Here is a 54,995-nt window from a genome sequence, read left to right as displayed (position 1 = left end):
CCCCCCCCCCCCCCCCCCCCCCCCCTCCCCCCCCCCCCCCCCCCCCCCCCCCCCCCCCCCCCCCCCCCCCCCCCCCCCCCCCCCCCCCCCCCCCCCCCCCCCCCCCCCCCCCCCCCCCCCCCCCCCCCCCCCCCCCCCCCCCCCCCCCGCTCGTGGCCCGCTCCGTTCAGTGTCCTCGTCCGAGGACCGACGGGATCAGAAGGTCAGCTTCCAGCTGTTGAGCGTCCCCGTGTCCTGCGCCGCGGTGTCCTGGACGCGCAGCTTCCAGGTGCCGTTGGCACTCTCGCTGGAGGCGTTCACCGTGTAGGTGGTGTTCACGTTGTCCGCGGAGTCCGAGGAGGCGGACTTCAGGCGGTACGCCGTACCGTCCGGGGCCACCAGGTCGATGACCAGGTCGCCGCGGTAGGTGTGGGTGATGTTCACGCCGACCTGCAGGGCCGACGGGGCGCTGCCGCTGCGGCCGGTGACGCTGATCGGCGACTCGATCGCCGCGCCCCTGTCCGGGATGGCGACGGCGGTGGTGCTGGAGAAGGTCGTGCCGGTGGACGAACCGCCCTTGACGGCCTGGACCGTCTTGGCGGCGTCCGCCAGGCCCGCGCCGCAGCCGCCGGAGCAGCTGCCGGGCAGGGTACGGGCGTTGGTCTTGATGGCCGACTCGATCTGCGCCGGGGTGAGGGCGGAGTTGGCCGACTTCATCAGGGCGGCGAGGCCCGCGACGTGCGGGGCGGCCATGCTGGTGCCCTGGTAGTGGCGGTAGTTCTCGCTCGACGGCGTCCTGGTGCCGGAGTTCAGCGTGGACAGGATGCCGTTGGCGGTGGAGGACCGGGTCTCGCCGCCGGGGGCCGCGATGTCGACGGCCGAGCCGTAGTTGGAGTAGGAGGCCCGGCTGCCCGCGCGGTTGGTCGCGGCGACGGTGATGACGTTGTTGCAGTTCGCCGGGGAGGAGTTGGCGGCGTTCTGGTTCTCGTTGCCGGCCGCGACGACGACCGAGGTGCCGCGGTTGACGGCGCCGTTGATGGCGCTCTGCGTGGCGGTGGAGCAGGCCCCGCCGCCGCCGAGGCTCATGTTGATGACCTTGGCGACGTTGGTGTTGGCGGGCACGCCGGAGACGCTGCCGCCGGACGCCCAGGTGATGGCGTCGATGATGTCGGAGTCGTAGCCGCCGCACTTGCCGAGGACACGGACCGGGGAGATCTTCGCGCCGTAGGCGATACCGGCGACACCCTTGCCGTTGTTGGTGGCGGCGGCGATGGTGCCGGCCACGTGGGTGCCGTGCCAGGAGGAGTCGGACGCGGGGATGCCCGGGCCGCACTCGTTGGCGTTGTACCAGTCGCCCGGGTCGGCCGGGTTGCTGTCTCGGCCGTTGCCGTCGACGGCGACGGCGGGGTCGGAGATGAAGTCGTATCCGCCGACGATGTTCGCGGCCAGGTCGGAGTGGGCGACGTAGCCGGTGTCGATCACCGCGACGGTGACGCCGCTGCCGGTGGTGGTGTCCCAGGCGGCCGGGACGTTCATGCCCGCGGTGGACTCGAACAGGTCCCACTGCTTGCTGTACTCGGTGTCGTTCGGGGTGACGGCCGTCGGCTTGTTCAGGCGGTCCGGAACGACGTAGGCGACCTGCGGGTCGGCCTCGTACTGGGCGACGACGTCGGCGACGGACGCCCGGGTGGGGTCGGTGCCCAGCTCGACCAGGGCGGCGCCGGTGCCGAGGCGGCGCTGGAAGTCGATCTCCTCGCCCGTCTTCTCGGCCTTGGACGCGGCGTCGGCGGCAGCGGCCTTGTCGGACCTGGCCTCGCTCGCGCCGGACTTGTAGCCGACGATGAGACGCTCGGCCGGGGCGCCGGGGGCGGCCTCGGTCTGGGCGGCCGGGACGGCGGCCGGGCCGGTGGCGGACTCCTGGGCGACGGCGACCGAGGCGGGGGCTGCGGTCAGCAGGGCTGCGGAGACGGCGGCGACGGATATCAGCTTCCGTCTGAGCGTTGGGGAGGTACGCACAGTCTGCCTTTCGTGGCCGGACTCCGGGCTGAGCGGAGCGGCGGTGGGGTCGCTTCGTCGTCGAAGCGGAGGGGGGTATTTCGAAAAGCGAAGAACGACGCGGTGGCCGGCCAGGCGCGAGACAGAAGCGGACCGTTCGGGGTTACCTGTGGGTCAGCTGTGCTCGAACGATAGGCAAAGGGCAGGTCACGGGGATACGGGGGAAACCCTCGATCTGGCTGGGAACCGACCCTCTATGACGGGCCGTTGAGCGCGAATGGCCCCTTTTCGAACAGGTCGTGGGGAGGTGAACACGCCCGGCCGGTTTCCCGTACTTCACTGTCGAACGTCGCCGCCCCGGCCGAGGAGACGCAGCCGCATGTCCCGTACGACCGCACACCGCGCCGCGCTCGCTGCCGCCCTCGCGACCCCGCTGCTGCTGCCGCTGTGGGCGGCGGGACCGGCACGGGCGCACGGGGCGCCGACGGATCCGGTGAGCCGGGTGGTGGCCTGCTCTCCCGAGGGCGGCGAACGGGCCGGCTCGGCGGCGTGCCGTGCGGCGGTCGCCGCGAACGGCGCGCCCTTCACGGCATGGGACAACCTGCGGGTGGCGAACGTCGACGGCCGGGACCGGGAGGTCGTTCCCGACGGGAAGCTGTGCAGCGGAGGCCTGCCCGCCTACCGGGGCCTCGACCTCGCCCGCGCCGACTGGCCGTCGACCCGGGTGACGCCCGGCGCGACACTGGCCATGCGGTACGTCTCGACGATCCCGCACACCGGCACCTTCCGGATGTACCTGACCAGGCCCGGCTACGACGCGACCGGGCCGCTGTCCTGGTCCGACCTGCCCGGGGAGCCGTTCGCGGAGGTGACAAACCCGGCCCTGACGGACGGCGCGTACCGCATGAAGGTGACCCTGCCGTCCGACCGGGCCGGGCGGCACGTGCTGTACACGGTGTGGCAGAACAGCAGTACGCCGGACACGTACTACTCGTGCTCGGACGTGGTGTTCCCGGAGAAGAAGAAGCAGCCGGAGCAGCAACCGCGGCCGGAGAGGACGCGGCAGCCGGAGAAGAGCGAGAAGGCGGCTGCCCCGAGATCCGCCGCCCCGCAGCAGGCTGAGGAGCCGGAGCAGCCGCAACAGCAGGAGCGGCAACAGGAGCCGGAGCGACCGCAGGGCGACCGCACCCCGCTGGCCTCCACCTCGGCTCCCGCCTCCGGTCCGTCGGCTCCCGCGCTCGCGGGCGGCGCCGCCGCGGTGCTGTTGCTCACCGGCGGCGCCGCCCTGGCCGTACGGCTACGGCGACGCTGAACTACTTCTCTGAGTCGCTCAGTTGACGTTGACCGCGACTCCGCCCTTCGTCACCGGGGCGTACTTGGCGGTGAAGAAGGCGCTGGAGAAGCACAGGGACGAGCCGGACGTCTTGGTGAACTGCTGGTTGCTGAAGGCGATGCTGTTGTCGGTGTTGCTCACCGTGCCGGTCAGGCCGGGGGCCTGGTAGACGCAGGTGATCGTGCCGAGCAGGGTGCGCAGCTTGACCGTGGACTGGACGGCGGAGCCCGCGGCCGGGGTCACGGAGACGGTGCCGTCGGAGGACACGCTCGTGGTGTACGGCAGGTTGTCGACGGTGATGCCGCTGACGCCGAGCACCCCGACGACGTTGGCGGTGCAGCCGCTGGTGTCGAAGCTGTGCGAGGTCAGGGTCTCGGTGGCGGTGCCGGGCGCGGCCGGGTTGTCGGTGACGGTGGCGGCGAACGCCGACGAGGTGCACGAGATGCCGCTGGTGCCGGTCGCGCTGGAGTAGAAGGTGGCGGCGGTGCCGCTCGCCAGGGACGCGTCGAGGACGTCGCCGACCGCGACGGCCGCGCCGTCGGTCGTAGTCAGGACCGGCGTGTCGGCCGCGGAGGCCGGGGCGGTGAGGCCGAGGGCGGCGACGGCGGCGGTGAGCGTGAGGAGGGTGCGTGTACGCATGCGGGTGTACCTCTTTCACTGACGGGGGGGGTGAGGGGTGGGGGGTGGAGGGGAGCGCCGGGCGTCCCCCGTTGCCGGCCCGTGACGCCTTCTCCGTACGTGACGGGCCGGCAACGGCACCGGTGACCGGGCAGAGGCACACGGGAGGACCTCCGGCCGGGCCGGGCGGGGGGTGGCTGGTGGCACGGATCCGGGGGAAGCGAGCGTGCCGGGGAAGGGGGACTCGGGCGGGGGAAAGCCCGTGCGGACGCACCGGACGGCGAACTGCCCGTACGGGACGGGCCGGGGGCCGGGACACGCGGACGGTGCCGCGCGGCGGATCAGGCTCCACAGATCCGGTTCCACGGATCCGGCACCACGGATCCGGCGCCACGGACCCGGTGGGACGAGGAGAGTTGTAGACCTGGCGGTCCGTCAACGTCAAGGCCTTGCAGGAGAGTTGTGTCGCCGGTGAGGGTTCCGGGTGGGCGGTGACTCACCTGCGGCACACAACCGGCACTCTTCGTTCACACTTCCCTTGACCCTTCATGTAACCCCCGGTAACTTCCGAGTCGGCTACTGCGGCGTAACGAGAAAGCCCTTGCATCCGCCGGGAGTTGCGGGGAGACGTACGTACGCGGTCGGTGTCCGCGCCAGGGCAACGTGCCACCGAAGTCCGATCCGCACCGACACGCACCTGGAGCAGACATGACCTCCTCCGCCGAGCACACTCCCGAAAGACCGGACGGCGCCGCCGCCCCGGACGCCGGTGACACCCCCGCGCGTCGCGGGCGGGTCCGGGCGCGCCGGGCCGCGGTGATGGCGGTGCCGGCCGCCGCGGTCGCCGCCGGCCTCGCGATCCTCACCGCCGAGGGGGCACTGGGTGTGCAGTTCGCCATCTCCGGCATGCCCTTCACGGTCACCGCGACCGAGCTGAACGGCACCGGCTTCGCACAGTTCGGTGGTCTGGACGAGATGGCCGAGGACAGCCCGAACGCGGGCGAAACCGGCGGTCAGGTACTGGTCGTCACGTCCGTGATCAAGAACGCGACGCTCACCAAGCTGTGCCAGAGCGTGGACCTCGGCGGCACGAACCTGGTCATCAGAGCGGGCGGCGGCGCGAAGAAGGTCTCCGCCAGCGATCTGACGACCGACTCGACCGACCTGTCCGGCGACGCCGCGTTCACCAACATCGAGATCGGCAACGACGCCAGCACGCTCAACAAGGCCGGGCCGCTGGGCCGGGGACCCAAGGGCGTGTTCAGCCAGCAGTCCGACACCGTGCGCATCGCCAACCTGCGGCAGACCAACTACGCCACGACCGCCGGTGTGTTCAAGCTGCCGGGGCTGAAACTGGGCTTCAGCGGGTCAGGTTGCTGATGCCCGGCGGTTCACGCGGGACGTTCCGGCCCGCCTTCCGCCGGTGGCGGGCCGGCCGTCCGTTCTGGGGCGGGTTGCTGCTCGCCCTGGGCGGGGCGGAGGTCCTGCTCACCCTGAAGGCGTCGCTGGACGTCATCCTGCACGTCGGGATGCAGGGCCTGGCCGGCTATCTGCTCCCCGTGGTGATGCTGCTGTGCGGGCTGCTGATCCTCTTCAACCCCGCCCAGCGCCTGTTCTACTCGGTCATCGGGGTGCTGGTCTCCCTGGGCACCTGGCTGACCTCCAACCTGGGCGGCTTCTTCGTCGGGATGCTCCTGGGCGTGGTCGGCAGCTGCCTCACCTTCGGCTGGCTCCCCAACCAGGAACCCCGCGTCAGCCGCCGGCAGCGCCGGAAGGAGGCCCGGGCGGCGAAAGCGGTGTCCCCGGCGCCGGTGCGGCAGCCCTGAGAGTCATCGGCGGGCACGGCCGGCAGGGCCTGCCCCCGGGCGCCGAGATCACGGCACCCCCTCCAGCCGAATCGAGGCCGGCAGCGCGAAGGCCGCGGCCGCCCGGGCGCGCACGCCGGCGGACGGGTCCTCGAGACCACGGCCGGCCGCCGCCACCGTCACCTTTCCGCCGTCCGAGTCGCCCTGTTGTGGGCCGGGCCATTCGCGGGGCCCGGCCCGGTGCAACCCGGCGTCGCGCAGGCCCGAGGGGGGCGGCCGAACCGCTTGGACGGTACGGAAAGCGGAGGTGGGGGCATCCGCGACGAGGACCTCGCGCCGTACGGGGCGGTGGGGCGCGAGCCGTAACCGGAACCCACTGTTCGGCTAGTCGAACAGATCATCACGATGCGGCAGCGTCAACTCACGGCATGTGGCCGTTCACTTGACGACCGGTGGTCACACACGGTTGGCTCCGGGCCAGCGAGAGCCATCCGGTCGGCGCACACCCTGCGGCCCCGCCTGCGCTCTCACCCTGCTCTTGCTCGGCGCACAGCGAGGTCCGCTCCTCATGAACACTCCTCCCCCGTCGCACACCTCCCCGAGGCTCAGCCGGGCCGCGGCCCTGGCCGCCGCCGTGGGTCTGCTGGTGTCCGGCTGCTCCGCCCTCGGGGCGGCCGACGACGGACCGGACGGGGACGCGGCGGGCGGGTCCGGCGGCGGGATGAAGGTCGCCCTGGTCACGCACGGCGGCAAGGGCGACGCCTTCTGGGACCTGGTGCGCAGGGGCGCCGAGGCGGCGGCCGCCAAGGACGACATCGACCTGACGTACGCCAGCGACGCCGACCCGGCCGCCCAGGCCGATCTGGTGCGGGACGCCGTCCGTGACGAGGTCGACGGCATCGCGGTGACCCTGGCCAAACCGGCGGCGATGCGGGGCCCGGTCGCCCAGGCCAAGGCGGCCGGCATCCCCGTGGTCGGCCTCAACTCCGGCATCGACGCCTGGCGGCCGACCGGCCTCCTGGAGTACTTCGGCCAGGACGAGTCCGTGGCCGGCCGGGCCGTCGGAGACAAGCTGGACGAAGCCAAGGCCAAACACGCGCTGTGCGTCGTGCACGAGCGGGGCAACGTCGCGCTGGAGGCCCGCTGCGCCGGCGTGAAGAAGACGTTCGACGGCGACACCGACAACCTGTACGTGGACGGCACCGACATGGACGCGGTGACCGCCACGATCGCGTCCCGGCTGCGGCAGGACTCCAGCATCGACGAGGTCGTCACCCTGGGCGCCCAGTACGGGCTCAGCGCGGTCAAGGCCGTCGAGCAGGCCGGCAGCAGGGCCGAGGTCGCCACCTTCGACCTCAACAAGGACCTGGTCAAGGCGGTCCGGGGCGGCGAGGTGCGGTTCGCCGTGGACCAGCAGCCGTACCTGCAGGGCTACCTCGCGGTGGACGCCCTGTGGCTGTACCGGACCAACGGCAACATCAGCGGCGGCGGGACGGCTCCGGTCCTCACCGGTCCCGCGTTCGTGACCAGGTCGAACGTGTCCGCCGTGGCACGGTTCGCCGCCGCCGGGACCCGGTGACCGGGCTCTTCCTGTGAGGGTGTCGCCAAAGATTCGGTCAGGCCCGGCCTCTACGTCCACTTGTACGGATAACATCCTGCACATCCCATGTGCCGTGCAGGGCACTCCCCCACCTCCGCACCCGTCCCCCGCCCTCTCCGACCGTTCCGCCTCCCTCTTCCACGCCCCCCGCTGATCGCCCTAGGACGACGATGTCTCGACGGACAGGTGCCCGGCGCCGTCTCGGATCCATACGCATCTCCCTGGTCCTCCTGGCCCTCGTGCCGAGCGTCACCCTCGCCGCCATGTGGGGCGTGACGACGATCCAGATGTTCTCGGAGGGCCTCAGGCTGCGCGACCAGACGGAGCTGAGCCGGTCGACCGGTGCGATGGGCACCGACGCGACGCTCGCCCTGCAGCGCGAACGCAGCCTGTCGGCCGCCTGGCTGGCCACGCCGAGGGGCTCCCGGGCCGCTCTCGACGCACAGCGCGAGGAGACCGACAAGGCGGTCGCCAAGCTCGTCGGGCAGGCGGACGCGATCGGGAAGGCGCCGTCCCGCGTCTCCGACCGGCTGTACTCGGTGCTGGGCTCGGTGGGGAGCCTGGAGTATTACCGCGACCAGGTGGACGATCCCACCGACATCACCGCGCAGCAGGCGCTGGACCAGTACTCCTCGATCATCGACGAGCAGATCCACGCCTTCCAGGAGCTGTCCCAGGTCGACGACGGCGACCTCACCTCGCAGGCCGGTCCGCTGGTCGGCCTGGAGCACGCGGCGGAACTGGTCTCCCGGGAGGACGCGCAGCTGACCCTGGCCTGGCCGTCCGGGCACCTCGACGACAAGGCCTGGGTCCAGTTCGCGGAGCTGGTGAACACCCGGCGCTGGCTGGTCCAGGACCAGGTGCTGCCCCAGCTGACCGGCGGCGCCAAGGCGCAGACCGAGCGGATCCTGGCGAGCCCGGAGTGGCAGACGCTGCAGTCGGTCGAGGACCAGGTGCTGGCGGCGCGGAACTCCAGCGCCTCCGCCGACCGCATCGGCCTGCCGGACACGCAGAAGCGGTGGAACGCCGCCATGGACAAGCTGTCCGACCAGTACGCGGGCCTCATCCAGCAGCAGACGACCGGACTGCTCGAGCGCAGTGCCGACCAGGCGGACGCGCTGCTGCTCAAGGCGGCGTTGCTGAGCGCCGGCGGGCTGCTCGCGCTGCTGTTGTGCGTCGGCATGTCCTGGCGGATCACCCGCTCGCTGTCCCGGCGGCTGCGCGGCCTGCGCCGGGCCGCCGTCAGCCTCGCGCAGGACCGGCTGCCCGACGTGGTGGCGCGGCTGGAGCGGGGCGAGACGGTCGACCCGGAGTCGGCGATGACCCCGCTGGACTACGGGCACGACGAACTCGGTCAGGTGGCGCAGGCGTTCAACACCGCCCAGCGCACGGCCGTGCACACCGCGGTCGAACTCGCCGACACCCGGCGCGGCTTCCAGAAGATCATCCTGGGCATCGCGCGGCAGAGCCAGAACCTGGTCAACCTCCAGCTCAGCAAACTCGACACGCTGGAACGCGAGCACACCGACCCCGACATCCTCAAGGGTCTGTACGAACTGGACTCCACGGCCAGCCAGTTGCGGCGCTACGAGGAAAACCTCGTCATCGTCAGCGGCGAACGGCCGGGCCGCAGCTGGACCGATCCGGTCGCGCTGATCGACATCCTGCGCAGCGCGGTCGGCGAGGTCGCCGAGTACCAGCGGGTGGAAGTGCACACCGAGGAGGAGGTGTACGTCGCCCCGCCCGCGGTGGCCGACGTCATCCATCTGATGGCCGAGCTCATCGACAACGCGACCGCGTACTCCCCCGCGCCGAGCCCCGTCACGGTCCGGGCCGGGATGGTGGCGAAGGGGCTGGCCGTCGAGATCGAGGACCGCGGTCTCGGCATGTCGGAGGAGGACCACGCGTCCTTCAACGAACAGCTGGCGGTGCCACCGCAGTTCGACGTGGTGGCGCTCGCCGACGACCTGCGCCTCGGCATGTTCGTGATCGCCCAGCTGGCCCACCGGCACGGCATCGCCGTCACACTGCGCCCGTCGCCGTACGGCGGGACCACGGCGATCGTGCTGGTCCCGCACGAGATCGTGGTGAGGGAGGCCCCGGGCGGCGGGACGCCCGACGAGCGGGTGGCCGAGGGCGGAGCCGGCGCGAACGGCAGAATGGCCCCACCCGGCCCGAGAGGCGCGGGGGGCGGACCGAAGGACGGCAACACCCCGGAGAGCGGGCGGCTTTCGGTGGACGACGGGGGTTCGGGAGACGGACGAGGTTCGGGGGACGGACGACGGGATTCGGGGGACGGACAAAGTCCGGGTGACGCCCGGCAGGACCGGGCGCCGCAGGGCACCGAGGCGTCGCGGGGCGCGGGACGCCCCGCCGGGTCCGCCCGCGAGCCCCGGCCGCTCGTCACGGCCCGCACGGCCGCCGCCGTCGCGCCCTCCACCGCCCGCACGGTCGTCCCACGCCGGGACGGCCTCGCCCCGCTCCCCCGCCGGGTACCGCAGACCAGCCTGGTGGAGGAACTGCGCGAGGAGCCCGCGTCCACCGGTGACGACGGCTCCCCCGAGACTTTCACCGCGGAGGCCGCCGCCTCCTCCCTGGCCGGCTTCCAGCGCGGCACGCTCCGGGCCCGTGACGACGACGCCGAGCCGCCCCACGACGCGGAGGCGGCCACCCCACCCCGGCGGTCCGCCGCCGACCCGGTCCCCTCGACTCCGCCCGCCGACCGCTGACCGCCGACGAAGGACACGCAATGACACGCCCCATCCCCACCACGCACACCCAGCTCGACCAGCTGCTGACCGGACTCGTGGAGCGGGTCGCCGATGTGAACCAGGCCGTGGTGCTCTCCGAGGACGGCCTGGTGGTCAGCAAGTCCACCGGCTTCCTGCGCGACGACGCCGAGCGGCTCGCGGCGACCGCGTCCGGTCTGATGAGCCTCAGCAAGGGCGTCAGCATGGACTTCCGGGGCGGTCCGGTGCGCCAGGCGCTCATCGAGATGGCCAACAGCTATCTGATCCTCACCTCCGCCGGTCCGGGCGCCCACCTGGTCGTGCTGACCGGGCCGGGCGCGGACGTCGGGGTAGTGGCGTACCAGATGAACATGCTGGTGAAGAAGATCGGCGAGCACCTCAGCGCGGCACCGCGGGGCGTGGCCGGACCCGTCGTCGACCCAGGCGTGTGAGGTGAGCGGAGGCGATTCGGCGGGTCGGCTGGTCCGGCCGTTCACGCTGACCGGTGGCCGGACCCGGCCCAGCCGTGCCGACTTCACCCTCATCACGACGGTGACCGCGGTCGACCCGCCGCCGGCCGATGCGGCCCGGTGCCAGCCCGAGCACGCCCGCATCCTCCGGCTGTGCGCCGAGCCGCTCGCCGTGGCGGAGGTGGCCGCGCGGCTCGACCTTCCGGTGAGCGTGGTCGTCATCCTGCTCTGCGACCTGCTGGAGGCGGGCCGGATCACCGCCCGCCCGCCGCGCCTCGTCTCCCGCACCACTCCGGACCTGGACCTGCTGCAGAAAGTGAGGGACGGCCTTGGCCGGCTCTGAGCTTGCCACTGACGCGTCTTCGGCACCCGACACGGTCAAGATCCTGATCGCCGGGGGCTTCGGCGTCGGCAAGACCACCATGGTCGGGTCGGTCAGCGAGATCGTCCCGCTGCGCACCGAGGAACCCCTGACCGTGGCCGGTCTGGGCGTCGACGACCTCGACGGCATCGAGGAGAAGCGGGCCACCACCGTGGCCCTGGACTTCGGCCGGATCACCATCAGCCGGGACCTGGTGCTGTACCTGTTCGGTACGCCGGGGCAGCAGCGGTTCTGGTTCATGTGGAACGACCTGTCCCTCGGCGCGCTCGGCGCCGTGGTCCTGGTCGACGTCCGCAGACCCGACTCCAGCTTCGCCGCGATCGACTTCTTCGAACGCCGTGGCATCCCGTTCGTCGTCGGCGTCAACGGCTTCCACGGCGAACACCCCTATCCGCCCGAGGACATCCGGGAGGCGCTCGCCGTCCCGGAGCACGTCCAGATCCTGCTGTGCGACGCGCGCGACCGGGAGTCGTGCCGGGACGTGCTGATCGCCCTGATCGACCAGCTGATCGCGTCGGCGGTGCGGGCCTGAAGGCAACGGCGCAGACCTGAAGGAAACGGTTCAGTCCCGGCCTCCCGCCGGTGCGGGCCCCACGGTGAACGGCACCGGGCGGTCCGTGAACGCGTCCAGGACGAGGCGGTCGCCGACCGGCCGGTCAGATTCACCGTCACGCTCTCGCCGCGCAGCTCAGTCATGCGGGGGCCGTCCTTGACGCCCGTGACGGCGGCGGTACGCACGGCTCTCCCAGGGGCTCGCGGTGGCCGGAGGCGGTTGCGTCCCTGTGACGCCCCGCCCCCGGCCCGCGTTCGATCCCCCTCGAATCCGGCCGCTCCCGTCATCGCATCGCTACGGGCGGCCGGCTCAGGCCAGGCCCGCCGACGTCAGCCATGCCTTCGCCACGTCCAGTGGGTCCTTCTTCTCCAACTGGACCTGCGCGTCCAGGTCCAGGAGCGTCTTCGTGTCCAGCTTCGCGGAGACCGCGTTGAGCGCGTCGACGCCCTCCTTCGGGAGACCGTCCTTGTGGACCAGCGGCGTGACGTTCGCGAACCCGAAGAGGTTCTCCGGGTCCTTCAGGACGACGAACTTCTCCTTCACGATGGTCGGGTCGGTGGTGAAGATGTCCGCGGCCTGGACGGTGTTCCGGGTCAGCGCCGCCTGGGTCAGCGGGCCGCCCGCGTCGAGCGCCTTGAAGGACTTGAACTCCAGTCCGTACACGGACTTCAGGCCTTCCAGGCCCTGATGCCGGGTCTGGAACTCGGGCGAACCGCCGATCACCAGGTCCGGTGCGGCGTCCTTGAGGTCCGCGAGGGTGGAGGAGGAGGTGAGCCTGTACTTCTCGGCCGTCTCGGCGTTGACGGTGACCGAGTCCTTGTCCTCGGCGGGCGACGACCGCAGCAGCGTCAGCTTCTTGTCGAGCTTGGCCTTGACGGCCGCGTTCACCGCCTCGGTGGACTTCTGCTCGGCCTTGGGGTCCAGGTAGGCCAGCAGCGAGCCGTTGTACTCGGGCAGCACGGTGACGGAGCCGTTCTTCATCAGGCCGTACGTCGTCTCGCGGCTGCCGATGTTGTGCTTGTAGGTGACCTTGATGCCCTTGGCCTTGAGTGCCTCGCCGTAGATGTCGGCGAGCAGGGTGCTCTCGGCGAAGTTGTTGGAACCGACGACGACGGTGCCCGCCTTCGCCTTCTCGCCCGCCAGGGGGTCGTCGGAGGTGTCGCCGGACGAACAGCCCGCGAGCAGTGCCGCAGCGGCGGTGAGCGCGACGGCCGCCGCGCCGGTGTGCCTCGTCCTGGACCAGCTGCTCTTCGCGGTAGAAGTCATCCACCGATCCAATCCAGCCTCTTGACGACCAGTCAAGAGCGGCCTGGTCACGGTTCCTCACGGACACCACTCGGACGTCAGCTTCTGCGCACCCCCGGCGACACGGCCAGTCGGCCCACCGCCCAGAACACCGCCAGCGTGACGAGCGCCAGGACGGCCACGAGCGTGGCGCCGCCGACCACCTTCTCGTAGTTCCGCTGGTAGAGCCCGTCGACGATGTACCGGCCGAGGCCGCCCAGGCTGACGTACGCGGCGATGGTGGCCGTCGACACGATCTGGATGGCCGCCGAGCGCAGGCCGCTCAGGATCAGCGGCAGGGCGACCGGCAGTTCGACCTGGAGCAGGATCCGTGACTCCCGCATGCCCATGCCGCGGGCGGCGTCCACCGGGGAGGGATCGACGGAGCGGACCGCCTCGTAGGTGGTCACCAGGATCGGCGGGACGGCGAGGATGACCAGCGGGATCATCACGGGCAGCAGGCCGAAGCCCAGCACGATGACGATCAGCACCAGCAGGCCGAAACTGGGCAGCGCGCGGGCGGCGGTGGCGAGGAACGCGAGGGCGTTGCCGCCGCGGCCGGTGTGCCCGGTCAGCAGACCGACGGGCAGGCCGATCGCGGCTGCGAGGGCCAGCGCCAGCAGCGCGTACTGGACGTGTTCGAGCAGGCGTTGCGGGATGCCGTCGTAGCCGTGCCAGTGGGCGCTGTCGCTGAAGAAGGCGTTGACGAAGTTCAGTACGTTCACCGGATCACGTCCTGCGGGGCGGGCCGCCGCTGCCGCACCCCGGTCTTCGGGCGCCCGCGGGTGGCTTTCGGCATCCACGGGGTCAGGACGACGCGGAGCAGGACCAGCAGGGCGTCGCACAGGATCGCCAGGACGGCCGTCGTCACCACGGAGTTCACGGCCAGCTCGGGCCGGTCGTACTTCTGCGCGTCGGCGAGCAGGTTGCCGAGGGCGCCCTGGTTGCCGATGAGGGTGCCGACGCTGACCAGGGAGATGCTGGAGACGGTGGCGACTCTGAGCCCGGCGATGATGGCGGGCACGGCGATCGGCAACTGCACCTGCAGGTAACGACGTACGGGCCCGAAGCCCATGGCGGTGGACGCGGCCAGGGTCTCCTGCGGCACCGACCGCACGCCGTCGACGATGGCCGGGACGAGCACCACGAGGCTGTAGACGGCCAGCGGGATCATCACGGTCAGTTCGGTCTGGCCGGTGTAGTCGATGAGGACGACGAAGAAGGCCAGCGACGGGACCGCGTAGAGGACGGTGGTGGCGCCGAGCACGGGCGGGTACAGCCAGCGGAAGCGGACGCACAGCTGGGCGAGCGGCAGTGCGAGCAGCAGCCCGGCCAGGACCGGAAGCAGCGCCTCGCGCAGATGCAGCCCGATCAGGCCGAGCCAGCTGTGCTGGAGGTCGCTCGGGATGTCGAAGAAGCCGTTCACGACGAGACCCTGGCCTCGTCGGCGTGGCCGGCCGCCGCGTGGGCGCTGCGGATCGCCTCGCCGATGGTCGCTTGCGAGACCACGCCGGTCACCCGCCCGGCGTCGTCCACGGCGACGGCGTGGCCGGCCGGGGAGAGCACCGCGCTGTCGAGGGCGGCCCGCAGCGAGTCGGTGCCGGGCACGAACGGCCGTCCGTGCGGGACGAGCCGGTCGGCCCTGATGTCCCCGGCCGTCAGGTCGCGCTGCTCGCCCCAGCCGAGGGGTTTGCCGTCCGCGTCGGTGACCAGGAGCCAGGGGCCGTCGGGGGCGGTGATCTGCTCGGCGGTGGCGTCGGCCGGGATCACCGGGCCGGTCGTCAGTTCCAGGCGCGCGGAGGGGAAGAACGACAGCCGCCGGATGCCGCGGTCGGCGCCGAGGAAGTCCTCGACGAAGGCGTCCGCGGGGCGGGACAGCAGCTCGGCGGGCGGCGCGTACTGGGCGAGGTGACCGCCCTCGCGCAGCACGGCGACCATCGTGCCGAGCTTGATCGCCTCGTCGATGTCATGGGTGACGAAGACGATGGTCTTGCCCAGCTCGTCCTGGATGCGCAGCAGTTCGTCCTGCAGTCCCTTGCGGACCACCGGGTCGACCGCCGAGAACGGCTCGTCCATGAGCAGCACTGGCGGGTCGGCGGCGAGCGCCCGGGCCACGCCGACGCGCTGCTGCTGGCCGCCGGAGAGCTGGTACGGGTACCGCTTGGCGAGCGCGGCGTCGAGCCCCACCCGCTCCATCAACTCGGCTGCCCGTGCCCGGGCCTTCTGCTTGCCCCAGCCGAGCATGCGGGGCACGGTGGCGATGTTGTCGACGATCGTGCGGTGCTGGAAGAGGCCGGCGTTCTGGATGACGTAGCCCATGGACCGGCGCAGGGTGGTGACGGGCCGGCGCTGGATGTCCTCGCCGTCGAGGAGGATCGTTCCCTCACTGGGTTCGACCATCCGGTTGATCATCCGCAGGGTGGTCGTCTTGCCGCAGCCCGACGGTCCGACGAGGACGGTGATCGAGCGGTCGGATATCTCCAGGGACAGCCGGTCGACCGCCACCGTGCCGTCCGGGTACCGCTTGGTGACTGATTCCATCCGTATCAAGACGCCGGGGCCCTTCGGGTTGGCGGACGCTACCTGCCGTGGTCGTACGGGCTGTCGCCGGTCGAGTCTAGACGGCACAACGTCAACGGCCGTCGGAGCCCGCGCCGTTCAGGGGCAGGCACACGGTGAACACCGTCGCGCCGGGTTCGCTGTCCAGCTCGATGCGCCCGCCGTGCGCCCGGACCAGGGACCGCGCGACCGCCAGGCCGAGTCCGCTGCCGCCGCGGTCGCGGCTGCGGGCCTTGTCGACGCGGTAGAAGCGGTCGAAGACCCGGGCCCGGTCGTCGGGCGGGATGCCGGGTCCGGCGTCGGTGACCCGTACCTCGGCCGTACCGGGCGCGACGCGCACCTCCACGGACACCTTCGTCCCGGCGGGGGTGTGCACGGCGGCGTTGGTCAGGAGGTTGTCGACGACCTGCCGGATCCGCAGCGGGTCCATCCGCAGCGGCACCGGACGCGGGCCCGCGAGCACGGTCAGCGGATGGTCGGGGCGGCCCGCGCGGAAGGCGTCGGCCGCCCGGTCCACCAGCTCCGCCAGGTCGGCGTCATGCAGCCGCAGCGGTGTCTCCACCTCGGCCGCGTCGAGGCGGGCGAGCAGCAGCAGGTCGTCCAGGAGGACGCCCATCCGGGCGGCCTCGGCGCGCAGCCGGGCCAGGTGCCGGTCGCGTTCCTCGGGGGCGTTGGCGGCGGCGTACTGGAAGAGGTCCGCGTAGCCGCGTACCGACATCAGCGGGGTGCGCAGTTCGTGCGAGGCGTCGGCGACGAACCGGCGCAGCCGCTGTTCTGCTTCCGCTCGCACGGCGAGGGAGTCGTCGATGTGCTCCAGCATGGTGTTGAAGGCGGTCCGCAGCTCGTCCACCTCCGGTCCGCCGTCCCGGCCGTCGGCGCGCAACGGCAGCCGGGCCGCCGACCCGGTGAGGTTGTGCGAGGCGATGCCGTGCGCGGTGGACGCCATGTCGCTGAGCGGTTTCAGGCCCCGGCGCAGCATCCTGCGTCCGAAGACGACGAGGGCCAGCAGGGCGAGCCCGAAGGCGACGACCTGGAGGGTGATCAGCTGTCCGACCGTGTCCTGGATGTCGTCCATGGGCGCGGCGCTGACCAGGACCACCCCGGGCTCGACCTGGCAGGCGCGCAGGCGGTAGGTGCCCGCGCCCCTGAGGTACTCGGTGCGCAGCAGCTCCGTGTCCGCGGCGGCCTGCGCCGCGGCCAGCCCGGCGAAGTCGTCGACGTCCTTCGGCAGGTCGGCGGGGTCCTCGGGCCTGCGCAGCTCGGGCGTGCCCCGCGAGACGTCGTACACGGCGTAGAACCAGCTGTAGTACTTCTTGCCCGAGAGGGTGCCGTGGTCGGCGATGCTCTTGGACTGGCCGATCTGGGCCTGCGCGAGCTGGGTGTCGAGCTGGGCGGACAGGTAGCCCCGCATGGACGTGGTCAGGGCGGTGCCGACGACGGCGAACACGACGAGCGACAGCGCGCCGAGGCCGAGGGCCAGCCGGGTGCCCAGGCGCATTCCGCGGTAGGCCCGCCGCAGCCGGGCGATCACTCGGAGGCCCGTCGCAGCACGTATCCGAATCCGCGCACGGTGTGGATGAGCGGGGCGGCCCCGTCGTCGGTCTCGTCGAGCTTGCGGCGCAGCCGGCTGACGACCAGTTCGACGACGTTGGACCGGCCGCCGAAGCCGTACTCCCACACGTGGTCGAGGATCTGCGCCTTGGTCAGCACGGTGGGCGACTTGCGCATGAGGTAGCGCAGCACCTCGTACTCGGTCGGGGTCAGCGACAGCAGCTTCTCGCCGCGCCGCACCTCGCGGGTGTCCTCGTCCATCGTCAGGTCGCCGACCTGGAGCACGGCCCGCTGGAAGGCGGGTCCCGCGCTGCGCCGCAGCACGGTCCGCAGGCGGGCCATCAGCTCCTCCACGGCGAACGGCTTGACCAGGTAGTCGTCGCCGCCCCGGGTGAGACCGGCGACCCGGTCGGCGACGCCGTCGCGGGCGGTGAGGAACACCACCGGCACCATCGTGCCGGAGGCGCGCAGCCGGTCCAGGACGCCGAAGCCGCCCACGCCGGGCAGCATCAGGTCCAGCACCACGATGTCCGGGTGGAACTCGGCGGCCCGCTTCAGCGCGTCCTCGCCGGTGTACGCCGTGACCGCCTCCCAGCCCTCGTAGCGGGCGACGGTCGCGACGAGGTCGGCGATGGGCGGGTCGTCGTCGACGACGAGAAGTCGTACTTTTTCCACGACCTCATAGTGCTGCACGGGTCCCGTGCCGCCATAGCCGCCCGCCCTCCCGCCGCGGGATCGATAGACACTTGAAAGTCGTGCGACAGCTTTCCGACAGCTCCCCCGCGTCAAGCTCGGTGTCCCAGGATCCGATCAAGGAGCTGCCGAGCGTGACGACCCTTCATCAACCTCCCGCGGCGACCCGCCCGGGCGTGCGTCCCGCAGTGGTCGGCCGCACCGGCCTGTACGCGGTGCTGCTCGCCAACGCGGTCGCGGTGACCGTGTTCTTCGTCCAGGCCGGTCTCGCCTCGAACGCGCTGATCGTGCTGGGCCGGCTGGCGGGGCTGTACGGGGCGCTGCTCATGGCGTTCCAGCTGCTGCTGGTGGCGCGGCTGCCGTGGTTCGACCGGCGGATCGGCATGGACCGGCTGACGTCCTGGCACCGCTGGACCGGCTTCTCGGTGCTGTGGCTGCTGCTGGCGCACGCGGTGTTCATCGTCTTCGGCTACGCCGGATCCTCGTCCCTGGACCCGGTGAACCAGCTGGTGGACCTCGCGGAGACGGTCGAGGGCGTGCTGCGCGCGATCGTCGCGCTGGCGATCATCATCATGATCGGTGCCGTCTCGGCCCGTTACGCCCGGCGCCGGCTGGCGTACGAGACCTGGCACTTCATCCACCTGTACACCTACGTGGCGGTGGTGCTGGCGTTCACGCACCAGGTTGCGGCGGGTACGACGTTCGCCTCGTCGTCCGTGGCGCGGGCGTACTGGTACGGCGTGTGGGGCGTGGCCCTGGCCTCGGTGTTCACCGGCCGCCTGGTGCTGCCGCTGTGGCGCAACCTCCGCCATCGGCTGCGCGTGACGGCCGTCGTCCCCGAGAACGACGACGTGGTCTCGATCCACCTCACCGGCCGTGACCTGGACCGGCTGCCCGCCCGAGCCGGGCAGTTCTTCCTGTGGCGGTTCCTGACGAAGGACCGCTGGTGGCAGGCGAACCCGTTCTCGCTGTCCGCCGCCCCGGACGGCCGTACCCTCCGGCTCACCGTCAAGCGGGCGGGCGACGGCAGCGCCGCCCTGCGGCACCTGAAGGTCGGTACGCGGGTCTTCGCCGAGGGCCCCTACGGCGCCTTCACCACCCTGCACCGCACCCGTCCGGACGCCCTGCTCATCGCCGGCGGCGTCGGGGTCACCCCGATCCGGGCCCTGCTGGAGGAGCTGCACGGCCACGCGGTCGTGATCTACCGGGTCGCCACGGACCGGGACGCCGTCCTCCACGACGAACTGCGCGCGCTCGCGGTCGCCAAGGGGGCCGAACTGCACCTGGTCACGGGCCCGCCGGTGCCCGACCGGCTGGCGCCGGGGGAGCTGGCGCGTCTGGTGCCGGACATCACCGGCCGGGACGTCTACCTGTGCGGCCCGCCGCCGATGATGAAGGCGGTGCTCGGCAGTCTGCGCGAGCTGGGCGTGCCCAGGCCGCAGGTCCACTTCGAACGCTTCAGCCTGGCCGGATGACGAGGAGACTGTCGTGAAGCGAGCCATACCCGTCCTCGTCCTGAGCATCGCGGGCCTGATCCCCGTCTGGCGCTACGCCCCCTCGCAGGAAGCCGGGTCGTCGTCGGCCGCCACGGAGGCCTCTGCCCCCGCGTCGACGCCCTCGGTCTCGACGTCCGCCGGGTCCGGCGGCACGACCTCCACGGTCGTGTCGGGGCCCACGGTCGACACCGAGAAGGGGCAGGTGCAGGTCGAGGTCACCTTCGAGGGCGACAGGATCGCCTCGGTGCGGATGCTGCGGCAGCCGGACCACCCGCAGACCGCGGCCGCCGTGCCGCAGCTGATCGAGGAGACGCTGGGGGCGCAGAGCGCCGACATCGACACGGTGTCCGGCGCCACGATCACCAGCGACGGCTACCGGGAGTCGCTCCAGGCTGCCCTCGACGCGAAGGGGTGACGGGATGCGGCGCGTCGAGCACGTCATGGGGTTCCCGGTGTCCGTACGGATCGACGACGAGGAATTCCCCGGGGCGCCGGTGGACGGCCTGTTCGCGTGGCTGCGCGAGGTCGACGCGCGGTTCAGCCCGTTCCGGCCGGACAGCGAGGTCTCACGGCTGGACCGGGGCGAGGTGCCCGAGCCCGGACCGCAGCTGCGCGAGGTGCTGGACCTGTGCGAGGAGTACCGGCTCGCGACCCGGGGCGCCTTCGACGTCCGCCTGCCCGGCCGCGGCCTCGACCCCTGCGCCGTGGTGAAGGGCTGGTCGGTGCAGAAGGGGGCGGAGCTGCTGAGGGCGGCCGGGGCACGGCGCTTCTGCCTCAACGCGGGCGGTGACGTGATCGCTTCCGGCGGTCCCTGGCGGGTCGGCGTGCGCCACCCCGAGCACGCCGACCGCCTGTGCACGGTCCTGGACCTCACGGACCGGGCCGTCGCGACGTCCGCCCGCTACGAACGCGGGGACCACATCATCGACGGCCGTACCGGCCGCCCGGCTACCGGGCTGCTCAGCATGACCGTGGTGGCGCCGACCCTGACGGTGGCGGACTCCGTCGCGACGGCGGCGTTCGCGCTGGGGCCGGAGGGCATCGAGTGGGCGGCGTCCCGGGAGCACTGCGAGGTGTTCGCGGTGGACGCGCGGCGGCGGGTGCTGCGCAGCGCGGGGTTCCCGGCGGCTGAGGCGGCGGCGTAGCCGAGAGCTCCGGGGCCGCCGAAGGACGGCGTACCCCCGGGCGTCAGTCGTCCGGCAGGGGCTCCAACCCGGGCGGAACACGTGGGAACCGTGGAGCCGAGCCCCACCGACGCGCCGAAACGCTCCGGAAGTTCGTCCGTCACCCACTCGCACCCCATCGGCACCGGCTAACCTCGTAAGTCACCGACGGTTAACGGGGGTTGCCCATGGTGAACGCTGATCGAACGCCGCCGAACTGCCCTGGGGGCCACGAGGGCATGCCGGAGAGTGACGCCGGGCGCCATCTGCAGAATCAGCTCGAGATCCTCATCCAGGACTTCCGTACGAGCGGCGAGCCGCCGATGCCGGTGTTCGTGGTGCACGCGCAGGAGAGCCGGGACGACGACGCGGTGGCCGGGCTGGTCCGGCAGCTCTACGAGGGGCAGGAGGCGCACGGTACGCGCTGCGCGGTGGCGCAGGACATCCATGAGGGTTCCACGGAGGTGCGCCGGGCCGCGGCCATGGTGCGGGCGCTGAGCGACCCGCGGAAGTGGGGCGGCCCGAAGGCGGTCTACCGGCGCTACGCGTTCCCGCGGCTGCGGCTGGTGCACGCCATCGACGACGCGGTCGCGGCCCTCGGCGACAACTGGCCGACGCCCGCCCCGGGCAGCCCCGAGGCCGGGCAGGACCAGCGGCAGCGGCTGCTGAACGAGCTGGCGCAGCAGCGCTGGCGGCCGAAGAACACCGCGCGCTGGCGTTCGGGGCTGCCGCTGTTCGACATGGCACACATCCTCCCGGCGAGCCTGGTCACGGTGCTCGCCGCGCTCCTGGCCCGCAGTGAGTGGTACGTGGCGGTGGGCGCTGGTCTGGTCTTCCTGCTGCTGCTGACCGTCCTCAACTACGCCCTGCCGGGGCGGGCGCCGATCTTCCTGTGGCTGCGCCGGGAGAGCCGCTGGTTCATGACGACGACCTTCCTCAGGGCCGCGGACCAGGAACAGCCCACCGAGGTCTCGCTGCTGCGGCCGGTGCGCTCCTGGAAGGCGATCGCGGCCCGGGCCCACGGGGTGGCCGAGGCGCTCACGGCGGGCGGCGACTTCCACCTCCAGCTGTGCGTGCTGGCGCTGCGGGAGGACCTGCGGGACAACCACCGCCGCTGGAGCTGGGACCTGCGCGGCTTCAAACGGCCGCGCCCGCCGATGCTGTTCCTGCCCCACGCGGACGACCGCAACGGCGGCGTCGAGCTGATCCGGGCCATCAGCGACGTCCGCAGCCGGCGCAGTGAGCTCGACCCGCTGCTCGTGGTCGCGGCGGTGCGCACGGACGACGTGCCGCGCCTGGAGCGCAGCGTCGTGCAGACGGCGACCCGCCCGGACGCGGTGCCGCCCGTGTTCGGTGTCCGGCTGCGCACCTGGTACCGGGAGTGGGCGCGCAACCTGCGCGCCGAGCAGTCACCCAGCCGGGAGCGGTCCGTCCTCCCGTGGGTGATGAAGGTCCCGCTGCCGCACGACCAGCTCGGTCCGGTCGAGGAGGGCCGCCACCATCTGCGGGCCTCCGCCCGGCCGACGCTCGCCCGGCTGCTGTGGGCGCTGCATACCCTGGTCCTGGTGATCGCCCTGCTGACCGCCGCCACCGTCATGCGGGCGGACGCCCTGAACGACCGGTACTGCTCGGCGTCCGTGCTGACCGCCAACCGGGACACCCGGCTCGAGAAGGCACCCCGGGGCGGCACGGAGTGCATCGGCATCGCGACGGGCGGCGTCCGCTTCGCCGACTGGCTGCCCGCGCCGGAGACCGGCGAGGAGGTCAGAGCGCTCACGGCCGGCGGCCAGGAGCCCTGGACGGTGGCCGACCTGGAGGACCGGATCGCCGGGCAGAACGCGGACGTCCTCGCCCACCACGCCGGCCGGTACGTCACCGTCGTCTATGCCGGGCCGCTGAGCGCCGGCCTCGCGAACGGCTCCTCGCTCGTGAAGGGCGTCGAGGAACTGGCGGGCGTGTACCTGGCGCAGGCCGTCATCAACGAGAACTCCAGCGTGAAACTGCGCGTCCTGCTCGCCAACGGCGGTGTGGACCTGGGCCACCAGGAGGGGATGGCCGAGGCGATCGCCGCGTACGCCGCCCACGACCCGACGGTGGTGGGGGTCGTCGGCACCGGCCGCGACCTGAAGTCGAGCCGGGCGACGACCCGCACCCTGATGGAGGCGGGCCTGCCCGTCGTCTCCGGCACCAACTCCGCCACCTACCTGCCCCGCGAGTTCGCCAACTGGTTCAGCCTGGCCGCCACGGACGAGTGGCAGACCCGGCAACTGGGCCTGATAGCCGCCCAGTTGCGCATCCCGGACCGGCGGCAGTACGCCCTCGTCCTGGCCCGCGACACGGCGAGGACCGACGACCTCTACACCGACGAACAGGCCCACTACGGCCGGCGGATGCTGCAGCGGCACGGCTTCACCCTGCTCGCACAGCGCCGCTACACCCTCAGCGGCGGCAAGCCGGAGCTGCGCTCGCACGCCCAGGAGATCTGCCGCGGCGGCCGGGTCCCGTCGGTGATCTACTTCGCGGGCCGGGTGGAGGACGTCGACCCTCTGATGGCCCGGCTGGGCACCGAGCCGGGTTGCGCCGGAAAGCCGCTGGCCATCCTCACCGGCGACGACCTGTCCAAGGCGGACTTCGCCGGCGGCGGCCACTCCGTCGCGCCGAAGGTCACGCTGTACCACGCCGCCCTCGCGGAGCTGAAGACCGCTGCCACCACGACGGCCTTCTACCAGGACGCCGCCACGTACCTGCCGGGCCTGCAGGGCCGCCGCCTGCGCTACGACAGCCCCGCCCTGGCCAGCGGCCAGACCGCCCTGGCCCATGACGCGACCCGCGCCCTGTTCTGGGCGGCCACCCGCGACGACCGGCCGCAGAGCCGTGCCTCGACCTGGGTGAACCTGCGGAACGTCAAGATCGAGGGCATGGCCACCGGCACCATCGACTTCACCCGCGCCCCGCTGTACGGGGACCGCGCCGGGCACAGCATCGTCCTCAAGGAGGTCCGCCGCACCGGCGACGGCGTCTCCGAGCCCCGCGTGGTGTGCAGCCGCACCGCGGGGAACACGAAGCCCCTCACGCTCAAGGAGTGCCGGATCCGCTGAGCGCTGCCTCAGCCCTCCTCGGGCGACAGCCGCAGCGCGATGCTGTTGATGCAGTACCGCTGGTCCGTGGGCGTCGGATACCCCTCGCCCGCGAACACGTGCCCGAGATGCGAGCCGCACCGCGCGCACCGCACCTCGGTCCGCATCATGCCGTGCGACCGGTCCTCGATCAGCTCCACCGCGTCGGTGTCCTTGGGATCGAAGAAGGACGGCCAGCCGCAGTGGGACTCGAACTTGGTGTCCGAGGTGAACAGGTCCGCGCCGCAGGCACGGCAGGAGTAGACGCCCTGGGTCTTGGTGTCGGTGTACTCACCGGTGAAGGCGGGCTCCGTGGCCGCCTTCCGCAGGACCGCGTACTCGCCCGGGGTCAGTTCCGCGCGCCACTGCTCGTCCGGCTTCTGAACGTCGTACGGCATGAGCCTCCAGCCCCTCAGTTCGACAGACGGTCCAGGATCAGCGGGCCGAGGTCGGTGACATCGCCCGCTCCCATGGTGAGAACGAGGTCACCGGGCTTCGCCATTCCCGCGACGACCGTCGGGACGTCCGCCTTGTCGCGCACCGGCGTCACGTCCGCGCCCGCCGCCCGGGCCGCCTCGATGATCAGCTCGCTGGTGACGCCGGGGATCGGGTCCTCACGGGCCGGGTAGATGTCCAGCACCACCGAGGCGTCCGCGAGGGCCAGCGACTGGCCCATCTCCTTGCCCAGCTGCTGTGTCCGCGAGAACAGGTGCGGCTGGAAGACGACCAGGATCCGCGACTCGCCCGCCGCCGCGCGCATCGCCTCCAGGTCGGCGGTCATCTCGGTCGGGTGGTGCGCGTAGGAGTCGATGACCTGGACGCCGGCCGCCTCGCCCTTGAGCTGCAGCCGCCGCTTCACGCCCGTGTACGCCGCGATGGCGGGGGCCAGCTCGGCCGCCGGGACGCCGAGGGCCACGCCCGCCGCCAGGGCGGCGACCGCGTTGTGCGCGTAGTGCCGGCCGGGGACGGAGACCTCGAAGGTCAGCTCCTCCCCCTCCAGCACCACGGTGACCTCGCTCTTCAGCCCCTGCGGCACGACCGACAGGATGCGCACGGCGGCGTCCTCGGACTCGCCGTACGTCACCACCCGCACGCCGCGCCCGGCGACCCGGCGCGTCAGCTCCCGGGCGCCCTCGTGGTCGGCGGCGATCACCAGTGTGCCGCCCTCGGTGATCCGGTCGACGAACGTCTCGAACGACTCGTAGATCTCGTCCATGGACGCGTAGTTGGCGTGGTGGTCGAGCTCGACGTTGAGGACGATCGCGACCTCGGGGGCGTACGTGTGGAAGCTGCGGTCCGACTCGTCCGCCTCGGCGACGAAGATGTCGCCCTCGCCGTGCAGCGCGTTGGAGCCGGGCGCGTCCAGGTCCCCGCCGATCGCGTACGACGGCTGCAGGCCCAGCTCGCCCAGCGACACGGCCAGCATCGAGGTCGTGGTCGTCTTGCCGTGCGTGCCGGCCACGGCGATCGGCCGCAGGCCGTCCATCAGCGCGGCGAGCGCGTCGGAGCGGTGCACTACGGGGACGCCCAGTTCGGCCGCGCGGGCCAGCTCGGGGTTGTCCTGCCGGATCGCCGAGGACACGACGACGCAGCTGGCGTCCTCGGCCAGATGCTCCGCGGCGTGCCCGATGTGCACGGTCACACCCAGTGCCCGCAGCGCCTCGGCCGTGGCCGACTCCTTGGCGTCACTGCCCGCCACCACGGCCCCGCGCTGCGCGAGGATCTTCGCGATCCCCGACATCCCGGCCCCACCGATCCCGATGAAGTGCGGTCGGTCCATGGCGGGAGGAAGGCCGGGTGCCATGCAGATCTCCAAGAGCGAGTGACGACGATGAGCGCCCATAGCCTATTTCAGGAGCGCGCGGGGCTGTGCCCACTCAGGGGCGCGGGGCCGCGCCGGGGTGCGGCCGCGCCGCGTGGGCGCGGGCAACCGCACGGCCCGTGCGCGGCGGACACCGCGACCCCGCCCTACGCCTTGCTGTGCGAGAACAGCTTCAGCACCGGCACCCCCACCTTGTGCCGGGCCCGCGAAGCCCAGTCCCGGTGGAAGAACTCCTCCACGTAGTGGGGATCGGTCAGCACGATGACCTCGTCCGCCCGGACCTCGTCCACCAGGGACTTCAGCGCGTCCAGCGGATGGTCCTCGATCAGCCGTCCCTCCGCCGCGCTGCCCGACGCCCGCAGCGCGGCGAGTGACACCTCCAGGGCCCGCTGGCCCACGCTCAGCGCCTCCTCCCCCTCCGGTGTCTCTCCCTCCCGCACGGCCTCGTCGAGCTCGCCGAGCGCCACGTCGTCGATGGCCCGCAGCAGCCGGTCCGCCTGCTCGCCGCGCGGCTGGAGCAGGACCTGGAAGGAGACCTCCTCCTCGCCGTGCAAGGTCGTGACGAACTCCACGTCGGCGGACGTCAGGGCCTTCTCGATCATCAGTACGCTTGTGAACACCAGGCGCCCCTTCTGCTCCGGGGGCCCGTGGCCCCCTCCTCCGTGGGCCGTACCGGGCCCTGCGGACATCATCCTGCCCCGTGTTCGCACGGGTACTGCCGGATCCAGTGTGCCCTCCGGACACCAAACGGAACGGCACATTCCGTCGGCGAACGGGCCGACGGTGGCCATCGGCCCTGTTTCCGGGCATACCGGTCGGCCGGGCTTCCCCGGCCGCCGACACCTTGTACCCCGCCTCCAGCGGTTCAGTACGTCAGGCCCGCCCGTACCGGGTGAACAGGAAACCGTCCTCTTCGATCATCGACAGCAGCGTGAAGCGGTGCGGGACGGTGACCGCGGGACCGCCCGCGATGCGCTGCGCGCCACCCGCGGTGAGCATCGGGGAGACGGTCAGGCACAGCTCGTCGAGCACACCGGCCGCCACCATCTGCCCGAGCAGCCGCGGGCCGCCCTCGGTGAGCAGCCGGGTGTGGCCGAGTCCGGCGAGGGCCCGGACGGCACGGGCGGGATCGACGCCGATGCCGTCCCCGGCGGTCACCACGCGCGCGCCCGCCTTCTCGGCGGTGGCGACACGGTCCGGGGCGGCCGAGGCGCCCGTGAGGATCAAGGTGGGGACCGAGGGTGAGGTGAACAGCGGGAGGGAGAAGTCGAGGTCGAGGCTCGCGGAGACGACCGCGATCGCCGGTGCGGGTGTCTGGCCGGCCGCCTCCCGGGCCGCCGCGAAGTCGGCACGCGCACGTGCCGGCCGGTACCCCTCCTGCCGCACGGTCTCCGCCCCGACGACCACGACGTCCGCCAGGGCCCTCAGCGTGCCGAAGATCCGCATGTCCGCCGCGCTGGAGATGGGCTGCGACCGTCCGTCGTGCTGGGCGGCCCCGTCCAGCGTGGACACCATGTTGGCCCGCAGCCACGGCACCGGCCCCCCGTGCCCCGGCTCGGGATAGGCGTACGCGGCGGCCAGCTCGGACGGGCTCCACTCTCTGCCGGCAGCCTCGCCGGACGTGCCGTCCGGGGCCGGAGCTGCTGTTTCATCGGTCACAGGGAACAGACGTCGCATGCCGTGCAGTGTTCCACGCGCCGTAGCATGGTGAACCGTGCCTTCTTCCCCAGCCCGGTCCGGAACCGGCCCCATAACCGAACCGGCCCCGCTCTCCCTGTGTGCCCGCGAGCCGCACGTCCCCGCCGACCGGCTGGTCGCCGAGATGGTGCCGCCGCCGCGGTTCGACTCCGTGCGGTTCAGCACGTACATCCCGGACCCGGACCAGCCCAGCCAGACCGAGGCCGTCCGGGTCCTGGAGGACTTCGCGGCCGGCCTGGGCGGGAGCGCCGACCCGGGCAGGCGGCGGCTGTTCGGTTTCGGCAGGGCGGCGAAGAAGGCCCCCTCCGGCCCGCGCGGCGTCTACCTCGACGGCGGCTACGGCGTCGGCAAGACCCACCTGCTGGCCTCCCTGTGGCACGCCACCCCGGCCGAGCCCGAGCTCAAGGCGTTCGGCACTTTCGTGGAGCTGACCAACCTGGTCGGCGCCCTCGGGTTCCAGAAGACCGTCCAGACGCTGTCCGGCCACCGCCTGCTGTGCATCGACGAGTTCGAGCTCGACGACCCCGGCGACACCGTCCTGGTCTCCACGCTCCTCGGCAAGCTCGTCGACGCGGGCGTCGCGCTCGCCGCCACCTCCAACACGCTGCCCGGCAAGCTCGGCGAGGGCCGGTTCGCGGCGGCCGACTTCCTGCGCGAGATCCAGGGCCTGTCGGCCCACTTCCGCGCCCTGCGCATCGACGGCGAGGACTACCGCCACCGCGGCCTGCCCGAGGCGCCGCCGCCGTACTCCGACGACCGGGTGACCGAGACGGCGCACGCCACCGAGGGCGCTTCACTCGACGCGTTCTCGCCCCTCCTGGACCACCTCGCTCGCGTCCACCCCAGCCGGTACGGCGCGCTGACCGACGGGATCAAGGCCGTGTGCCTCACCGGCGTGCGGCCGGTTCCCGACCAGTCGACGGCGCTCCGGCTCGTCGTCCTCGCGGACCGGCTCTACGACCGCGAGGTGCCCGTGATGGCCTCGGGCCTGCCCTTCGACCAGTTGTTCAGCGACGAGATGCTCAACGGGGGCTACCGCAAGAAGTACTTCCGGGCCATCTCCCGGCTCACCGCCCTCGCCCGCGACGCGGGCAAACTGGCGAACTCCCGGTGACCACAGCCCCAATACCGTGCCAACTGCCGTGAGGTAAGGGTTGGTTCAAGCCAACCCACCCGCGCTTTTCAGGCTCTCTTCAGCTTGAAACGTTAAGTTGACCCTGCAAACGACCTTGCAGGGTTAACGTGTTTCTTGACCAGCCGTTGACCAATCATTGGTCCGCGCTGGATGCGAGAGTCAGCTGAAGGGGGGCGCATGTACCGAGGTGCGACGGCACGGACCGTGGTTTCGATCCTCGCCGCCGTCCTGCTCGCCCTCCAGTTCTTCGCACCCACGGCATCCTTCGCATCCGCGCACACACCCCGTCACGTCGAGGCCAACGCTCAGCCCGGAACTCAACCCTCCGGCAAGTCCGCACGCCCGGGGATCAAACCCTCCGGGAAGGCTCTGCGTGACGAGGTCGCCGCATGCCGCGCCGGACACCACGGGGACCCGACCGGTCCCCTGCGGACCCGCGACCGGGCCCACACCGCCGACTCGGCGCCCTCCGCGCCCGATCGGCCACTCCTGAGGCACATCCAGCCGAAGGCCGGCGAACCGGTCAGACCCGGCCCGGCACATGAACGCACGTCGAGATCCTCGACGTCGCACACACCGGCAGCGCTGCAGGTCTTCCGCTGCTGAGCGGCGGAGCAGTTCCCCCCACCCCCTGTCATGCCCGTCCGACGCGCCCCCACTGCGCGCCAGGAGGAATCACCACACTCATGCAACCCCTCATCGACAACGCCCGCATGTTCGGACAGCGCCCTGAGGAGTTCGCCCGCCTCGCCGAGGGCCAGTCCCCCGACGTCCTGTTCATCACCTGCTCCGACTCCCGGGTCGTACCGGCCCTGATCACGGGCGCCCGCCCCGGCGAGCTCTTCGAGCTGCGCACGGCGGGCAACGTCGTCCCCCCGTACGCCTCCGCCACCCCCACCGGCGAGGCGGCCACCATCGAGTACGCCGTGCAGGTGCTCGGCGTACAGCACATCGTGGTGTGCGGCCACTCCCACTGCGGCGCCGTCGGCGCGGTGGTGCGCCACGACGACCTCACCGCCGTACCCGCCGTACGCGACTGGCTGGCCCACGCGGCGGACGAGCCCAAGTGCTCCGACCCCGGCGACCCGACGGTCGCCGAGGCGGTACAGCACCACGTGCTGACCCAGTTGCTGCGGCTGCGTTCCTACCCGTGCGTCGAGAAGCGCCTCGACGCGGGTGAACTCCAGCTGCACGGCTGGTACTACGAGGTCCACACCGGCGTCGTGCGGGAACACCGCGCGGAGTCCGACGCGTTCGAGACGCTCTGAGGGGGCCGGAGACCATGCTGTCGAAGTTCCCTTATCTGAGGCAGGACTTCCTCGCCTCCATCGTCGTGTTCCTGGTCGCGGTGCCGCTGTGCGTCGGCGTGGCGGTCGCCTCCGGCGTTCCCGCTGAGCTGGGCCTCATCACCGGCATCGTGGGCGGGCTCGTCACCGGGCTCCTGCCCGGCAGCAGCCTCCAGGTGTCCGGACCCGCCGCCGGCCTCACCGTGCTGGTCTTCGAGGCCGTCAGCGAGTTCGGCGTGGCCACGCTCGGCGTGATCGTGCTGCTCGCCGGGCTGCTCCAGCTCGCCATGGGCTTCCTCGGGATTGGCCGCTGGTTCCGGGCGATCTCCGTCTCGGTCGTCGAGGGCATGCTCTGCGGCATCGGACTGGTGATCATCGCCGGTCAGATCTACGCGGCGGCGGGCCTGAAGGCGCCGGAGTCCGGAATCGGCAAGATCGCGGGGCTGCCCGGGGCGTTCGCCGACGCGTTCGGCAGCACCAAGGCCCTGACCTCCCTCGCGATCGGAGCGGGCACCATCGCCGTCGTCGTGCTGTGGAAGAAGATGCCGAAGGCGGTCCAGACCGTGCCCGGCGCCCTCGCCGCGGTCGTCCTGGCCACCGTCGCCGCGCTCGCCTTCAGCCTGCCCGTCGCCACCGTCCAGGTGGAGGGTCTGCTCGGCGTCATCCAGCTGCCCGGGTCCGAGGCCTTCGGCGAGCTGGCGAGCCCGGCCATCTGGGGCACGATCATCGCCTTCGCGCTGATCGCCTCCGCGGAGAGCCTGTTCAGCGCGGCGGCCGTGGACCGGCTGCACGACGGTCCGCGCACCGAGTACAACAAGGAGATGATCGCCCAGGGAGCGGGCAACACCCTGTGCGGTCTGCTCGGCGCGCTGCCGATGACCGCGGTCATCGTGCGCAGTTCCGCCAACGTCAACGCGGGCGCCAAGACCAAGGCGTCCCGGGTGCTGCACGGCGTGTGGCTGCTGCTGTTCGCCGCCGCGATGCCGTGGGCCCTGGCGCTGATCCCGATTCCCGCCCTGGCCGGCATCCTCGTGCACGCCGGCTGGAAGCTGATCCCGTTCCGCCAAATCACGGCGCTGTGGCGGGCCCACAAGGGTGAGGCGCTGATCCTGGTCGTCACCGCCGTGTCGATCGTCGCGGTGAACATGTTCGAGGGCGTGCTCATCGGTCTGGCCCTGTCGGTGATCAAGACCGCCTGGGAGGCCTCGCACGTCAAGCTCGAGATCATCGACAAGGGCGCCGGCCCGATCCAGGCGTACCTGTCGGGCAACGCGACCTTCCTGCGGCTGCCGAAGATCCTCGACACCCTGGAGGGCCTGCCGCAGGACCGCCCGGTCGAGGTGGACCTCTCGGGCCTGCACCACCTCGACCACGCCTGCCGCACGGCCCTGGAGAACTGGGCCGCACGCCACAGCGCGACGGGCACCGAGCCGGTGAAGGTCACGGAGCCCGAGGAGGCCCCGGCGGAGAAGCTCACCGCCGCCTAGCCGGAGACGACGCAGCACCGAGGGTCCGGGGCGCGCAGGGTGCGCGCCCCGGACCTTCGCATTGTCCCGCCCGGTCATGCCCCTGCTCCCGGGCCATGGCCTCGCACGCCGTTCCGGGCATATCGTTATATAAGTACAGAAGTGCACGAATACCGGACCCCGACGGGGAGGTCGGCATGGTCGAAGAGCTGATCTCGGCGGGGGCGGCGGTCGGGGCCGCCGGACTGGTGTATCTGGCCTCGGCGGCGCGGATCGTCAAACAGTACGAGCGCGGGGTGGTCTTCCGGCTCGGACGTCTGCACGGGAGCGTGCGGCGGCCCGGGTTCAACTTGGTCGTGCCCGCGGTGGACCGGATGCGCAAGGTCAATCTGCAGATCGTGACCATGCCCGTCCCCGCCCAGGAGGGCATCACCCGTGACAACGTGACCGTGCGGGTCGACGCGGTCGTGTACTTCAAGGTCGTGGACCCGACGGCGGCGATCGTCAACGTCGAGGACTACCGCTTCGCCGTCTCGCAGATGGCGCAGACCTCGCTGCGCTCGATCATCGGCAAGAGCGAGCTGGACGACCTGCTGTCCAACCGGGAGAAGCTCAACCAGGGCCTGGAGCTGATGATCGACAGCCCGGCCGTGGAGTGGGGCGTGACCATCGACCGCGTGGAGATCAAGGACGTGTCCCTGCCGGACACGATGAAGCGCTCCATGGCCCGCCAGGCCGAGGCCGACCGTGAACGGCGGGCCCGGCTGATCAACGCCGACGCCGAGTACCAGGCCTCGAAGAAGCTGTCCCAGGCCGCCCAGCAGATGGCCGACACACCCTCGGCTCTCCAGCTGCGCCTGCTGCAGACGGTGATGGCCGTGGCGGCGGAGAAGAACTCCACGCTGGTGCTGCCCATCCCGGTGGAGCTGCTCCGGTTCCTGGAGAGGGGCCATCAGGAAGACGACAGGGGCGCCCAGGAAGGCGAGGGGGACCGGCAAGGAGGAGAACAGCGGACTCCGCAGCAGCCCCCGGAGGAGCACGCGCTGGACAAGGCGGAACAGACCGAGGTGGCCCTGGAGGGGCTGCGGCACGCCGTCGAGCAGTGACTCGCGCTACGCGCGTGGTTCCCGCCGCCAGGTCCAGGTGATAGACACGGTTGGATCACAGTTCCTGTCCGCCAGCAGGAAGGCTGCTCCATGACCGAAACCGGTCGTTCCGCCACACGACGTCAGGTACTCGCCGGGACGGGGGCCCTGGGCATCGGGATCGCGTTCTCCGGTGCCCTCTCCGAACTCTTCGCCGGCACGGCCGCCGCACAGACCCTCGGCCGCACCGGCTACGGCCCGCTCGTCCCCGACCCGAAGGATGTCCTCGACCTGCCAAAAGGTTTCAGCTACCGGATCCTCTCCCGCGAGGGGGACGGGCTCCGCTCCGGCGAGGGCGAGGTTCCCTCCAACCACGACGGCATGTCGGCCTTCGGCGGCAGGGGCGGCCGGATCCACCTGGTCCGCAACCACGAGAACCGCACCAACGGCAGGGTCCCGGTCCCGGCGGTCGAGGGCCTCACGTACGACCCGGCCGGCAAGGGCGGCTGTACGACCCTGACGCTCGACTCCCGCAACAACGTCCTGTCGGAACGCGTCGCGATCGCCGGCACGGCCGTCAACTGCGCGGGCGGCCCCACCCCGTGGGACACCTGGCTGACCTGCGAGGAGACCGAGGACAAGGCCGGCACCAACGGCTACACCAAGGACCACGGCTTCATCTTCGAGGTCGACCCGGCCGACCCGCGCCGCACCGGGGCGGTTCCGCTGACCGCGATGGGCCGCTTCCAGCACGAGGCGATCGCCGTCGACCCCCGGCGGGGGGTGGTCTACGAGACGGAGGACGCCTTCGAGAAGCCCTTCGGCCTCTTCTACCGCTTCCTGCCGAGCAAGCCGCTGGGCGGCCGGGGTTCGCTGCGCGCGGGCGGCCGGCTCCAGGCCATGCGCGTGCCCGGCGTGCCCGACCTGTCCACCATCCAGGACATCGGCGCCGGGTTCGACGGCGTCGAGTGGGTGGACGTGCCGGACCCGCAGGCCGCGCAGACGCCGATCCGGTTCCAGGACTTCGGCCGCAAGGGCATCACCCACGCGCAGAAGCTGGAGGGCTGCTACTGGGGCGGCCGGTCGGTGTACTTCGTGTCGTCCTTCGCGCACCGCTCGGACGGCTCGGCGGGCGACCACTACGGGCAGGTCTGGCGCTACGACCCGGAGCACCGCCGGCTGACCCTGGTGATCGTCTTCGGCCCGGACACCGGCCTGCAGATGCCGGGCGAGTCGCCGGACAACATCTGCCTGGCGCCCAGCGGCGGCCTCATGGTCTGCGAGGACGGCGACGGTGCCCAGCACGTCTACGGCGTGACCAGGCGCGGCGAGGTGTACGCGATGGCCCGCAACCGGCAGAACATCGGCACCCCGGAGGATCCCGAGTGGGGTGAGTTCGCCGGTGTGACCTTCTCCCCCGACGGCGACACGATGTACGTCAACTGCTACACACCCGGCACCACGTTCGCGGTGACGGGGCCCTGGCGCCGGTAGCCGGGGCCCGGTCTCCGGCCGGGGCGCCGGGCGCGCGGCCCGGCGCCCCGGCCGGACCGTCGAAGTACGGGGCCGTGCGGCACAGAAGCGTGAGGCACGGGACCGCGCGGGGCCCCTGCCCGGGGAGGTCCGGCTCCGGCCGGTCAGGCGGCCAGCAGGGCGTCGATCTGGCCGACGGCCTCCTTCAGGCCCTCCTCCATGCCCATGGTGACCAGTTGCTCCATCTGCTCCCGGGAGTCGAACAGGGAGCGCATCTCCATCCGGGTGCCGCCGCCGTGCTCGCTGAGCCGCACCGTCACGGACATGGTCGGCATGTCGTCCTTGGGCTTGCCGTCGTCGTCGGCGAAGCCGTCCGTGAACTCCAGGGAGGTCGGCTCGGCGACCGAGGTGACCCGCCACCAGCCGCGGTGCCGGTCGCCCTCCGGCCCGGTCATGAAGTAGGTGACCTCTCCGCCGGTGGTCAGGTCGTGCTGCTCCACGGTCGCCGGATAGGTCGGCGGACCCCACCAGCGCTCCAGCTGCCGGGGGTCGGCCCACAGCCGCCACACGCGCTCCACCGGGGCGGCGAAGTCGGCGACCAGGGTCAGGGTGAGGTGGTCGAGGTCCTTGTCGATACTGGTGACACTCATCGCTCGGGTCCTTCCGGGATGTCGTTCTCTTCGGTTCGGGATACGTCGGTTCCGTATGCCTCGGTTCCGGGGTCCTCGGCGAGCAGACGGGCCATCCGGTCCACGCGCCCGCGCCACGCCGTCTCGAGCTCGTCGAGCGCCTGGCGCGCACGGCCCACCGCGTCGGGGTCGGTGCGCACGAGCTGCTCCCGTCCGCTGCGCTGCTTGGTGACCAGCCCCGCCCGCTCCAGCACCGCGACGTGCTTCTGCACCGCGGCGAAGCTCATCGGATAGGTCTCGGCCAGCCGGGACACCGACAGCTCCCCGCGCACACAGCGGCGCAGTATGTCCCGGCGCGTGGTGTCGGCCAGGGCGTGGAACAACCGGTCCACGGTCTCGTCGCCCAGCTCATCTACAACCATTTGGTTGTACGTTATCCCTGTCGGCCCCTCCTGTAAACCGAGAGGCCCCTCCCATCAAGCGGCACGCCCGGCACTGACGCGGGCCAGCCGGGGTACTCGGCGGTTCATGAGCGAGAACCAGCAGGTCAAGAGCTCGTACTGGCTCGAGACGGCGCCGGACGGCCGCCATCCGGCGCTGGCGGAGGACCTGGACGTCGACGTGGCGGTGATCGGCGCCGGGATCGCCGGACTGTGCACGGCGTGGGAGCTGACGCGGGCCGGGCGGAGCGTGGCGGTCCTGGAGGCCGGGCGGGTCGCGGCCGGTGTCACCGGGCACACCACCGCCAAGGTCACCGTCCTGCACACGCTGGTCTACGACAAGCTGCGCCGCACCCGCGGCCCCGAGGGCGCGCGGCTGTACGCCCGTTCCCAGTCAGAGGCGATGGAGCGCGCGGCGGGGATCGCCGGGGAACTGGGCATCGACTGCGACTGGGAGACCAGGAGCGCCTACACCTACGCCTGCGACGCGGGCCGGGTGGAGGAACTGCGGGCCGAGGCACGGGCGGCCGCCGAGGCCGGGCTGCCCGCCTCGTTCGTCACGGAGACCGGGCTGCCGTTCCCGGTGGCGGGCGCGGTCCGGGTCACCGGCCAGGCGCAGTTCCACCCGCGCAAGTACCTGCTGGCCCTCGCCGCCGACCTCGTCGGCCGCGGCGGGCGGATCTTCGAGGACACCACGGTCCTCGGCCTGGACGAGGGCGAGCCGTGCCGGCTGTCGACCGCGACCGGGGCGACGGTGAGGGCCCGGGACGTCGTCGTGGCGACGCACTACCCGATCTTCGACCGGGCCCTGCTGTTCGCCCGGCTGTCGGCGCGGCGCGAGCTGGTCGTCGCCGGGCCGGTCCCCGCGGACCAGGACCCGGACGGCATGTTCATCACGCCGGACGAAGGCACCCGCTCGGTGCGCACCGCGCCCCTCGACGGGGATCGCCGTCTGCTCATCGTCACCGGTGAGCACTTCACGCCCGGCACCGGCGACCCGCGGGCCCGCTTCGAACGCCTCACAGCCTGGGCCACGGGCCACTTCCCGGACCTGGAGGTCACCCACCGCTGGGCCACCCAGGACACCGAGCCCACGGACACGGTGCCGATGGTCGGCCCGCTGTACCCGGGCACCCGGCACGCCCATGTGGCCACCGGCTTCGGCGGCTGGGGCATGAGCGGCGGCATGATGGCGGGCCGCCTCCTCACCGCGCAGATCACCGGTGAGGAGTGCGAGTGGAGCGGGCTGTACGACCCGCGGCGGCTGAAATCCGCCGTGCGGGAGGCGCCGTCGTTCCTCAGGACCCAGGCCAAGGTCGCGGGGCATTTCGTGGGCGACCGGCTACGGCCGTCGCCGCCGGTGGAGTCCCTGCCGCCCGGCGAGGGCGCGGTGGTCCGCGCCGACGGCCACCGCCTGGCCGTCTCCCGGGACGACGACGGCGCCCTCCACGCCGTCTCCGCCCGCTGCACGCACCTGGGCTGCCTGGTCGATTTCAACGCCGCCGAGCGCGCCTGGGAGTGCCCCTGCCACGGCTCCCGCTTCGACACCGACGGCAAGGTGATCCAGGGCCCGGCGACCAAGCCGCTGGAGCAGCGGGACATCTGACGGCCGGGTGACTCCCGGTTCCGGCAGGCATAAGGCGACGATCCCGCTCACATCTTCATACGGTGATCTCCCTTCTCCGCCGTGTCACCGCCGTGTGCGCCCTGATCACGGCCCTCGCGGCCTGCGGGACCGCCCGGCCCCCGCAGGCCGCCTCCACGCCGGTGCCCGCACCGCCGTCGAGGCCTCCGACCCTCGCCCCCGGCCCCGCCGGGCTGACCCCCGTCTTCGAGCACGGCCCCCGCACGCACGGCAGGACCGTCGCCCTCACCTTCGACGCCGACATGACTGCCGGACAGGGCAAGCGGGCTGCGGCGGGTGAGCGGTTCGACCACCCCCGGCTGATCGCCACGCTGCGGACGCTGCAGGTGCCCGCCACCGTGTTCATGACCGGGCGCTGGGCCGAGGAGTACCCGGACCAGGCCCGCTCCATCGGCCGGGACCCGCTCTTCGAGGTCGCCAACCACTCCTACAGCCACTACGCGTTCACGCCGGACTGCTACGGCCTGCCGACCGTTCCCGGGGAACGCATGCGCGCGGACGTGGACCGGGCGTACGCCGCGTTCCGCAAGGCCGGCGTGCCGGATCCGATGCCGTACTTCCGTTTCCCCGGAGGCTGTTACGACCGGCAGGCGCTCAGGGCGCTGACGCCGGCCGGTGTGACCGCCGTGCAGTGGGACGTGGTCGGCGGCGACGCGTTCGAGACCGACCCGGACGCGGTGGTCCGGCAGGTGCTCGACGGGGTGCGGCCCGGGTCGGTGGTCGTGCTGCACTGCACCCGCAGCGCGGCCCCGGCGACCGAGCGGGCGGTCCGTACGATCGTGCCCGAGCTGCGCCGCCAGGGCTTCCGGTTCGTGAAGGTGTCCGAGCTGATCCGGACCGTGCACGACCGGCCCTGACCGGCCCGCGCGGGGCGTACGAACGCGAACGGCCCCTGCCTGACCGACGTGACAGGCCTCCCGGCTTGGGGGCAGGAGGCCCAGCGCAACACCCCCCCGCTCAGGCCGGCCTGCGCGCGGTGAGCACGCCGGCCAGGGCCAGCGCCGCGCCCGTGACCAGGGCTGTCGCGGCCAGGGGCAACAGCGGGAGCGTGACCGTGCCCGACCGCGATCCGGTCACCAGGCCCTGCACCGCCGCGCGGGCCGGTGAGCCGGTGGCCACCAGGGACAGCAACGCCGCGAGCAGCAGAGCCAGGACGGCCCGGCCCCGCTGCCGCAGCAGCGGCCGGCTGGTGAGCGCGCCGACGGCCGTGCCGAGCAGGGCGCAGGCGAGCGCGGCGAGCAGTCCGGCCCCGCCGGCCGCCGCGAGCGGCACCCGGGTGCGGTGGTCCGAGGCGACCGGGTCACTGAGCAGCGTCACGGCGAGGGTCGCGACCGTGCCGAGCGCCGCCGCGCCCGCGAGGGCCACCAGCAGGCAGGCCACGTGGGCGCGCGCGGGCCCCGCGGCGGCCGCCACACAGCCGCGCGCGGCGTGCGGCTCGCCCGTGGCGCAAATCCGCGTCAGCCAGGCGGCGACGGGCAGCAGGGCGGCGGCCGTGTAGCCGAGCGAGTCGAGCACCGGCTGCCCGGCCTGGACACTGATCGCGAGGAAGGCCGCGTACAGCAGGAACGGCGGCAGCCAGCGCTGCGAGCGCAGCAACAGGGCGGCGTGGTAGCGGGTCAGGGCGGTCATCGGCGGTTTCCGGAGGCGTACGCCCGCTGCTCCACGCTCACCACGTGCCAGGGCGGGCGGGCCGTCAGCAGGGCGCGGAGCAGAACGTCGGAGTTTGGGGCGGGAACGGTGAGGCGGTAGGTGCCCGGCGTGCTCTCCTCGGCCACGGAGACCACCCGGCGCACCTCCTCGGGCAGCCGCCCGTCCGGCGGGCCCTGCGCCTCGACGGTCACGTGCGGGCCGGACGGAACCGGCTGGGGCGCCGGGTGCTCGACGAGGCTGCCGTCGCGCACGGCGTACGTCGCGTCGGGCAGGCCCGCGAGGCGGCGCGGGTCGTGGTCGACGAACACCACGGACCCCCCGGCCGCCGTACGCTCGGCGACAGCCCTCTCCAACACGGCCCGGGCGTCGGTGTCCAGACCGGTCCACGCCTCGTCCAGCACCAGCAACTCGGGCTCGGCCAGCAGCGCCTGGGCGACCGCGACCTTCTGGCTGCTGCCCTTGGACAGCCGCGCCATCGGGGTCCCGGCGTACGCGGCGGCGCCGAGGCGCTCCAGCCACTCGCCCGCGGCACGGGAGGCCGCCGCGCGGGACAGGCCGTGCACGGTGCCGAGGTGGGTGAGGTAGCCGGCGGCGGTGAAGGGCAGGGCCGGCGGGAACCGCTCGGGGACGTACGCCGTGCGCGAGCGGCCGGTGAGCCGGCCTTCGCTGAGGGCGTCGATGCCGGCGAGCAGCCGCAGGAGGGTGGACTTGCCGGTGCCGTTGCCGCCCTCGACGCGGACGAGCCGGCCGGGCGCCACCGTCAGGTCGACACCACGCAACACCCAGGGGCCGCGCAGACCGTAGCGGCGGCCCGCGTTTTCCACGCACAGGTCGGGTCGCATGCGGCCATCCTGCACGATCTTCCGGCTGGCACACTGGGATTCGTGAGTGAAGAGCCGACGCCCGTGAGTGACAGCCCCTTCCGTTCCGAGCCCTCGGCGCGTGACACGGCGCCGCAGTTCGTGCTGCCGCTGGTCGTGCGGATCGAGCGGGCGGACCCGCCGGCGCGCACCGACGCGCTGGAGACGGCCGCGCGGGCGGTGCTGACGATCCTGGCCGACGAGCGGTCGGTCGGCGACGGCGCGTGGGCCGAGGCGATGCGGGACTGGCAGGACGCCCGGATCCGCAAGGTGGTGCGGCGGGCACGCGGTGCCGAGTGGCGGCGGGCCGAGGCCCTGCCCGGGATCACGGTCAGCGGCAAGACGGCCGAGGTAAGGGTCTTCCCGCCCGTCCCGCTCGACGGCTGGCCCAAGGACCTGGCCCGGCTCCAGGTCTCCGGCACCGACCTGGACGACCCGGAGGAGCCGGTGGACGCCGGCCCGGGCGCCCCCGTGCTGTGGATGAACCCGGACCTCGGCATGTCGGCCGGCAAGGCCATGGCCCAGGCGGGACACGCCGCGCAACTGGCCTGGTGGGAACTGACCGACGAGGAGCGGGCCGCCTGGCGCGACGCCGGGTTCCCGCTCGCCGTACGCGCCGCCGACCCGGCCCGCTGGTCCGAACTGACGCACGCCGGGCTGCCGTTGGTGCGCGACGCCGGGTTCACGGAGATCGCGCCCGGCTCGTGCACGCTGGTCGCGGACCACCCGGCACTGCGCCGGGAGCCGTACGGGAGCGCCGGACCGGCGGCCACCCGTTCGGAGTAGCCGCGGGCGCGCCGGTCGCGGTCGAGTGCTCCAGTGGGGTTACCAGACAACCCGACCCCCGGAGGCAGCCATGTCCAGCGCCGCGCCCCCTCCCCCCGCTCCGCCCGCCCCCGCCGACCGGACGCCCGACGGCCCGGGCCCAGGTGGTTCCGGCGACCCGTGGGCGACCGGGGGCCTCGCTCTCGGCGGCACCCTGATGGTCGTCTACGGCCTGTTCGCCGTGCTGCAGGGCATCACGGCGATCGCCGACGACGAGGTGTACACGAGCTTCGGCGACTACGTCTTCGAGTTCGACCTGACCGCGTGGGGATGGATCCACCTGATCGTCGGCGTGCTCGTGGTGGCGGCCGGTTTCGGCCTGTTCACCGGAGCCGCCTGGGCCCGGGTCGTGGCTGCGGTCGTGGTCGGTCTGACGCTGATCGCGAACTTCATGTGGCTGCCCTACCAGCCGTTCTGGTCGATCATCATGATCGTGACCGGCCTGTTCGTCCTCTGGTCGGTGTTCAACTACCGCCCCACCCGCTCGGTGTGAACCGTTCGGGGACGCTCGCCGGCCGGCCCTTCCCGCGGGAGCGGGAGGTAGCTCGTGCGCCGGGCCGGGGCCCGAGCCCGGGGCCGCCGCCGGTGAGGTAGCTGCCGGACCGGCGGCGGACGGACCGAACCTCAAATGTTGCTCTGAAGGCGGCCGGGGTGGGGTTCGCGGGCGGGCGGCCGGGCCATACCCCCCTCACGTTCGAGGATCCGGCCGGGTGGAGGAGGGGGCGATGGAGCGACTGGGGACGGGCATCGGGTGGCGACCGGAGATCGCGGACGCCGTGGAACGCATGCCGGGCATCGACTGGGTCGAGGCGGTGGCCGAGAACGTCTGCCCCGGCCATCTGCCCGACTCGCTGCGGCGGCTGCGCGAGCGCGGCGTCACCGTGGTGCCGCACGGCGTCTCGCTCGGCCTCGGCGGCGCGGACCGGCCCGACGCCGGCCGACTGACCGCACTGGCCGAACGGGCGGAGGCGTTCGGCTCGCCGCTGGTCACCGAGCACATCGCGTTCGTCCGGGCCGGCGGGCCGCTCACGGCGTCCCCGCACCTGGAGGCGGGCCATCTGCTGCCCGTCCCCCGGACCCGGGACGCCCTCGACGTGCTCTGCGCGAACGTACGCATCGCGCAGGAGTCCCTGCCGGTGCCGCTCGCCGTCGAGAACATCGCCGCGCTGATCTCCTGGCCGGGCGAGGAGATGACGGAGGGCCAGTTCCTGTACGAGCTCGCCGACCGTACGGGCGTGCGGCTCCTCATCGACGTGGCCAATCTGCACACCAACCACGTCAATCGAGGTGAGGACCCGGCCAAGGCCCTCGCCGGGCTGCCCCTCGAAGCCATCGCCTACGTCCATGTCGCCGGCGGCTTCGCACGCGACGGCGTCTGGCACGACAGCCACGCCCACCCCGTCCCCCGGCCGGTCCTGGACATCCTGACCGACCTGGCCTCCCGGGTCTCCCCTCCGGGCGTCCTCCTGGAGCGGGACGAGAACTTCCCGGAACCGGCCGAGCTGGAGGGGGAACTGGCCGCGATCCGGCGGGCTCTGGAGGCCGGAGCGGTCGAACGGGTGAAGGCGGAGGTCCGCTCGTTGGGCCGGGCGGCTGTCCGGCCGGAGGCGGACCTGCCCGGGGCAGGGCAGGGCGATGAGACCGGGGCGGCCGGGGCGACACGGGGCGCCTTCGGCCCGCCCCCCTCCGGGAGCGCCGAGGAGGCGCGGCAGCGGCTCGGGCTGGCGCAGGCCGCGCTGCTGTCGGCGCTGGTCGCGGGGACGCCCGTACCCGAGGGGTTCGACCGGGTCCGGGTCGGCGTACAGGCACGGGCGCTCGCGGCGAAGCGGGCGGATGTCGTGGCGAAGGTCGCGCCCGAACTGCCTCTCATCCTCGGGGCGGAGTACCGCGCGGCGTTTCTCGGCTACGCCCAGACCCACCCGATGACCGCCGGCTACCGGCGCGACGCGCTCACCTTCGCCGAGCACCTGCTCTGCGTCGGCCGGCCCGGGGACGCGCAGGCTCGGCGGGAGCTGCGGGAGTGGTGGCGGGAGCGGTCGGGCCCCGCTCCGCGCTCCCGGCGGCCCGCCCACCGGCTGGCCCGCGCCACGCGCAGGGTGCTGCTGCGGCGTTGAGGCCAGTCCGCCCGGCCCGTGCTTCCCCGAGCCCCGCGTGTCCCCGAGCGTCGACGACGCCGGCCGGCAGCGCCTCGCGGCGCGGTCACCGCGGCGGACCGTCCCGGCGCATCGGCCGGCCCGCACACCCACCGCCGGCGGCCCGACGGTCACCGTCGCGGCGGCGGAGGTGAGAGGGCACCCCCCCTCATGTCTGTGCCGGCGCGGCCCAGTCACCTCGCGTCTCGGAGCTCCTTCGAGCGCGACCCGCCCGCGGCCAACCGCGGCTTCTCCGGCACCTCGTCACCCGCCGGCGCCTCCCCACGCCCGTCGTGGTGCGTGGTGCCCATGGAGAGCGAACCGGCCCGGCTCCAGCACCGCCGCGCCGCACAGCGGCACGTTCCGGCCTCCCCTCAGGTGCGGGTCAGCCCTTGAACCAGCCGGAGGGGGCGGGGGCGAGGTTCTGGTAGATGTGCTTGGCCTCCTGGTACTCCCGCAGCCCCGTGGGGCCGAGTTCGCGCCCGACGCCGGAGCGGCCGAAGCCGCCCCACTCGGCCTGCGGCACATACGGGTGGAAGTCGTTGATCCACACGGTGCCGTGGCGCAGCCGCTGGGCGACGCGCTGAGCGCGGCTCGCGTCGGAGGTCCACACACCGCCTGCCAGGCCGTAGCGGGTGTCGTTGGCCAGTTCCACCGCCTCGTCCTCCGTGCCGAAGCGCTCGACGGTGACCACCGGGCCGAAGACCTCCTCCTGCACGATGCGCATGGAGCGGTCACAGTCGGCGAAGATCGTCGGCAGCAGGAAGAAGCCGCGGCTCAGGGCGGGGTCGTCGGGCCGGGTGCCGCCGGTGACGAGGCGGGCGCCCTCCTCCTTGGCGACGGCGATGTACCCCTCGACCTTCTCGCGGTGCTCGGCGGAACTGAGGGGCCCGCTCTCGGTGCCCTCCGCCATGCCGTCGCCGAGCCGGATGGCCTGCGCGCGGCGGGCGAACGCCTCGACGAACCGGTCGTGCATCGCGTCCTGCACGAGCAGGCGCGAACCGGCCGAACAGACCTGCCCGGAGTGCAGGAACGCGGCGTCGAGCGCGTAGTCGACGGCGGCGTCGAAGTCGGCGTCCGCGAAGACGATGTTGGGGTTCTTGCCGCCCAGTTCCAGGGCGATGTTCCGCGGCCCCTCGGCGGCGGCGGCCATGATCCTGCGCCCGGTGCCCAGGCCGCCGGTGAAGGACACCAGGTCCACCTCGGGGTGGCTGGTCAGGGCGGCGCCGACGGTCGCCCCGGAGCCCAGCACCAGGTTGGCGACGCCGGGCGGGGCTCCGGCCTCCTCGATGAGCCGGATCATGGTGACGGTGGTGAGCGGTGTGGTCTCGCTGGGCTTGAGGACGAAGGTGTTGCCGGCGGCCAGCGCCGGGGCCACCTTCCAGGAGGCCTGCAGCAGTGGGTAGTTCCAGGGGGCGATGAGCGCGCACACGCCGACCGGCTGGTAGATGACGCGGCTGAGGACGTCCGGGCCGACGTCGACGACCCGGCCGCCGTCCTTGCCGGCGAGTTCGGCGAAGTAGCGGAAGGTGTTCGCCACGTCCTCCACGTCGATCCGGGCCTCGGTGAGCGTCTTGCCGGTGTCGAGCGTCTCGGTGCGGGCGATGTCCTCCCGGTCGCGCAGCAGCAGGTCGTGGACGCGCAGCAGCAGGTCGGCGCGGCGGCGGGAGGGAGCGTGCGCCCAGTCCTCCTCGGCGAAGGCCCGCCGGGCGGCGCGCACGGCGCGGTCGACGTCGGTGGCGTCGGCCTCGTCGACGGTGGTGACGACGGAGGCGTCGTAGGGGTTGATCACGTCCCGGCGTCCGCCGGCCGTGGCCTGTGTCCACTCGCCGTCGATGTACAGCTCACCCACCGCGGGGCCTCCTTCGCGTCCGTCCGGAGCCGATCGGCTCGACGGTCAGCAACATGGCCCATCGGGCGGGCGGCGGCCACGGGGCACACCGCCGCGACGGCGTCCGGGCGGCCCAGAGGACCCGGGTGGGCTAGGCCTGTTGCGAAAGTGCCGCGGCAGGCGGCGTTCGCCCCGGTGAGTCCACCGACGCGCCTCCTCCGATCGCCCGTCCCGCCCCGTCCCGCTCCGCATCCGATGCAACCATCCGTCTCCGTACGGCATTTGAGCTGGACCCCGCAGTATCATGTCGACCCCGCGCCCGAAGCGTACTGGTGTGCGGTGGGCACTCCCCCGCCCGTCGGCGCAGAGCCGGTCGCCCCCTGCCCTCGCCCCCTCACCGTCCGCGACGCAACCGCTGCCGCCGCCCGCGTACAGCCCGCCCGCCACGCGGTGAAACGGAACGTCACATCCCGGCCGCACTCCGTCCGGATCATGGATGAGGCATGGCGTTCTCGCGACCGTGTCACATACAAACAACATATGCTCTGGGTTCTTTTCCTGCTGGCGGCGTGGGCCGTGGCCGGCACGGCGTGCACGCGTCTGTGCCTGGCCGCCGTACGCGCCGCGGCCGACCGCGCGGACACCGGCCGGACCCGTGAACTCACACTGTACGAGGCTGCGTTCCTATCCGGCGGCCCCCGGCGGGTCGCCGACGTGACGCTGGTCGCCATGGCACGCCAGCGCCGTCTGCTGCTGGCCCACACCGGCTGGGCCACGGTCGTCGACCCCCGCGGGCGGGACGAGATGGAGCGGTCGGTGATAGGGGCCATCGGTCCCGAGGGGCAGTCCCGGATCGCTCCGGTGCGGGCGGCGGCCGCCACGGCGGAGGCGGTGCGCGGGATCGCCGACGGGCTGGTGCGCGCGGGGCTCGCGGTACCCGACAGCGCCCGTACGACGGTCGCGGCGGCCGTCCGGCAGGTGCGCGGGGCCGCCGTCGCCGTCCTCGGGCTGGGCGTGGCCGCCCTGCTGACGCCCGCTCCGCCGGACATGCCGCGGCACCTGGTCGCCCTGTGGTTCGCGCTGCCGCTGACCCTGACCCTGAGCTGCCTCGCCATCGCCCGGATCGAGGCGCACCCGTACTCGCGCTGGGCCTCCCCGGCCGGTCAGCGACTGCTCGGCGCCCTGGCCCGGACCGCGGACGGCACCGCCGACGACCGTACGTACCTCACCTCGGTGGCCGTCCGCGGCGTCCACGCGATCGGCGAACCGGACCTGCGCGCCGCCTTCGCGCATCGCGAGGCGCACGACTGACGGACCCGGGGGCGCACAGGGGCGTCGGGCCCGACACCGGCGGACGGTGCTTGCCTTCCCCCCGTGCCGAACGAAACATCCCTTTCGTCACCACCGTGCACCGAAGGGACACACGATGAGAGCCGCCCTCCTCTACCCGGCCGCCGGGTCCTTGCTGCTGAGCGCCCTCACCGCGGCCCCGGAGGCCGAGGACCGGACGGGGGCGGCCGAGATGCGCGGCACCGCCGTGGCCGCCGCGCGGGCGAAGGCGGCCGGTGTCGACTTCGGCCCGTGCCCCGACGCGCAGGACCTGCCGGGCGGCATGCGGTGCGGCACGGTGACCGTCCCGCTGGACTACGCCCGGCCGGACGGCAAGCAGATCGAACTCGCCGTCAGCCGCGCCCGGGCCACGCGCAAGGACCCGCACGGCAGGCGTGAGGTCCCCCGGCAGGGCGCCCTGGTCTACAACCCCGGCGGCCCGGGCGCCACCGGCCTGTACTTCCCGCTCATCGGCCTGCTCCCCGAGTGGAAGCGGATCGCCGCCGCGTACGACCTCGTCGGCTACGCCCCGCGCGGCGTCGGCCGTTCCGCGCCGCTGTCCTGCAAGGACCCGAAGCAGTTCTTCCAGGGGCCGACACAGGCGCCGACGCACCCTTCCGAGTCGTTCAAGAGGGCACGCGTCGCGCAGGCCAAGGCGTACGCGCGCGGCTGCGCAGAGCGGGCGGGCGGCGCGCTGCGGCACTACCACTCGCTGAACAACGCCCGCGACCTCGACGTGCTGCGCGCCGCGCTCGGCGAGGAGCGGCTGACCTTCATGGGGTCGTCGTACGGCACGTACTTCGGCGCCCTGTACGCGACGCTGTTCCCCGCGCACGTACGGCGGATGGTGTTCGACTCGGCGGTCGACCCCGACCCGGAGCAGATCTGGTACCGCAACAACCTCGACCAGTCGGCGGCGTTCGAGGGCCGCTGGCGGGACTTCCGGAAGTGGATCGCCCGGCACGACGCCGTGTACGGACTGGGCGGGACCGCCCGGGAGGTGCGGCGCAGTTACGAGCGGGCGAGCGCGAGACTGGCCGTCGAGCCGGCGGGCGGGAAGGTGGGGCCCGCGCAGTTGCAGGGGGCGTTCCTGCAGGCCGGGTACTACGACGACCAGTGGCCGCACCGGGCGCACGCGCTGTCGGCGTACCTCAGGGGCGACCCGGGGCCGCTGATCGAGCAGGCGGAGCGGCATCCGGAGGCCGCCGTCGAGGCGGAGAACTCACGCGCGGTCTACGTCGCCGTCGAGTGCAACGACGCCCCCTGGCCGACCGACTGGGAGGAGTGGGACCGGGACAACACCCGGCTCGCGCGGGTGGCGCCCTTCGAGACCTGGGACAACGTCTGGACGAACCTGCCGTGCGCCTACTGGCGGGCGCCCCGGCAGCAACCGCTCGACGTCGGCACCGGGCCGGGCGAGCTGCCACCGACACTGATCCTGGCCGCCGAGCGGGACGCGGCCACGCCCTACGACGGCGCCCTGGAACTCCGCCGCCGCCTCGCCGGCTCGGTCCTGGTGACCGAGCGGGACGCCGGCGCCCACGGCCTGGCGGGCGGGCCGAACGCCTGCGTCAACGGGCACATGGAGGCGTATCTGCTGGAGGGACGGCTGCCGGGGCGGCACGCGCAGTGCGCGCCGCACGCCGAGCCGAAGCCGTACACACAGTCGAAGCCGGACACCGAACCCGAGCCGGACACGCAGACGAAGCCGGCGCCGGGAGCCGCGCCGCGGCCGGCGGCCCCGGACGAGACCGGGGCCGGGAGGACGGCCCGCTGATCAGGCCAGACCCGCGACCAGCTCGGCGATGTCCTTGCGGCGGCCCGTGAAGAAGGGGACCTCCTCGCGGACGTGCCGACGGGCCTCCGAGGCGCGCAGGTGGCGCATGAGGTCGACGATGCGGTACAGCTCGTCGGCCTCGAAGGCGAGGAGCCACTCGTAGTCGCCGAGGGAGAACGAGGCGACCGTGTTGGCCCGCACGTCCGGGTAGCCCCGGGCCATCTTGCCGTGGTCGGCGAGCATGCGGCGGCGGTCCTCGTCGGGCAGCAGGTACCAGTCGTAGGAGCGCACGAAGGGGTAGACGCTCACGTAGTCGCGGGGCGTCTCGTCGGCGAGGAACGCCGGGATGTGCGAGCGGTTGAACTCGGCGGGGCGGTGCAGCGCCATGTTCGACCACACCGGCGTGAGCGCGCGGCCCAGCTTCGTGCGGCGGAAGAGGTTGTACGCCTCCTGCAGCGCGTCGCTGGTCTCCGCGTGCCACCAGACCATCAGGTCGGCGTCGGCGCGCAGGCCCGAGACGTCGTACGTGCCGCGGATCGTCACGTCCTTCGCGGCGAGCTGGTCGAACAGCTCCTGGACCTCGTCGGCGTACCCGGCGCGGTCCTCGGGGAGGACGTCCTTCAGCTGGAAGACGGACCAGAGCGTGTAGCGGATGACCTCGTTGAGGTCCTTGGCCAGCTTGCCCTTGTTCGGGACCCGGCCGGACTCGGGGGTGGGGGCGTCGTTGCTCATGGCCTTATTCTCCTGCTCCGCCGTGCAGACTCTGCACCGGGTGTGCGGTGAGCTCCTGCACACCGCACAGGTCACCGTGGATCCGGTCGACGGCGGCGTACGCGCTCGCGATGCAGGCCGGGATGCCGACGCCGTCGTAGGGGGCGCCGCACACCGCGAGGCCGGGGAGGCGGGCGATGTGCTCGCGGACGCGGGCCACACGCGCGTGGTGGCCGACGGGGTACTGGGGCAGACCGTCGTCCCAGCGGGTGACGCGGATCGCGACGGGTGTGGCGTCGAGGCCGGTCGCCGCCTTCAGGTCCTGCCGGGAGACGTCGACCAGCTCGGTGTCTTCCCGCTGGAGGATCTCCGTCTCCCCGTACCTCCCGACGGAGGTGCGCAGGACGACGAGGTCCGGGTTCTCGTCGGCGATCCAGCCCCACTTCTGCGAGGCGAAGGTGGACGCCTTGATGGTGCGCCCGTCGACCGGCGGCACGAGGAAGCCGCTGCCGTCGGGCAGGGCCGTCTCGGAGCGGCGGTAGGCGAGGGTGATCAGGGCCATGGAGGCGTACTCGACGCCGTCGAGCTCGGCGGCGGCCCCCGGGTTCTCGGCGCGCAGCAGCCGGGCGGCGGCGGGGGCCGGGGCGGCGAGGACCACGGCGTCCGCGAGCCACTCCCGCTCACCGGAGCGGACCTTCCAGCCGCCCTCGGGGGTGCGACGCAGCTCCGTCACCGGCGTCCCGGTCAGGATCTCGCCCCCACGCGCCCGGACCGAGTCCGCCACGGCGAGGGGCAGGGTGGCGATGCCGCCCCGGATGCCCATGAACACCGGGCCGGTCTGCTGGGCCGCGGCGGCCTTGGCCTGGAGCTCGCGGACCCCTTCCGTCAGGGAGGTGTGGGTCCGGGCCACCTGGAAGAGCTGCGGGACGGCCGAGCGCATGGAGATGCGGTACGCGTCGCCCGCGTACACCCCGCCCAGCATGGGCTCCAGCAGGCGGTCGACGACCTCGCGGCCGAGGCGCTCCGCCACGTACTCCCCCACGGCCACGTCGTCGCCGACCTCGGTGCGGGGCAGCTCGGCGTCCCGCTCGATGCGGGCGAGGCCCTCCTCGGAGACCACGCCGGCCAGGGCGGACGCGGTGCCGGGCACGCCCATCACATGCCCCTTGGGGAAGGGGCGCAGGGCGCCGCGGGTCCAGAGCGAGGCGGTCGCCGTGGCCGGGGGCTGGAGGCGGTCGGCGAGGCCCACCTCGCGGGCGAGCGCCACCGCCTCGGGACGGCGGGCCAGCATCGACTCGGCGCCGAGGTCCACGCGCGCACCCGCGACCTCCCCCGGCAGCAGCTTGCCGCCGACCCGTTCGGAGGCCTCCAGCACGGTCACCCGCGCCCCGCGCTCCAGCAGCCGGTGCGCAGCGGCCAGCCCCGCGATACCCGCCCCGATGACGACGACCTGCCCCGTGCCCGCACGGGCTTGAACTTCGCGCATGGCCCCAGCCTCTCAGACCCCGCTGACGGCGATCCCGCGCCCCGGTGTCCCGCACGAGTCCCGACCGTGACCGCATCGGAACCGTCCCGGGCCAAACCTCCGGCGCCGTCCGGGCGTCGAAGAAGCGTCAGCCGACATCGATTCTCCCGGGGGGACACCCGCATGCGCACACGACGACCTGCCCACCGGCCGGCCCCGGCCCTGGCCGCGCTCCTGCTGGCCGCGGCTCTCACCCTCGCCGGGTGCGGCGCCGGCGGCGAGGACTCCGCCGGCAGCTCCGCCGCCGACCGCGGGGTCGCCGCGCCGGCGGACGACAAGGCCGGCGCGCAGGAGGCCGCCCCCGGCGGCGGAAGCGGGGCCCGGGCGACCGCGCAGCCCCAGCTCACCGCGAGCCACATCATCCGCACCGCCGAGCTGACCGTGCAGGTCAAGGACGTCCCGAAAGCCCTGGAACAGGCCCGCGCCGGCACCGAGAACGCGGGCGGCTACGTCGGCAACGAGACCACCACCCGGGACGAGGAGGGCCGCGAGCGCACCCGGGTCGTGCTGCGCGTGCCCGTCGGGAAGTACGACGAGGTCCTCGCCGGGCTGGAGGGTTCCGGCAAGCTGCTCGACCGCAGCGCGAAGGCCGAGGACGTCACCGACCAGGTCGTGGACGTGGAGAGCCGGATCAAGACGCAGCGCTCCAGCGTGGCCCGGATCCGCGAGCTGATGGACCGGGCCACCAAGCTCAGCGACGTGGTGACCCTGGAGGGCGAGCTGAGCACCCGTCAGGCCGACCTGGAGGCGCTGCTCGCCCGGCAGGCGTCCCTGAAGGACCGCACCAGCCTGGCCACCATCACCCTGTCGCTGACCGCGACACCGGTGAAGGAGGCCGCCGAGGACGGCGAACCGGGGTTCCTGGACGCGCTCGCGGGCGGCTGGGCCGCGTTCCTGACGATGCTGCGCTGGCTCGCGGTGGCCCTCGGCGCGGTCCTGCCGTTCGCGGCGGTGGCGGCCGTCCTCGTGCTGCTGTGGCTGCGCGTGCTGCGCCCCCGCCTCTCCCGCCGCCCGCAGCCCGCTCCCTCTCCCGCTCCCAGGACGAGCGCGCTGGGCCCGCTGCCGACTGCCCGCCCGGCGCCCGAGGCGCCCGCTCGGGAGCCGGGCGAGCGGGACTGAAACGCCCTGCTCCCGTAGCGTGTTCGCATGAGCATGAGCCGTACACGCAGGGAGCGAATGGTCGTCATCGGCGGCGACGCCGCGGGCATGTCCGCGGCGTCGCAGGCCCGCCGTCTGAAGGGCCCGGACGAGCTGGAGATCGTGGCGTTCGAACGGGGCCACTTCACGTCGTACTCGGCGTGCGGCATCCCGTACTGGGTGGGCGGCGACGTCACCGGCCGGGACCAGCTCATCGCCCGCACCCCCGAGGAACACCGCGCGCGGGCCATCGACCTGCGGCTGCGGACCGAGGTCACGGAGCTCGACCTCGGCCGGCAGCGGGTACGCGCGCGTGACGTCGACTCCGGCGCCGAGTCCTGGACGTCGTACGACAAGCTCGTGATCGCGACCGGCGCCCGGCCGATCCGGCCGGACATGCCCGGGGCCGACGCCCCCGGGGTGCACGGCGTGCAGACGCTCGGCGACGGCCAGGCGCTGCTCGACACGCTGGAACGCACGCGTGGCCGCCGGGCGGTGGTCGTCGGGGCCGGTTACATCGGCGTGGAGATGGCCGAGGCGCTCATCAACCGCGGCTACGAGGTGACGGTCGTCAACCGCGGCAGCGAGCCCATGGCGACCCTCGACCCCGACATGGGCTGCCTGGTGCACGAGGCCATGAAGGGCCTGGGCATCACGATGGTGAACGACGCGGAGGTCACCAAGATCCTCACCTGCGACGACGGCCGCGTCCGGGCGGTGGCCACACAGGAGGCGGAGTTCCCGGCGGACGTCGTCGTGCTCGGCATCGGCGTCCACCCCGAGACGGCCCTCGCGCAGGCCGCCGGCCTCCCCCTCGGCCCGCACGGCGGTCTCCTCACGGACCGCTCGATGCGGGTGCGCGGCCACGAGGACCTCTGGGCCGGCGGCGACTGTGTCGAGGTCCTCGACCTGGTCTCCGGCCAGGAGCGGCACATCCCGCTCGGCACCCACGCCAACAAGCACGGCCAGGTGATCGGCACCAACATCGGCGGCGGCTACGCCACGTTCCCGGGCGTCGTCGGCACCGCGGTCAGCAAGGTCTGCGACCTGGAGATCGCACGCACGGGCCTGCGCGAGAAGGACGCCCACCGCGTCGGGCTCCGCTTCGAATCGGTCACCATCGAGTCGACCAGCCGGGCGGGCTACTACCCGAACGCCTCCCCCATGACGGTCAAGATGCTCGCCGAACACCGCACGGGCCGCCTCCTCGGCGTCCAGATCGTCGGCCGGGAGGGCGCGGGCAAGCGAGTCGACATCGCGGCGGTGGCCCTCACGGCAGGGATGACGGCGGAACAGATGACGGCCCTGGACCTGGGCTACGCCCCACCGTTCTCCCCAGTCTGGGACCCGGTCCTGGTGGCAGCCCGCAAGGCGGCGGCGAAGGTGCGCGGTTCCTTGTGAGGTGAGGCGGGGTGGGAGCGTGCCGTCAGGGGCGCGGGGCTGTATCAAGGTGCGGCTCGGCCGCGTGGGCGCGACGAGCCGCAGACGTCCCGCACCCGGCGACGCACACGCACCCCCACGGCGAAGCCCCTACGCGGTCCCCGCCGTGCCGGTGATCCGGTCGATCGCCTGCCGCGCCTGCTCCGCCGGCGGCCGCGACGGCAGGGACGACACCGAGGCCGGCGCGGCCGTCACCGCCGGCGGCTGTTCCCCCGCCGGCTTCGCGTGCGCGGCGACCCGGGTCGACCGCAACCGGTGGCTCACGGCCTCCTCCAGCGTCACGGGCCGCCGCATCTGGGTCGCCAGCCGCCCGGCCTCCTGGCCGAGCCGGGCCACGTCCTCCCAGGGGATCCGCACCACCAGCGTCAGCTCCGCCTCGCCGTCCGGCAGTGCGTGCATGGGAGGAGTAACTCGGTCGTTCATCGCCTGTTCCTCACGTCGGCCCCGCGACCCGCCTTCCCCGCGCCGCGGGCGGTTGCCAACACATACGCACGCCCGTGCGGCCGCGTTCAGCGGGAGGGCCGATTCACGCACTCCGCCCCGGGCACATGTGCGGCGTGGGGCACCGCGGACGTCTTTGACGGGGTCGCCGACGCAGACGGCCGCGTCGTGCCTGCGCGGTCCTCGACGCCGGCTCGGGCGCACCGCTGATCGGCGCCTCGGGAGCGGTCGCCGGGGTGCTCGGCGCCTGGACGGTGCGGCATCCGAGGGCCCGGGTCCCCGTCCGCTTCCAGATCTTCCTGCCGCCGCGGCTGCCGACTGGATCGTGCTGGGGCCTGTGGTTCGTGCTGCGGGCGGCGTACTCGTCCGGCGAGGGCGTTTCCGGCACGGGCACCGGGCGTGTGCCGCGATGTCGTCGGTTGCCCGGCCGACGTGGCGAGCGCCCGGCCGATGGCCCGGGACGCCGCCGCGGTCGCGCGGTCTGCTGTTCCCAGGCAGGCCCGGCCCCGGCACACCTGGCGGGCGGCTCGGCGTCAGCCGTGCTCGACGTCCGCAGGACGGGACGGTCCGGCCAGCCAGTGGTAGCGGCGCTCGGGACGGCCGGTCGTGCCGTAGCGGAGGGAGACCTGGGCCTGGGCGGTGGAGACGAAGAACTCCAGATAGCGGCGGGCGCTGACCCGGGACAGCCCCGTGGCCCCGGCACACTCCGAGGCGGACAGGCCCTCGGCCTGCGCGGAGGAGAGGTTACGGCGCACCAGCTCGGCGGTCTGCTCGGTGACGCCCTTGGGCAGCCTGGTCGGTACGGCAGCCGGGCCGGTGAGGGCTGAGGCGGAGGCGGGAACGGCGGGCGGGAACGCGGCCCCGGCCGGGAGGCCGGGCGGCGCGCCGCTCGTGCGGGGGGCCGGATGGTCGCTGGGACCGGGCAATGCCTTGCCGAAGACCCGGTCGACGTCGCCCTGCTCGGGAATCGCCATGTCGGCGAGCTCGCGCCGCTGACGCGCGTACTGCTGAAGACGTTCTTCCAGGACGGAGGTGTCGAACGGTTTGATGATGTAGTGGACGGCGCCCTGGCGGAGCGCGCCGCGTACGGTGTCGACCTCCTGCGCGGCCGTCACCACCATCACGTCGACCTCGGCCCCGGCGGTCTCCCCGGCGCGCAGCTCGCGCAGGACGTCGAGACCGCCGATGTCGGGCAGGTAGAGGTCGAGCAGCACCAGATCGGGGCCCAGTTCGCGCACCGCCCGCAACGCGTCCGCGCCGTTGCGTGCCTCTCCGACGACGGTGAACCCGGCAACGCGCTCCACGAGCTTGCGATGGATGCGGGCGATCATGAAGTCATCGTCGACGACCAGTACACGAATCATGGTGACTCCCTTCCGCCCGGACTTCGTTGTACTCGGCGGCAGACCGCGGCAGAGGACACCCGAGACCTCTCTGATGCCCAGCGCATTGTGCATGAGATTGCAAAGACAGTCACCAGGTCGAGCAAAGGTGATACCGCATCAATGCCGGATGTGCGACACCCCCGAGGAGTGAACAGAAGTTACGAAAGTTATCGACGGCTGGTTCCACAACGTTCGTTAGGGCCAATAGCTCCACAACGCTCAACCTCTCTTTTCGGCCATGCCTCGCACTGTTTCCATGACGCCTCGACACCGCGAGACCCCGGAAACACCCGAGTGCACAGCTGGAGGAAGCGTGTTCCGCTCAGCCCCCCGAGCAGTCACGGCGGCCGTGGCCGCCGGTTCGGCCACTCTGCTGCTCGCCGCGTGCGGCGAGCAGGCGGCCACCGGCGCCAGTGGCGACGGCGCCTGGAAGCCGACCAAGCCCATCGAGTACGTCGCCCCCGCGGGCACCGGCGGCGGCTGGGACACCCTCGCCCGCACCAGCGCCCGGGTGCTGGACGAGGCGAATCTCGTCGACAGACAGATGCGGGTGGTCAACAAGCCCGGTGGCGGCGGCGCCATCGGCTGGTCGTACATCGCCCAGCACCAGGCCGACCCGCACAAGCTCTTCGTGACCAGCCCTCCCATCCTGCTGGTGCCGCTGGCCGGCGAGTCGCAGCAGACGCACAAGGACTTCACGCCCATCGCCCGGCTCAACACCGAGCCGCTGGCCTACGTGGTGAAGGCGAACTCGCCCTACAAGACCTTCGACGACCTGGCGTCGAAGCTGAAGTCCGACCCGAAGAGCCTGAGCGTCGCGGGCGGCTCGGGCCCTGGCAGCCTCGACCACGTCGGCCTCGCGGGCGCCGTCCAGGCAGCCGGCGTGAACGCCGCGCAGGTGAAGTACGTCCCCTTCGACGGCGGCGGCGAGGCCATGACCGCGCTGCTCGGCGGGCACACCGACGCGGCCGTCGCCGGAGCCTCGGAGGTGACCGGCCTGGCGAAGTCCGGCGACGTGCGGGTGCTCGCCGTGTCCACCGAGGAGCGTTCCGCGATCCTGCCGGACGCGCCCACCCTCACCGAGGAGGGCGTGGACTACGTCTTCGACATCTGGCGCGGAGTGATGGGGCCCAAGGGGCTGACCGAGAGCCAGGTCGCCTACTACGAGGACGCGTACGAGAAGATGGTCGAGCACGACTCCTGGACGTCGGAGAGCAAGAAGCTCGGCTGGACCAACGCCTTCCTCGGCAGCGCCGAGTTCGGGAAGTTCCTCGACGAGCAGAACGAGTCGCTCAGCGGAATCCTCACCGACGTCGGCCTGAAGAAGTAATCGGCGGGGACGGCAGGACAATGCATCACTTCCGCTTCTCTCAGCGCACCCTCGCGGTCGTACTCGGCCTGGTGGCGGTGGCCTACACGGTCGGGGCGTTCAGCATCCCCGAGTTCACGGCGGTGGAGGTGCCGGTGCAGCCCGGCACCCTGCCCCAGGGGCTGGGCCTGGCGCTGATCGCCCTGAGCGTGGCCCTGTTCTTCCAGAAGTCCGAGCCGCGGGATGCCGCGGGGCAGGACGGCGCGGCCGCCGGCACGGAGGCCGCGCCGGAGGCGCCGGACGCGGAGGAGGACGGGGCCACGAGCCGGCCCCGCGTCGGCCGCCTCTCCGACCCCCGGCTGGAGCCGGCCGTGCTGCTGATCGCGATCGCCCTCTACGTGGCGCTGTTCGTGCCGCTCGGGTTCGTGATCTCGACCAGCCTCTTCGTGGTCGGCACCGCCTGGTACCTGGGCTTCGCCCGGCACTGGGTGAGCGTGCTGGTGGGCGTGGGCGTGGCACTGTCGCTGTACCTCGCCATGTCCGAGGGGCTCGACGTGGCCCTGCCGACCGGGCCGCTGCCCTTCTGACCTGGAGACTGAGGCACATACGGCATGGACGCTCTCAACGGACTCATCGAC

50 protein-coding genes (1 of these 50 cut by a window edge) are annotated in these 54,995 nt (G+C 72.8%); 29 read left to right on the top strand and 21 right to left on the bottom strand.

The window, feature by feature from the left end; genetic code table 11:
• Positions 1-195 precede the first annotated feature (195 nt).
• On the bottom strand, positions 196-1,995 hold the full coding sequence (locus tag ACZ5TL_RS28575; protein ID WP_468593345.1) for a S8 family peptidase: 1,800 nt from the start codon (positions 1,993-1,995) through the stop codon (positions 196-198).
• A gap of 358 nt (positions 1,996-2,353) precedes the next feature.
• On the opposite strand from ACZ5TL_RS28575, the gene ACZ5TL_RS28570 reads away from it, so the two are divergent.
• Complete coding sequence (locus ACZ5TL_RS28570; RefSeq protein WP_468593344.1) at positions 2,354-3,286, top strand: lytic polysaccharide monooxygenase; 933 nt, start codon at positions 2,354-2,356, stop codon at positions 3,284-3,286.
• Between the two features lie 18 nt (positions 3,287-3,304).
• On the opposite strand, the gene ACZ5TL_RS28565 is transcribed toward ACZ5TL_RS28570, so the two are convergent.
• The gene (locus ACZ5TL_RS28565; protein WP_468593343.1) at positions 3,305-3,946 is read right to left on the bottom strand and encodes a Tat pathway signal sequence domain protein; all 642 of its coding nucleotides are present in this window, start codon (positions 3,944-3,946) and stop codon (positions 3,305-3,307) included.
• 687 nt (positions 3,947-4,633) lie between these two features.
• Between ACZ5TL_RS28565 and ACZ5TL_RS28560 the strand changes: the two genes are divergently transcribed.
• The 7 genes from ACZ5TL_RS28560 to ACZ5TL_RS28530 all read left to right on the top strand — a co-directional run bounded on the left by ACZ5TL_RS28560 (position 4,634) and on the right by ACZ5TL_RS28530 (position 11,443).
• Entirely contained in the window at positions 4,634-5,305 is a 672-nt protein-coding gene (locus tag ACZ5TL_RS28560; protein WP_468593341.1) for a DUF6230 family protein, read from the top strand.
• Complete coding sequence (locus ACZ5TL_RS28555) at positions 5,305-5,751, top strand: DUF6114 domain-containing protein (RefSeq protein WP_468593340.1); 447 nt, start codon at positions 5,305-5,307, stop codon at positions 5,749-5,751. Before ACZ5TL_RS28560 ends, ACZ5TL_RS28555 begins: the two co-directional genes overlap by 1 nt.
• 547 nt (positions 5,752-6,298) lie before the next feature.
• Complete coding sequence (locus tag ACZ5TL_RS28550) at positions 6,299-7,309, top strand: substrate-binding domain-containing protein (RefSeq protein ID WP_468593338.1); 1,011 nt, start codon at positions 6,299-6,301, stop codon at positions 7,307-7,309.
• A gap of 191 nt (positions 7,310-7,500) precedes the next feature.
• A complete protein-coding gene (locus ACZ5TL_RS28545) occupies positions 7,501-10,059 on the top strand; it encodes a sensor histidine kinase (protein ID WP_468593336.1) in 2,559 nt (852 codons plus the stop codon).
• A gap of 20 nt (positions 10,060-10,079) precedes the next feature.
• Positions 10,080-10,511: a roadblock/LC7 domain-containing protein gene (locus tag ACZ5TL_RS28540; protein ID WP_468593334.1), complete on the top strand. Its 432-nt coding sequence runs from the start codon at positions 10,080-10,082 to the stop codon at positions 10,509-10,511.
• A gap of 1 nt (position 10,512) precedes the next feature.
• Positions 10,513-10,872 (top strand): DUF742 domain-containing protein, encoded by a 360-nt coding sequence (locus ACZ5TL_RS28535; protein ID WP_468593332.1) that lies wholly within the window; start codon positions 10,513-10,515, stop codon positions 10,870-10,872.
• Positions 10,859-11,443 (top strand): GTP-binding protein, encoded by a 585-nt coding sequence (locus ACZ5TL_RS28530; RefSeq protein ID WP_468593330.1) that lies wholly within the window; start codon positions 10,859-10,861, stop codon positions 11,441-11,443. The genes ACZ5TL_RS28535 and ACZ5TL_RS28530 overlap by 14 nt, the downstream gene beginning before the upstream one ends.
• Before the next feature lie 330 nt (positions 11,444-11,773).
• On the opposite strand, the gene ACZ5TL_RS28525 is transcribed toward ACZ5TL_RS28530, so the two are convergent.
• From ACZ5TL_RS28525 to ACZ5TL_RS28500, 6 genes are all read right to left on the bottom strand, one after another.
• Positions 11,774-12,730: an ABC transporter substrate-binding protein gene (locus ACZ5TL_RS28525; RefSeq protein ID WP_468593328.1), complete on the bottom strand. Its 957-nt coding sequence runs from the start codon at positions 12,728-12,730 to the stop codon at positions 11,774-11,776.
• Between the two features lie 77 nt (positions 12,731-12,807).
• A complete protein-coding gene (locus tag ACZ5TL_RS28520) occupies positions 12,808-13,473 on the bottom strand; it encodes an ABC transporter permease (RefSeq protein ID WP_468593326.1) in 666 nt (221 codons plus the stop codon).
• Positions 13,470-14,174 carry an ABC transporter permease gene (locus ACZ5TL_RS28515; RefSeq protein WP_468593324.1) on the bottom strand — a complete coding sequence of 235 codons (705 nt, stop codon included), beginning with the start codon at positions 14,172-14,174 and terminating at the stop codon, positions 13,470-13,472. Before ACZ5TL_RS28515 ends, ACZ5TL_RS28520 begins: the two co-directional genes overlap by 4 nt.
• Complete coding sequence (locus tag ACZ5TL_RS28510; RefSeq protein WP_468593322.1) at positions 14,171-15,298, bottom strand: ABC transporter ATP-binding protein; 1,128 nt, start codon at positions 15,296-15,298, stop codon at positions 14,171-14,173. Before ACZ5TL_RS28510 ends, ACZ5TL_RS28515 begins: the two co-directional genes overlap by 4 nt.
• 82 nt (positions 15,299-15,380) lie before the next feature.
• A complete protein-coding gene (locus tag ACZ5TL_RS28505; protein WP_468593321.1) occupies positions 15,381-16,838 on the bottom strand; it encodes a sensor histidine kinase in 1,458 nt (485 codons plus the stop codon).
• Entirely contained in the window at positions 16,835-17,533 is a 699-nt protein-coding gene (locus tag ACZ5TL_RS28500) for a response regulator transcription factor (RefSeq protein ID WP_468593320.1), read from the bottom strand. The genes ACZ5TL_RS28505 and ACZ5TL_RS28500 overlap by 4 nt, the downstream gene beginning before the upstream one ends.
• Positions 17,534-17,739: 206 nt before the next feature.
• Here ACZ5TL_RS28500 and ACZ5TL_RS28495 point away from each other — a divergent pair, with 206 nt between their 5' ends.
• The 4 genes from ACZ5TL_RS28495 to ACZ5TL_RS28480 all read left to right on the top strand — a co-directional run bounded on the left by ACZ5TL_RS28495 (position 17,740) and on the right by ACZ5TL_RS28480 (position 23,308).
• Complete coding sequence (locus ACZ5TL_RS28495; protein WP_468593359.1) at positions 17,740-19,026, top strand: ferredoxin reductase family protein; 1,287 nt, start codon at positions 17,740-17,742, stop codon at positions 19,024-19,026.
• Between the two features lie 13 nt (positions 19,027-19,039).
• Positions 19,040-19,462 (top strand): FMN-binding protein, encoded by a 423-nt coding sequence (locus ACZ5TL_RS28490; protein WP_468593319.1) that lies wholly within the window; start codon positions 19,040-19,042, stop codon positions 19,460-19,462.
• A 4-nt stretch (positions 19,463-19,466) separates the two neighbouring features.
• Positions 19,467-20,192: an FAD:protein FMN transferase gene (locus tag ACZ5TL_RS28485; RefSeq protein WP_468593318.1), complete on the top strand. Its 726-nt coding sequence runs from the start codon at positions 19,467-19,469 to the stop codon at positions 20,190-20,192.
• A 257-nt stretch (positions 20,193-20,449) separates the two neighbouring features.
• The gene (locus ACZ5TL_RS28480; protein WP_468593316.1) at positions 20,450-23,308 is read left to right on the top strand and encodes a type 1 periplasmic-binding domain-containing protein; all 2,859 of its coding nucleotides are present in this window, start codon (positions 20,450-20,452) and stop codon (positions 23,306-23,308) included.
• An 8-nt stretch (positions 23,309-23,316) separates the two neighbouring features.
• Here the strand turns inward: ACZ5TL_RS28480 and msrB are convergent, their stop codons facing one another.
• The 4 genes from msrB to ACZ5TL_RS28460 form a co-directional block, all read right to left on the bottom strand.
• Entirely contained in the window at positions 23,317-23,724 is a 408-nt protein-coding gene (msrB, locus tag ACZ5TL_RS28475; protein WP_468593315.1) for a peptide-methionine (R)-S-oxide reductase MsrB, read from the bottom strand.
• Between the two features lie 14 nt (positions 23,725-23,738).
• Positions 23,739-25,130: a UDP-N-acetylmuramate--L-alanine ligase gene (gene murC, locus ACZ5TL_RS28470; protein ID WP_468593314.1), complete on the bottom strand. Its 1,392-nt coding sequence runs from the start codon at positions 25,128-25,130 to the stop codon at positions 23,739-23,741.
• A gap of 164 nt (positions 25,131-25,294) precedes the next feature.
• Positions 25,295-25,768 (bottom strand): indole-3-glycerol phosphate synthase, encoded by a 474-nt coding sequence (locus ACZ5TL_RS28465; RefSeq protein ID WP_468593313.1) that lies wholly within the window; start codon positions 25,766-25,768, stop codon positions 25,295-25,297.
• 253 nt (positions 25,769-26,021) lie between these two features.
• A complete protein-coding gene (locus ACZ5TL_RS28460; RefSeq protein ID WP_468593312.1) occupies positions 26,022-26,825 on the bottom strand; it encodes a pyrimidine reductase family protein in 804 nt (267 codons plus the stop codon).
• A gap of 37 nt (positions 26,826-26,862) precedes the next feature.
• Between ACZ5TL_RS28460 and zapE the strand changes: the two genes are divergently transcribed.
• The 5 genes from zapE to ACZ5TL_RS28435 all read left to right on the top strand — a co-directional run bounded on the left by zapE (position 26,863) and on the right by ACZ5TL_RS28435 (position 33,312).
• Positions 26,863-27,960, top strand: a complete 1,098-nt coding sequence (zapE, locus tag ACZ5TL_RS28455) for a cell division protein ZapE (RefSeq protein WP_468593310.1) — start codon at positions 26,863-26,865, stop codon at positions 27,958-27,960.
• A gap of 707 nt (positions 27,961-28,667) precedes the next feature.
• On the top strand, positions 28,668-29,249 hold the full coding sequence (locus ACZ5TL_RS28450) for a carbonic anhydrase (RefSeq protein WP_468593308.1): 582 nt from the start codon (positions 28,668-28,670) through the stop codon (positions 29,247-29,249).
• A 14-nt stretch (positions 29,250-29,263) separates the two neighbouring features.
• Complete coding sequence (locus ACZ5TL_RS28445; protein WP_468593307.1) at positions 29,264-30,754, top strand: SulP family inorganic anion transporter; 1,491 nt, start codon at positions 29,264-29,266, stop codon at positions 30,752-30,754.
• A gap of 176 nt (positions 30,755-30,930) precedes the next feature.
• Positions 30,931-31,839 (top strand): slipin family protein, encoded by a 909-nt coding sequence (locus ACZ5TL_RS28440; protein ID WP_468593306.1) that lies wholly within the window; start codon positions 30,931-30,933, stop codon positions 31,837-31,839.
• Between the two features lie 90 nt (positions 31,840-31,929).
• Complete coding sequence (locus ACZ5TL_RS28435) at positions 31,930-33,312, top strand: alkaline phosphatase PhoX (RefSeq protein ID WP_468593304.1); 1,383 nt, start codon at positions 31,930-31,932, stop codon at positions 33,310-33,312.
• A 143-nt stretch (positions 33,313-33,455) separates the two neighbouring features.
• Here the strand turns inward: ACZ5TL_RS28435 and ACZ5TL_RS28430 are convergent, their stop codons facing one another.
• Both ACZ5TL_RS28430 and ACZ5TL_RS28425 read right to left on the bottom strand, forming a co-directional pair.
• Positions 33,456-33,941, bottom strand: coding sequence for an SRPBCC family protein (locus tag ACZ5TL_RS28430; protein ID WP_468593303.1), 486 nt, complete (start codon positions 33,939-33,941; stop codon positions 33,456-33,458).
• Positions 33,938-34,342, bottom strand: a complete 405-nt coding sequence (locus ACZ5TL_RS28425) for an ArsR/SmtB family transcription factor (RefSeq protein WP_468593302.1) — start codon at positions 34,340-34,342, stop codon at positions 33,938-33,940. Before ACZ5TL_RS28425 ends, ACZ5TL_RS28430 begins: the two co-directional genes overlap by 4 nt.
• A gap of 106 nt (positions 34,343-34,448) precedes the next feature.
• Between ACZ5TL_RS28425 and ACZ5TL_RS28420 the strand changes: the two genes are divergently transcribed.
• On the top strand, positions 34,449-35,966 hold the full coding sequence (locus ACZ5TL_RS28420; protein ID WP_468593301.1) for an FAD-dependent oxidoreductase: 1,518 nt from the start codon (positions 34,449-34,451) through the stop codon (positions 35,964-35,966).
• A 62-nt stretch (positions 35,967-36,028) separates the two neighbouring features.
• Positions 36,029-36,862 (top strand): polysaccharide deacetylase family protein, encoded by an 834-nt coding sequence (locus ACZ5TL_RS28415; RefSeq protein ID WP_468593300.1) that lies wholly within the window; start codon positions 36,029-36,031, stop codon positions 36,860-36,862.
• A gap of 100 nt (positions 36,863-36,962) precedes the next feature.
• On the opposite strand, the gene ACZ5TL_RS28410 is transcribed toward ACZ5TL_RS28415, so the two are convergent.
• Complete coding sequence (locus tag ACZ5TL_RS28410) at positions 36,963-37,634, bottom strand: ABC transporter (protein ID WP_468593299.1); 672 nt, start codon at positions 37,632-37,634, stop codon at positions 36,963-36,965.
• A complete protein-coding gene (locus ACZ5TL_RS28405) occupies positions 37,631-38,497 on the bottom strand; it encodes an ABC transporter ATP-binding protein (RefSeq protein WP_468593297.1) in 867 nt (288 codons plus the stop codon). Before ACZ5TL_RS28405 ends, ACZ5TL_RS28410 begins: the two co-directional genes overlap by 4 nt.
• A gap of 42 nt (positions 38,498-38,539) precedes the next feature.
• Between ACZ5TL_RS28405 and ACZ5TL_RS28400 the strand changes: the two genes are divergently transcribed.
• From ACZ5TL_RS28400 to ACZ5TL_RS28390, 3 genes are all read left to right on the top strand, one after another.
• A complete protein-coding gene (locus ACZ5TL_RS28400) occupies positions 38,540-39,301 on the top strand; it encodes a peptidyl-tRNA hydrolase (protein WP_468593296.1) in 762 nt (253 codons plus the stop codon).
• Positions 39,302-39,371: 70 nt separating this feature from the next.
• Positions 39,372-39,833: a DUF7144 family membrane protein gene (locus tag ACZ5TL_RS28395; RefSeq protein ID WP_468593295.1), complete on the top strand. Its 462-nt coding sequence runs from the start codon at positions 39,372-39,374 to the stop codon at positions 39,831-39,833.
• Positions 39,834-40,065: 232 nt separating this feature from the next.
• Positions 40,066-41,454: an MbnB/TglH/ChrH family RiPP precursor modification enzyme gene (locus ACZ5TL_RS28390; RefSeq protein WP_468593294.1), complete on the top strand. Its 1,389-nt coding sequence runs from the start codon at positions 40,066-40,068 to the stop codon at positions 41,452-41,454.
• A gap of 403 nt (positions 41,455-41,857) precedes the next feature.
• Here ACZ5TL_RS28390 and ACZ5TL_RS28385 read toward each other — a convergent pair whose 3' ends face one another.
• The gene (locus ACZ5TL_RS28385; RefSeq protein WP_468593293.1) at positions 41,858-43,324 is read right to left on the bottom strand and encodes an aldehyde dehydrogenase family protein; all 1,467 of its coding nucleotides are present in this window, start codon (positions 43,322-43,324) and stop codon (positions 41,858-41,860) included.
• A 519-nt stretch (positions 43,325-43,843) separates the two neighbouring features.
• On the opposite strand from ACZ5TL_RS28385, the gene ACZ5TL_RS28380 reads away from it, so the two are divergent.
• Positions 43,844-44,614 carry a TIGR04222 domain-containing membrane protein gene (locus tag ACZ5TL_RS28380; RefSeq protein WP_468593292.1) on the top strand — a complete coding sequence of 257 codons (771 nt, stop codon included), beginning with the start codon at positions 43,844-43,846 and terminating at the stop codon, positions 44,612-44,614.
• Between the two features lie 115 nt (positions 44,615-44,729).
• Positions 44,730-46,409: an alpha/beta hydrolase gene (locus ACZ5TL_RS28375; protein WP_468593291.1), complete on the top strand. Its 1,680-nt coding sequence runs from the start codon at positions 44,730-44,732 to the stop codon at positions 46,407-46,409.
• On the opposite strand, the gene hemQ is transcribed toward ACZ5TL_RS28375, so the two are convergent.
• Together hemQ and hemG are read right to left on the bottom strand one after the other, a co-directional pair.
• A complete protein-coding gene (hemQ, locus tag ACZ5TL_RS28370) occupies positions 46,410-47,141 on the bottom strand; it encodes a hydrogen peroxide-dependent heme synthase (RefSeq protein ID WP_468593290.1) in 732 nt (243 codons plus the stop codon). It abuts the gene before it with no gap.
• 4 nt (positions 47,142-47,145) lie between these two features.
• On the bottom strand, positions 47,146-48,606 hold the full coding sequence (gene hemG, locus ACZ5TL_RS28365; protein WP_468593289.1) for a protoporphyrinogen oxidase: 1,461 nt from the start codon (positions 48,604-48,606) through the stop codon (positions 47,146-47,148).
• Positions 48,607-48,768: 162 nt separating this feature from the next.
• Between hemG and ACZ5TL_RS28360 the strand changes: the two genes are divergently transcribed.
• Positions 48,769-49,764: a DUF4349 domain-containing protein gene (locus ACZ5TL_RS28360; RefSeq protein WP_468593287.1), complete on the top strand. Its 996-nt coding sequence runs from the start codon at positions 48,769-48,771 to the stop codon at positions 49,762-49,764.
• Positions 49,765-49,791: 27 nt separating this feature from the next.
• Positions 49,792-51,183, top strand: a complete 1,392-nt coding sequence (locus tag ACZ5TL_RS28355; RefSeq protein WP_468593286.1) for an FAD-dependent oxidoreductase — start codon at positions 49,792-49,794, stop codon at positions 51,181-51,183.
• 129 nt (positions 51,184-51,312) lie between these two features.
• Here the strand turns inward: ACZ5TL_RS28355 and ACZ5TL_RS28350 are convergent, their stop codons facing one another.
• Positions 51,313-51,645: a hypothetical protein gene (locus ACZ5TL_RS28350; RefSeq protein WP_468593284.1), complete on the bottom strand. Its 333-nt coding sequence runs from the start codon at positions 51,643-51,645 to the stop codon at positions 51,313-51,315.
• Between the two features lie 551 nt (positions 51,646-52,196).
• Positions 52,197-53,027, bottom strand: a complete 831-nt coding sequence (locus ACZ5TL_RS28345) for a response regulator (protein ID WP_468593283.1) — start codon at positions 53,025-53,027, stop codon at positions 52,197-52,199.
• Positions 53,028-53,361: 334 nt separating this feature from the next.
• On the opposite strand from ACZ5TL_RS28345, the gene ACZ5TL_RS28340 reads away from it, so the two are divergent.
• The 3 genes in view from ACZ5TL_RS28340 to ACZ5TL_RS28330 are tightly spaced (at most 24 nt apart) and all read left to right on the top strand, a layout consistent with a single transcriptional unit that may run on beyond the window.
• Positions 53,362-54,378, top strand: a complete 1,017-nt coding sequence (locus ACZ5TL_RS28340) for a tripartite tricarboxylate transporter substrate binding protein (RefSeq protein ID WP_468593281.1) — start codon at positions 53,362-53,364, stop codon at positions 54,376-54,378.
• 20 nt (positions 54,379-54,398) lie between these two features.
• Complete coding sequence (locus ACZ5TL_RS28335; RefSeq protein WP_468593280.1) at positions 54,399-54,944, top strand: tripartite tricarboxylate transporter TctB family protein; 546 nt, start codon at positions 54,399-54,401, stop codon at positions 54,942-54,944.
• Positions 54,945-54,968: 24 nt separating this feature from the next.
• A protein-coding gene (locus ACZ5TL_RS28330) for a tripartite tricarboxylate transporter permease (protein WP_468593278.1) crosses the window boundary here: on the top strand, positions 54,969-54,995 show its 5' portion. It continues 1,506 nt past the right edge of the window; the window shows 27 of its 1,533 coding nt (coding positions 1-27); the start codon lies at positions 54,969-54,971; the stop codon falls past the right edge of the window.

The organism is Streptomyces sp. NPDC033136 (assembly GCF_055578235.1).
This window is presented reverse-complemented; position numbering and strand designations above follow the sequence as displayed.

Coding starts and splice junctions, on each gene's coding strand:
- ACZ5TL_RS28425 (WP_468593302.1), bottom strand. CDS start 34,342: ATGGTTGTAGATGAGCTGGGCGACGAGACCGTGGACCGGTTGTTCCAC.
- ACZ5TL_RS28450 (WP_468593308.1), top strand. CDS start 28,668: ATGCAACCCCTCATCGACAACGCCCGCATGTTCGGACAGCGCCCTGAG.
- ACZ5TL_RS28480 (WP_468593316.1), top strand. CDS start 20,450: ATGCCGGAGAGTGACGCCGGGCGCCATCTGCAGAATCAGCTCGAGATC.
- ACZ5TL_RS28570 (WP_468593344.1), top strand. CDS start 2,354: ATGTCCCGTACGACCGCACACCGCGCCGCGCTCGCTGCCGCCCTCGCG.
- ACZ5TL_RS28440 (WP_468593306.1), top strand. CDS start 30,931: ATGGTCGAAGAGCTGATCTCGGCGGGGGCGGCGGTCGGGGCCGCCGGA.
- hemQ (WP_468593290.1), bottom strand. CDS start 47,141: ATGAGCAACGACGCCCCCACCCCCGAGTCCGGCCGGGTCCCGAACAAG.
- ACZ5TL_RS28395 (WP_468593295.1), top strand. CDS start 39,372: ATGTCCAGCGCCGCGCCCCCTCCCCCCGCTCCGCCCGCCCCCGCCGAC.
- ACZ5TL_RS28380 (WP_468593292.1), top strand. CDS start 43,844: ATGCTCTGGGTTCTTTTCCTGCTGGCGGCGTGGGCCGTGGCCGGCACG.
- ACZ5TL_RS28350 (WP_468593284.1), bottom strand. CDS start 51,645: ATGAACGACCGAGTTACTCCTCCCATGCACGCACTGCCGGACGGCGAG.
- ACZ5TL_RS28410 (WP_468593299.1), bottom strand. CDS start 37,634: ATGACCGCCCTGACCCGCTACCACGCCGCCCTGTTGCTGCGCTCGCAG.
- murC (WP_468593314.1), bottom strand. CDS start 25,130: ATGGCACCCGGCCTTCCTCCCGCCATGGACCGACCGCACTTCATCGGG.
- ACZ5TL_RS28525 (WP_468593328.1), bottom strand. CDS start 12,730: ATGACTTCTACCGCGAAGAGCAGCTGGTCCAGGACGAGGCACACCGGC.
- ACZ5TL_RS28405 (WP_468593297.1), bottom strand. CDS start 38,497: ATGCGACCCGACCTGTGCGTGGAAAACGCGGGCCGCCGCTACGGTCTG.
- msrB (WP_468593315.1), bottom strand. CDS start 23,724: ATGCCGTACGACGTTCAGAAGCCGGACGAGCAGTGGCGCGCGGAACTG.
- ACZ5TL_RS28360 (WP_468593287.1), top strand. CDS start 48,769: ATGCGCACACGACGACCTGCCCACCGGCCGGCCCCGGCCCTGGCCGCG.
- ACZ5TL_RS28540 (WP_468593334.1), top strand. CDS start 10,080: ATGACACGCCCCATCCCCACCACGCACACCCAGCTCGACCAGCTGCTG.
- ACZ5TL_RS28550 (WP_468593338.1), top strand. CDS start 6,299: ATGAACACTCCTCCCCCGTCGCACACCTCCCCGAGGCTCAGCCGGGCC.
- ACZ5TL_RS28345 (WP_468593283.1), bottom strand. CDS start 53,027: ATGATTCGTGTACTGGTCGTCGACGATGACTTCATGATCGCCCGCATC.
- ACZ5TL_RS28390 (WP_468593294.1), top strand. CDS start 40,066: ATGGAGCGACTGGGGACGGGCATCGGGTGGCGACCGGAGATCGCGGAC.
- ACZ5TL_RS28430 (WP_468593303.1), bottom strand. CDS start 33,941: ATGAGTGTCACCAGTATCGACAAGGACCTCGACCACCTCACCCTGACC.
- ACZ5TL_RS28375 (WP_468593291.1), top strand. CDS start 44,730: ATGAGAGCCGCCCTCCTCTACCCGGCCGCCGGGTCCTTGCTGCTGAGC.
- ACZ5TL_RS28335 (WP_468593280.1), top strand. CDS start 54,399: ATGCATCACTTCCGCTTCTCTCAGCGCACCCTCGCGGTCGTACTCGGC.
- ACZ5TL_RS28565 (WP_468593343.1), bottom strand. CDS start 3,946: ATGCGTACACGCACCCTCCTCACGCTCACCGCCGCCGTCGCCGCCCTC.
- ACZ5TL_RS28545 (WP_468593336.1), top strand. CDS start 7,501: ATGTCTCGACGGACAGGTGCCCGGCGCCGTCTCGGATCCATACGCATC.
- ACZ5TL_RS28355 (WP_468593286.1), top strand. CDS start 49,792: ATGAGCATGAGCCGTACACGCAGGGAGCGAATGGTCGTCATCGGCGGC.
- ACZ5TL_RS28435 (WP_468593304.1), top strand. CDS start 31,930: ATGACCGAAACCGGTCGTTCCGCCACACGACGTCAGGTACTCGCCGGG.
- ACZ5TL_RS28560 (WP_468593341.1), top strand. CDS start 4,634: ATGACCTCCTCCGCCGAGCACACTCCCGAAAGACCGGACGGCGCCGCC.
- ACZ5TL_RS28460 (WP_468593312.1), bottom strand. CDS start 26,825: ATGCGACGTCTGTTCCCTGTGACCGATGAAACAGCAGCTCCGGCCCCG.
- ACZ5TL_RS28485 (WP_468593318.1), top strand. CDS start 19,467: ATGCGGCGCGTCGAGCACGTCATGGGGTTCCCGGTGTCCGTACGGATC.
- ACZ5TL_RS28555 (WP_468593340.1), top strand. CDS start 5,305: ATGCCCGGCGGTTCACGCGGGACGTTCCGGCCCGCCTTCCGCCGGTGG.
- ACZ5TL_RS28445 (WP_468593307.1), top strand. CDS start 29,264: ATGCTGTCGAAGTTCCCTTATCTGAGGCAGGACTTCCTCGCCTCCATC.
- ACZ5TL_RS28420 (WP_468593301.1), top strand. CDS start 34,449: ATGAGCGAGAACCAGCAGGTCAAGAGCTCGTACTGGCTCGAGACGGCG.
- hemG (WP_468593289.1), bottom strand. CDS start 48,606: ATGCGCGAAGTTCAAGCCCGTGCGGGCACGGGGCAGGTCGTCGTCATC.